Here is a 57,671-nt window from a genome sequence, read left to right as displayed (position 1 = left end):
GCGGGCGTCCTCGACGACGGCGTACTCGGCGACCTGGACCCCGACCGGCTCGCCGCCGTCTTCGCCCCCAAGGTCGGTGCCGTCGCCCTGCTCGACGAACTGACCCGCGAACGGCACCCGGACCTGGACGTGTTCGCCGTCTTCTCCTCCGCGGCGGGCACGTTCGGCGCGGCCGGACAGGCCAACTACGCGGCGGCCAACGCCTGCCTGGACGCGATGGCCGCCCGGCGCCGCGCCGACGGACTGGCCGGTCTGTCCCTCGCCTGGGGCCTGTGGCAGCAGCAGCACGGCATGACCGGCCACCTCACCGGCACCGACCGGGCCAGGCTGACCCGTGGCGGCATGGCCCCGCTCGGCACCGCGGAAGGCCTCGAACTGTTCGACGCGGCGCTGCGCGGCACCGAGGCGGTGGTCGTCCCCATCAAGCTCGACCCCGGCGCCGCACCCGCCGCCGACGGCGTCCCCGCGCTGCTGCGCCAACTGGTCAGGCCCGCCCGCCGACAGGCACAGGCGACCGCGGTCACCGACGCCGACCGCCGCGAGCTGTCCGCGCGACTGGCCGGCCTTTCCGAGGGCGACCGCGACGAGGTCCTGGTGACCCTGGTCCGCGAGCAGGCCGCCGCGCTGCTCGGACACGCCCCCGGCGTCCTCGTCGAGGCCGACCAGGGACTCTTCGAGATCGGCTTCGACTCGCTGACGGCGATCGAACTGCGCAACAGGCTGGGCCGGCTGGCCGGGCTGCGGCTCGCCTCCGGCATCATCTTCGACCACCCCACCCCCGCCCTCCTCGGCCGCTACCTCAGCCGGCGGATGACCGCCGCGTGAACCGGCCCGCCCCACGAAACCCCGACCCGCGAGAGAAGGCGATGCCTTGTTCGACGCCGCCACCTACCTCGACCGCATCGGCTGCGGCGACGCCCGCACGGTCAGCGTCGAGTCGCTGCGCCAGCTGCAGAAGAACCACCTGATGACCGTGCCCTACAACCGCAACGTGCCCCTGACAGGCACCCTCCCGGACGGCAGCACCGGCTTCGCGCTGGTCGATGTCGACCAGGACGCCCTCTTCGAGCTGAGCGTCCTGGAGGGCCGCGGCGGCATCTGCTTCCACCTCAACCGGCTCTTCTTCCGGCTGCTGACCGAACTGGGCTACGAGGCCGACCTGATCGGCGCGGGCACCGCCGAGGGACTGGTCTACTTCGGTTCCGACATCGACCACATGCTCATCCGGGTCACCCTCGGCGGCGAGCACTGGCTGGTCGACGTCGGCTACCCCGGGCCGTCGTACCTGGAGCCGCTGAGCCTGACCGAGGGCGTCCAGCGGCAGTACGGCAGCCAGTTCCGGCTGGCGGCCGAGGAAGGCCGACTGGTGCTCAGCCGCCGCGGCCGTGCCACCCGGTGGAGCGAGATCTACCGGGTCCGCGACCGGTCCCGCCGGCCGGAGGACTGGACCGGCCTGGAGACGCATCTGCGCCGCCAGGCCGAGGAGGCGACGCCGGAGGACGCCGACACCATCCTGTGCGGCCGCGCGTACGCCGACGGCCAGACCGTCCTGAAGGGACGCCGGCTGCTGACCGTGCGCGACGGCCGCGAACGGGTCCGCACCCTCGTCGACGACGACGAACTGCGGCGCGAGCTCGACGAGATCCTCACCCCCCGCACAACCCGTCAGACCGGCACGACCGACAAGGCCGGCACAACACAGAAGGCAGGTACGCGGTGAGCGAGCAAGACGTGGACGTCCTGGTGATCGGCGGCGGTCCGGCCGGTTCGATCAGTGCCCTGACACTGGCCCAACGCGGACACTCCGTGCTCCTGTTGGAGCGGGAGGAGTTCCCGCGCTTTCACATAGGCGAGTCGCTGCTGCCGTACCTGGCAGGGCTGCTCGAACAGCTGAACATCTACGACGTGGTCGCCGCGCAGGGATACGTCGAGAAATGGGGCGGCGAGTTCATCGACCCGACCGAGACCCGCTTCTTCGACGCCGTGTTCCGCGCCGACTTCTCCATCCAGGGCGACGGCCGTCACGACCACATCTTCCAGGTGGAGCGGGCCAAGTTCGACAAGATGCTGCTGGAGCAGGCGGAGGCGGCCGGTGCCACCGTGCTCCAGGGCGCCGAGGTCTTCGAACTGCTGATGGACGGCGACCGGATGTCCGGCGCGCGGTACCGCAGGGGCGGAGAGAAGCACGAGGTCCGCAGCCGCTACGTCGTCGACGCCAGCGGCCGGGCCGGCAAGATCGCCCACAAGTTCGGCCTCCGCAAGAAGATCGACCGGTTGCAGATGGTCGGCGTCTTCCGCCACTACACCGGCTACGACGAGCAGAACAACCTCGGCGCCGAAGGCGACATCCAGATCGGCGTGCACGACGACGGCTGGGTCTGGGCCATCCCGCTGGACTCGGACACCATCAGCGTCGGCACCGTCATGCCGCGCGAGGTGTTCCGGCGCTCCACTCCGGAGGCCGCCTTCGAGGAGCACCGGGCCCGGGTGCCACGGATCGTCAGCCGGCTCAAGGGCACGGTTCCGGCCACGAACATCAAGGTCGAGACCGACTACTGCTACAAGAGCGACACCGTGGCGGGCAACGGCTGGGTCATGGCCGGGGACGCCGGCTGCTTCGGCGACCCGATGTTCTCCGGCGGCGTGACGGTCGCCGCGGCCACCGGCTTCAAGGCCGGGCAGGCGGTCTCCGACGCGCTCCGCGAGCCGGAGCGGGCCGAGGAGCACATCCAGCACTACTCGAACTTCTACAAGACCGGCTACGACACCTACATCCGCCTGATCCAGGGCTTCTACCAGGGTGAGCTGCTCGCCGTCACGGCCGACGCGGCCCGCACCACCGACCGCGCGGTGCTGGAGAAGTACATGGTCCGGCTGATGGGCGGCGACTTCTGGAGCGAGCACAACCCGCTCTGCGAGGAGATGCGCGCCAGGTCCGAGTGGGACACCTTCGAGCCGTTCGAGCGGACGAAGGGCTGCCCGGCCTACCCGCAGTACGACGAGCTGGACCGCAAACATCTGGCCGAGGCCCGCGTGGAGTCGGCGCCGACGGCCGGCTGAGCGGAGAACGACCGTGGCCGGCACCCCGGGCGGGGTGCCGGCCACGAACGGTTCGGGGGAGGAGGGAAGGCGCGAGGAGAACCACTCAAGTACTCATGTGCCCGCCCGGACCGTCACGTCCCGTCTCGGACCGTCACGTCTCGTCCCGGACCGTCACGTCCCGTCCCGGACCGTGATCGCCCCGGACGGGCACACCCGCGCGGCGATCTCCGCCTCCTCACGCAGCGCGTCCGGCGGGTCGGCCAGCCGGACGATCACCAGACCGTCGTCGTCCTGGTCGAAGACCGCGTCGAGCCGGAAGACGCAACTGCCCGACCCGACGCACACGTCACGGTCGGCCTCTACGCGCACGGCTGCTCCTTCCCCCGCTCACCAGGTGACCAGAAGCTCGTCGACGCCGTAGACCAGCGACTGGTTCTTCATGACCAGTTTCTCGCGTGGCGTCACGATGCGCAGGTCCGGAAAGCGTGTCGCCAACTCGGACAGCGCGATGCTGAGTTCGAGCTTGGCCAGCGTCTGTCCCAGGCACTGCCGCGGCCCGAATCCGAACGCGAGATGCTGGTGCGCGCCGCGCTGCGGGCGGAACGCGCCGGGCTCGGCGAACGTGGCGCCGTCGCGGTTGGCCGCGCCGAGCAGCGCGATGACGCCCTCGCCCTCCCGGACCAGCTGACCGCCGATCTCGACGTCCGCGGTCGCCATGCGCAGCAGCCCGCTGCGGATGATGGTGAGGTAGCGCAGCAGCTCGTCCACCGTGTCGGAGACCCGGTCCGGCTGCTCGCGCAGGGCGGCGTACTCCTCGGGATGTTCGAGCAGCACCATCGTGCTCAGGGCGATCTGGTTGGCGGTGGTCTCGTGGCCGGCCAGCAACAGCAGCATCGCCGCGTTGCGCACGGCGGCGGTGGTCACCTCGCCGGGCTTCACCCACTGGTCGACCAGGCGGGTGAGCATGTCGTCGCCGCGTGCCTCGCCGGCCGCCTTCCGCTCGATCAGCTCGCCGAGATACAGGGCGATGTCGGTGATCGCGGCGTGCATCTCCATGATCGGCGTCTGCGGCATCAGCATGACCCGGCTGCGCGACTCGAAGAACTCGTGGTCCTCGTAGGGCACGCCCAACTGGTGGCAGATCACCTTGGACGGCACCGGCAGCGCGAACCGGGCCACGAGGTCCGCGGGCCGGCCCGCGGACCGTAGGTCGTCGAGGCTCTCCACGACCGTCCGGCGGATCAGCGGTTCCAGCGCTCGGACGTTCTTGACGAGGAACTCGGGGGTGAGCATGCGCCGGAACACGGTGTGCTGGTCCTCGTCCATCAGCATGAACGAGTCCACCCGGTCCTCGGCGGCGGGCTGCTCGGGCGCGCCCGGCAAGTCGACGCCCTCCGGGAGTTCCATGCCCTCCGGCAGTTCCATGCCCTCGGGTATCTCCATGGTCGCGAGCATGGGGAAGCCGGGACGGGTCAGATCACCGCTGACCGCGGGGTCGCGCAGCAGTCTGCGGACGTCCTCGTACTTGCTGAAGACCCATGCCGTCTGCCCGGTCGGCAGCTTGACCCGGCGTGCGGCGGCGTCCGGGTCGGGGCCGGCCGGCGGGGCGTACAGATCGTCGTCGGAGAATCTGGTGAAGGGGTACAGCGGCAGCGACGTTTCCGCGCTCTGAGTCATGCGGTGCGGTCCTCTCCGTCAGGACATGGGTGGCCACGCTAAGCGCGCGGCCACGGCGCGGACATCCCTCGACTTGATAGAGCACGAGCCCCCGACGGAAAGGCATCACCCACACCCGAAGGCGTCACAGGCCCCCGAGGGCGTCACAGGCCCCCGAGGGCGTCACAGGCCCCCGAGGGCGCCACAGGTCCCCGAGGGCCTCACATCCCCGGAGGTGGCAGCGCACCGTCCTTCTCCCCTCCCACCGGCGTCCGCGGCCGGTTCCGGGGCAGCAGCGCGACCGCCACGAGGGCCGCGACCGCCACGAAGCCGACCGCCCAGCGGAACGTGTCGCCGAAGGCCGCGGCCAGCAGTGGCCGCAGCGCCGCGAGCGCCTCGGGCGGTACGGAGCCCAGCGCGCCCAGGTCGCCGCCGTCCGGCTGCCCGCCCGCGGCGCCGTCGCCCAGCGCATCGGTCAGCGCGTTGCTGAGGAGCAGCGTCATCACCGCGGTGCCCACCGACGCGCCCACCTGCTGGGTGATGTTCAGCGTGGTGCTGGCGGTGGGGACCGACTCCGGCGGCATGGTCTGCATGGCGCCGGTGAACAGGGGCATCGTGGTCAGACCCATGCCGAGACCGGTGCAGAACAGCGCGATGCCCAGCTGCCAGAACGGTGTGTCCGCCGCGAGCGTGGTGGTCCACCCGAACGAGCCGGCCACCAGGACCAGGCCGACCGGTGCGATCCGTCCGACGCCCGTACGGTCCGCGAGCCGGCCCGAGACGATCATCGCGATCATCGCGCCGACGCCCTGCGGCGCCAGCAGCAGGCCGGCGTGGGTCGCGTCCTGACCGCGGGCCAGTTGCAGGTAGAGCGGCATCAGCAGCAGCCCCCCGAAGACCGCGCAGGTCATCAGCAGCATGGTGACCAGCGAGCCGCTGAAGACCTTGTTCCGGAAGACCCGCAGGTCGATCAGCGGCTGACGGGTGGTCAGCGCGTGGCCGACGAAGAGGACGAGCAGCAGCGCGCCGCCGAGGGCCGGCAGGTAGACCGCCGGCTCGCCGACGCCGCCCGAGCCGGAGCGGGCCAGACCGTAGACCAGCAGGGTCAGGCCGGGGGAGAGCAGCAGGACACCGCGCAGGTCGAGCCGCGACCGGGTGCCCGCCGGGTCACGCGGCAGCACCCGCGCGGCCAGCGCCAACGCGGCCAGCCCGATCGGCAGGTTGATGAAGAAGATCCAGCGCCAGGAGAAGCTGTCGACCAGCCAGCCGCCGAGGACGGGGCCGCCGATCGGGCCGAGCACCGTCGGGATGCCGATCACCGACATCGCCCGGCCGAGCCGGTCGGGACCGGCGGCCCGGGTCAGGATCATCATGCCGACCGGCATCAGCATGCCGCCGCCGAGCCCCTGCACCACCCGGAACGCGATGATCGACGTGGCGCTCCAGGCCAGCCCCGCGAGCAGCGAGCCGACCGTGAACATCACGAGCGACAGCAGGAAGAGCTTTCTGACGCCGAAGCGTTCCGAGCCCCACGCGGTCAGCGGGATGACCGCCGACAGTGCCAGCGTGTAGGCGCTGGAGACCCACTGGATGGTCGTCAGCGACGCGTCGAACTGCTGGGCCATCGCGTTGATCGAGACGTTCACGACGGTCACGTCCAGGACCGCCATGACGGCGCCGAGCGTCACGACGGCCGCGACCAGGAGCAGGGGCCGGTCGAGCGCGGACGGCGCGCCCGTTCGGGACCCTACGGTTTCTGTGGCGACCGGCCCGTCGTGCTCCTCGGGGCCGGTCGGGACGGGGTGCTTCGGATCGATCGGCATAGGGCCGCCTAGACCAGGCAGAAGGGACAAGGATGACGTGTTCCGGCCGTCGGTCTCCCGCCGCCGGGCGCCGCCGGAGACACGACCGGCACGGGGCGGCGGAAAGCCTGTGGTGACCGGCCCGGCTGACGGGGAGGGCGCGAGAGGCGGGCATCGCCGTGGCCGCGCGCGAGAGGCGTCATGGACCGGCCGCGGTGGGCCGCTCCGGGTTCTCCGGCCACTTCGGGACCGCCGGGTTCTCCGGCCACTTCGGGAACAATGGGTTCTGCGGCCACTTCGGGAACGCCGGGTTCTCCTCGCGGACCGCGGCGATCAGCCCGTTGAGTTGCAGGCGCACTCCACCGCGCAGATGCGCGGCCCGGGAGCCGTCCCCGTCGCCGGTGAGGAGCACGAACTGTTCGGTGTGCCGCAGCCGGGTCCCGCCGGGACCGGAGCTCAACTCCACCGTCACCAGCGACGCCGAACGCTCGGCGCCCACCGACACCGAACAGGCCAGCACGATGCGCCGGAGGGGCACGATGTCGAGGAACTCCGAGCGGTACTCGATCGTCTCCGGTACGCCCCGCTGTACGAGGGTGCCGCTCGCCGTCTCCCGGCCGCCGACCCTGAAGTCGAGCTCGTGCCGGGCCTGTCCGGGCGCGCCGGGGATGCGGAACCACCGGCGACGGAGTTCCGGTTCGGCATACGCGGCGAAGACCCGCTCCGGCGCGGCCGGCACCACCAGGGTGACCTCGAACGATCCGTGCACGCTGTCCGGGCGCTGCGGCGCCGCGCCGGACGGCTCGTCCGAAGGGAGATCGATGACCACGCTCAGTTCCGTTCCGCTGCCTGTCGTCCGTGGCACGACGCGGCTCTGCGTCGTGGTGGGTGCCCCCGTCGCCCAGGCGCGGGCACCCGGTCCGCTCGACCCCGTCCTCGCCGCCCTGGGCCGGGACGCGGTCCTCGTGCCCGTCCACGCCACCCCGCTCGGCAGGCCCGACGCCGATCCTCTGCCGTTCCCGGTGGCGGACCTGCCGCCCGGCCGTCCGGTCGCGGAGATCATCATGACGCCGCCCCGGACCGCGCTGCTCGCCGCGGCCGAGGCCGCCGGGCTCCCGACCCACGCCGGGATCCACATGCTCACCCATCAGATCGACTCCTACCGGGAGTTCTTCGACCTCGGCTGACGGAGTCCCTACCAGGATGGGGGTGTTCCGCCGCCGTCCGACCGGTCGATGCTGCTCGACACCACCCGTCAGGTCGCCCTGCTCGGACAGGGCCGGGCCGCGTTGGAGGTCACGTGAGAATCGCACGCCCGGTCCGGCTCACCCGGCTCGCTCCCCGCCTGTTCCGGATGCTGGCCTACTGCTCCGGTCCGCACGCGTTGGCGCTGGCCGCCGCGGAGCTGGCCCAGCGGGACGCACGCATCCGTGCGGACCGGCTGCACGCGGACTTCTGGGCCATCGTCGACCGGCTCTGAGAGCGGCGGCCGCCGGCCCTGTCAGTAGCCGACGAAGCGGTCCTTGCGGATCTGCTTCTTGCCGACGCCGAGCTGCGTGAGCTGCTCGACGGTGCCCTTGAGGAAGTCCGTCGCCCCGGAGACGAAGTAGACGGCACCGGGCTTCTCCGCGACCAGCTCCTTCACCGCGAGCGCGAAGTCGTCGCGCTGGGTGGGGTAGAGCGCGGTCGTCGCCAGGTCCTGCGTCTCGGCGCGGTAGGTGGGGGTCTGGGTGCCGCTGACGTGGACCAGGTGGGTGCGCTTGGCGACACCGGCGGCCGAGATGTGCCGCAGGATCGAGCGGAACGGGGTGATGCCGATGCCCTGGGCCAGGAACACCACGTCCTCGGGCGTGCCCTTGAGCGTGAAGTTGAACATCGGGCCCTGGAGCGTGACGGGGTCGTTCGGCCTGAGCGCGGCGAGTGCGTTCTTGTACGCGCTGCCGGACTGCAGCCGCGTCGCGATGACGACCTCGGGGTCCTCGGGCGCGGACGCGAGCGAGAAGGTCTTCTGACCGGCGCCCGGCACCTTCAGGACGCCGTGCTGGCCGGCCACGAAGGACAGGGGCTTGGTGGGGACGAAGGAGAAGGCGTGCACCCCGTCGTCCTCCTCGTGCACCTCCGCGAACGTCATCGGTGTCTTGGTGAAGATGCCCATGGATCTGCTCCTGCTGGTCGAGGCGGCGCAAGCGGGAATTCGTTGAAGATCTCAATCGTTGAGGTAAAAGTACCATTGAGGTTCTTCAGGCATCAAGGCGGGATGAGTCACGTGGGATATGCTCGAACGGTGAATCAGAAGGCCCGGGACGCAGCGCGGAAGCGGCCGTCGGCGCCCACCGAGGAGAATCCCGACACCTACCAGGGCACCCTCGGCATGCTGCTGCTGATCGCGAGCCGGCAGGTCGCCTCCTGCATCCGGCCGGCCTTCGAATCGGGTGGCCTCAAGCCCCGCCACGTCGAGCTGATGGCGGTCCTCGCGCGCCACGAGTCGACCAGTCAGCAGTACCTGGCCGAGGCCCTGCGGGTCGACCCGAGCATCGTCGTCGGACTCCTCAACGAACTGGAGAGGGACGGCATGGTCCGACGCGTGCGCGATCCGCGCGACCGCAGACGCCACCTCGTGGAGATCTCGGAGCAGGGCATCGCCGGTCTGCGGCACGGCATGGCCGACATCGAGGCCGCCGAGGCCGCCGCCTTCGCCGCGCTCGACGAGGACGAGAAGCGCACCCTGCGCCGCCTCCTGAGCGCCATCCAGGCCCACACCGCCGGCGAGGTCTGCTGAGCGCGGTGCCGCCCTGAGGTCCTACCAACTTTGGGAGTGTCGCTGGGGCGGTTCCCCTTCCTATCGTCGTGGGCACGCTGACGACGGGAGTGGAACATGACGGAGAAGAGTGTCGAGGCAGTACTTCTGGGCGGTCCCGACGGAATCCCCGCCGCGGAGCGCTCGCGCACCGTCCCCGACGGAGAGGTCAAGGTGAAGATTCCGTACCTGGGCGGCTACGAGCACTTCGAACGCCGCCCCGACTCCGAGTCGGAGGTCGTCGCCTTCCACTGGACGATGCGGACCCGCATCGCCGAGTGACACGGGCCGCTGCGGGCTCTTCCGGGTCTCCCCGGCCCGGTCTTCACCGTACGCGTCCAGGCGCCGCTCAGGCGCATCGCCAGGCGCGCGAGGAGGTCGGCGCAGTCGCGCAGCCACGTCTCGGCGGTCCGGCCGGCCGAGCCTCAGCCGTCGTCGGCGCACGGTCGCCGGGACCTCGGCTCGGCGGGCAGCAGGTCCACCTCCTCGGCGCTGAGTTCCCGGTCGCCGATGACGTCGCACAGATCGCGGTACCAGCGGCGGGGCGAGAGGTGGAGGGGGCCGCCCGTGCCGTCGGGGCCCTCGTAGAGCACGGTGCTGCCGTCCACGGAGGCGCCCCTGAAAGCGTGCTGCACATCGCTTGTTCCGTCGCTCGGGCGGACAAAGGAGTAGAACGTCTCGTAGCCGGGCTCGCCGATCCGGTAGATGCGAACGGCGTTGTTCGCGGCAACGAGGTAGCGGCCCTCGCCTTCCAGGAAACTCGCCACATACGGTGTGCCGTCCACCTCGGAGAGGCTGCGCAAGGGGCCGAGTTCCTTGCGGGGCGGGTCGCCGCGCCGCCACAGCTCGAAGATGGAGCCCCGGCGCAGGATGGCGAAGTACTTCCCGCTGGGATCGAACTGGGCGGCGAGGATGTCGTCGCCGGTTCTCACCGTCTCGACGGTCCGTCCGGTGGCGACGTCGACGATCTGAACGCCGGGCCGGTCCAGGACGATGACGCTGACCCGGTTCGCCGCCGGGTAGGAGCCGACCCGCAGTCGCGCGTCCTTGGCACCCCCCGCCCGGGAACGGACCGCCGTGGCGTCGAAGCGCGCGAGTCGCCTACCGGTGCGCGGGTCCCACTGCTCGACGACGGTTCCCGAAACGGTGACCAGTTTCCCGCCGCCATCGAAGAAGTAGCTGAAGTCGTAGTCCGGCCTTGCGGAGCCGCCCTCGCCGCCAGGCGACTGCGGGGGTTCGGCCGTGGTGATCGTGGCGGTGCGGCGCAGGGTCGTCGCGTCGCGGACGGTAACGATGTCGGCGCCCTCGCGGGCGGCCACGAGTCGCCCCGTGCGGTCGAGGGAGAGAGAGTCACCGATGTCGGGCACCCAGTAGGGCTTGCGGCGCGGCACGTCGGCGAGCACACGGGCGCTGAGCTTGCGCGCGTGGTGCACCTGCATACGGGAGCCGTCCGCCAGGACGGTGATCATGTATGTGCCGTCGCGAGTGAGGAGTTGCTGGCCGATCTCGATGAACCAGTTGCCGGGGCGCAGTTGGATGAACCCGATCTTCGACTCGTCGTGGCGGACGTGATAGAGCCTGCCGCCGGACTCCACGAGCCATGGGCGGCTCTCGCCCCACGCGTGGGACGAGGCGGGCAGGCCGTTGCGGGAGAGGACTTCGCCGTCCCGCACGTCCACGACGGTGAGGCCGGAGGAAGAGCGGAGAGCCACCCGGAGGCCGGAACCGTCGACGGACTCCACCCCGCAGGTCGGGGACGCGAAGTCGCTGTCCTTCTCCCGGTAGACGATGCCCTCACGAGCGCCGTCCGAAAGCCGGCGGACGCTGACCTCGGTGGTCCCGCCCCGCTCGTGACACACGACCACCCGCGTCCGGTCACCGGAGACGCGGATCTCGTCGGCACGTACCACGACCCGGCTCCTGCCGGTGTCAAGGTCGACCGCGAGCAGGCCGGCCTTCTCGTCGGTCCCCTTCGGGACAGAAATCAGCAACGTGCGATTGTCGGGGGCCGGCCACATGTCGAACCCGTCCTCCGGCGCTGGGAGGCTCCCTCCGAGGGTGCCGTGCGGACCACTGTTCAGGTTCCACCAGACGATGCGCTCGCTGACACGCGCGACGATCACCGAACCGTCGAGGGCCATCGCGGGAAAGTGGGTCGCCCTCCAGTCCATGCCCGAGCCAAGGGCGGCCCGCGGGAGCTGATGCAGCGGTCCGGCGGGCCGCTTCGCGTCCGGGCGCACCTCGAACCAGACTGCTTTGCCATCGTCCTGGACGTAGGCGGCCCGCTTTCCGTCGGCGGACACCACGACCCCGTTGACCTCCCCGGTGGACGGCAACCGCACCGTGCGTACCGGTCCGGTGAGGGCCCGCACGAACAGCGTCGCCCCTGAGCGCTTGGACGCGGCGAGTACCACGTCGCCGTCGCGGCTCATGTCGAAGAGCCTGTCTTTGAGGTTGCCCGAGAGCACCCGGTCGTAGAACGCGTACTGGAGGTACTGGCGCAGCAGTTCGTTCTCGGCCTCCTGCGTCGGAGAGGTGTCGTAGGCGGCGAGGGAGATGAGCGCGGCGCGGGCCGGGTCGGTGGCCGTGTACTCCTGTGCGGCCACCTGGGCGAGGGCGCGGGAGGCGCCGAGAGCGGCGCTTTCCTGGCTGCTGCGGCGTTCGACGACGTAGAGCATGCCGAGCACCAGGGCGAAGGCCAGGGCGGTGGCGAGTCCGCAGAGCAGGGCGCGGCGCCGGCGGGCGCGGGTGCGGCGGTGGGTCCGGCCGGTGGTCAGGTAGTCCCGCTCGGCCTGGCTGAGGGCCGCGTCGCGGTCGGGGAGCCACTGCTCGGCGCCCGCCAGCGTGGCGGTGGTCGGCAGGTGTGCGGAGGCGTGTTCCGCCTCCTGCCAGCGGTCCATCTCATGCCGTACGGTCTCCCGCCAGCCGAGGAAGGACCGGTCCTCGGCCACCCAGGTGGCGAGTTTCTCCCACTGGGTGATCAGCGCCTCGTGCGTGAGCTCGACGGTTTCGGTGCCCTCGGCGCCGCGGTCGGTGACGAGGAGCCGGGTGTGCGCGGCGAGCCGCTGGGCGATGCGCCACTGGTCCTCGCTGAGGTCGCCGCGCCGGGCGAGGCGCCGGGTCGCGACGGCGGCGCCGAGCGGCAGCCGGACGAGCTGGGTGAACAGCCGCCGCGCGGTGGCCTCGTCGTCCGGCGGCACGTGTTCGGCCCAGACCCGGTCGGCGTGGGTGCCGAGCGCGCCGGTCACGCGACCGAGTTCGTCGTACGCGCGGTGGGTGAGGACGCCGTTCTCCTGCCGCTGCCACAGCAGGTCGAGGGTGAGGGCGAGGAGCGGCAGGGCGCCGGGTTCGGTGCCGGTGTCGGCGAGGATGCGGTCGGCGAGACGGGGCTCGTAGGAGACACCGGGGAGGGTGTCGACGGGGGTGGTGACGATCTCGCGCAGTCCGTCGGCGCCGAGCGGGCCGAGGGCGTGCAGGTGCCGGCTCGTGACCGGGCCGAGGTGGGGGTGATCGAGGACGGGTTCGAGGAAGTCGGCGCGCAGGGTGGCGAGTACGCGGACGGCCGGTGGCAGGGCGTCGGCCGCGAACAGTACGTCGGCCAGTTCGCGCACGGTGTCCGCGGGCTGCTGGAGGAGTTCCTCCAACTGGTCGACGACAAGGAGGAGTTGATTACCGCCCTGGCGTGTGAGCAGGCGGTTCGTCGTCTCGGACAGGCCGTGGTGGCGCAGTTCGTCGGACAGCTCGGGGATGCGGGCCAGCCGGCGGGTCTCGGCCAGGTCGGGTTCCAGGAGCGGCAGCAGCGCGGAGGCGAGGGCCGCGAGGGGACTGCTCCCGGACGCGGGCCGCATGACGACGACGCGGGCTCCGCGCGCCCGCAGCCGTGGCGCCACACCGGCCAGCGCCAGCGACGACTTGCCGGAGCCTGAGGGGCCCACGACGGTGACCCACTGCCGTTGTTCGAGCGCCCGGGCGACCTTGTCGCTCTCGTTCCGTCTGCCGTGGAAGACCGCCGCGTCGGCCTCCTCGAAAGCCTGGAGTCCGCGGAACGGCGAGGGCGGCAGCACGAGGGGGCCCAGTCCGGGCCAGGCAGCCGCCAGGCCGCCCGTGGGGATCAGGTAACTGACGGGCGGCTGCCCGGACTCGGCCACCGTGACCATGCCGGCCACGCCCGACAGCCGGTCGTCCCACACCGGCCCGCCGCTGAACCCACGCGACACCGGGTAGCCGCCGCCCACGAGATCGGCCTGCACCCAGCCGTCGGCCTGACGCCCCCGCAGCACACCCGCATGCCACACGCCACCGGGACGCCCCGCGGGCAGGCCGAACGCCCGCACCCGATGACTCCACAGCCCGTCCGCCGACTCGTCGGTGTCGACCAACCGCACCGGCCCCGCCCCCGGCAGCGGAGCCTCGAACCGCAGCACCGCCACATCCGCGGCACCGGAGGGCTCATCACCCGGCTCTCGAGGCGGCAGCCACAGCTCGACGACGGCGTCCGCCTGCGGCCCTCCGGCCACGAGAGGCAGGTCGACCGGGACACGCGCACCGGGCTCCGGTGGAGTGCCGGCCGGCGTGCCGAGAGCGGCCGAAACCACGTGCGCACAGGTCAGAGCTACCGTGTCGGACACCAGGAAGCCCAGGCCGACAGGGTCACCCCGGCCGTCGCGGATCCGCAGCAGCGCCCGCTCCAAGGCCTTGGGCCCGATGCCCGCCGACCGCCGCTCCGACGCCGACCCCTGCCCCGGTTCCCGCTCCTGATGCGACGTCATCTCGCCGTCCGGTCCGACGGCCGCCGCCAGGTCAGGGGCGCCGTGAAGTTCGCCGCGCGCGCCGCGACCCGCCCCGGCCGGACGACCTCGACCAGCCCGTCGGTCACCTCCTCGATCCGCACCTGGACCGTGTCCGACATGCCCGCGGACACGGGTGGTTCGATCGGATACGCCATGCGTCCCCCTTCGCTCGGGCCCTCGTCGTCAACGCTCGCCGGAAGCACCCGGCCCCCGGTGCTACGGGCACAGCCGCCGTGTCCTCGCCTCGGCCGGCAGGTCGTCGCGTTCGTCGGCCGTGAACGCGCGGTGGCCGATGATGCGGCACAGCTCCCGTCTCCACAGGTCCGGGTCGAGGGCCAGGGCACTGCCCGGCTCCCCGAACGTCCAGTGGACCACGGTGCCCCCGTCGCCGGACACGTCCAGGAACGAGTACTCCTGCGACACACCGCCCGATTCGCCGAGCACGTAAGCGTCTTCGTAGCCCCGCTCGCCGAGCCGGTAGGTGTGTACCGCGTTGTCGGCGGCGACCAGGTAGCGGCCGTCGTCGAGGAAGACGGCGCGGTACCGGGTGACGGCTCCTGCCTCGCCCATGGTGCTCAGCGGGCCGATCACCCTGCGGGGGAGGTCTCCGCGCCGCCACACCTCGAGTCCCGTGTCGCGGCGCAGGACCGCGAGGTATCGGCCGTCGGAGGAGAATTGCGCGGAAAGGACATCGCCCTCGGTGCGCACACGGTCCGTGACCTTTCCGTCCGTGATGTCGACGACGCGGATGCCTGGTCGCCCCGGCACGAGCACGGACACCTTGTTCCGGCCCGGGTACGGGGTGATCGTCATGATCGCGTCCGGCTCGTCGTCGGGGCGCAGTGCGCCGGCGTCGAAGCGAGCGGTCTGCCGGCCCGTGCGCGGGTCCCACTGCTGGACGACGGTGCCGGAGACGGTCAGCAGGTGGCCGGTGTGGTCGAAGAAGTAGCGGAACTCGTAGTCCTGGTGGTAGTTGCTGAGCACCCCGCTCATGTCCAGATCCCGCACCTCTCGGGTGTCGGGGCGGGTCTCCGGGGGCCGGACGGCGGTCACGGTGGTCACCTTCCGCAGCGTCGACGCGTCGCGGACGACCACGACGTTCCGCGCCTCACGGTCGGCGACGAGCGCACCGGCGCCGTCGAAGACGGGCAGGTCGGTCGCCTCGGGCACCCAGTACGGCTTCGCGCGCGCGGCCTGCGCGAGAACCTGCCCGCTCCGTTCGGGGTCGGCCGGGTGCAGTTCGGTCCGGGAGCCGTCCTCATGGACGATGACCGACCGCTTCCCGTCGGGAGTGAGCCGGTGCTGGCCGGCTTTCAGCAGCCGTCTGCCCGGGGTCATGTCCACGAAAGCGATCAGCGAGTCGTTCCGACCCATGTAGTAGAGCTTGCCGTGCGACTCGGAGAGGCGACCGATGGAATGGAATTGCGTGGAGTCACGCCCGAGCAAGGGTGCTCTGGAGATCACCTCCCCCCTGTCCAGGTCCAGGACGCGCAGTTCGTCACCCCATCTGAGCGCGACGCGCCGCCCCGTCTCGTCGACGGCGTCCAGCGGGCACATGTCCGTGACGTACGCCTCGTCCCGCTCGCGATAGGAGCGGCCGGTCTCGGCGCCGTCGGAGATCCGGTGGCGGCTGATGACGGACTGCCCGTTCTCCTCGCGGCACACGACGGCGGTGCGGCGGTCGCCGGACAGGTGAATGTCCTGCACCCCGGACAGGAGTCGCGTGGCATGGCCGGTGCTCATGTCGACGGACGTCAGGGCCGAAGTACCCGACGCTGTGTAGACCAGCGTCAGCAGCGTCCGTCCGTCCGGGCCGAACGCGAACGCGTTCGTCATGTCCTGGGGCGCGGGCGCGTCACCGGCGAGCGTGCCGCTGTCCAGGTTCCACCACACCAGACGGTTCCGGACGAGCGAGGCGAGGCTGCGACCGTCCGCCGACATCGCGGGAACCACGTCAGGATCCAGACCCACGCCGGGCGCTTCGCGCAGTCGGCGCATCGGCCCGAGCAGACCCGCGGCATCGGTGTCCACGTCGAACCACACCGCCTTGCCGTCCACCTGGACATAGGCGACGCGCTTGCCGTCCGCGGCCACCACGCCGTGCATGACCTGCCCGGTCGAGGGCACCTGGGCGCTGCGCACCCGCCCGGATGCGACGCCGACATACAGGATGGCCCGGCCGAGCTGCGAGACGGCGAGTACGACGTCGCCGTCCGCACTGGCCCTGAACTCCCTGACGGTGCCCAGCACGCCGGACAGCACCCGGTCGTAGCCCTGGTAGCGCAGGTACTGCCTGAGGAGTTCGCTGCGCGCTTCCTGGGTCGGAGCGGTCCGGTAGGCGGCCAGCGCCTTCATCACGCCGAGGGCCGGTTCGGTGCGCGTGTCGTCCGCCGCGGCCACCGCGAGCGCGCGGGACGCGGCCTCCGCCGCACGTTCCCGGCTCTCCTCCCGCGTGGCATGGAACGACGACAGGGCCACCAGGACCAGCAGCACGACGAGACTGATCGCCGAGAGCAGTGCTCGTCGCCCGCGGACCCTCGCTCGGCGGTGGGTGCGGGCGGCGTCCAGGTAGTGCCGTTCGGCGTCGGTGAGTTCGTCACCGCGTTCGTTCAGCCACTGTTCGGACCGGGCGAGTTGCAGGGGCGTCGGCAGCAACTGCGGGGCGCGTTCGGCCTGCTCCCAGCGGTCCATGTCCTGTTGCAGTTCGGCGCGCCACTCCAGGAAGGCGCGGTCGCTGGTGGTCCAGTCGGACAGCTTCTCCCACTCGGCGATCAGGGCCTCGTGGGCGAGTTCCACGGTCTCGGTGCCCTCGGCGTTCCGGCCGGTCACCAACAGCCGTGTTCCCGCGAGCCGTTGTGCGACGCGCCACTCCTCGGCGCCCAGTTCGGTGCGCGGCAACGTCCGGCGGGTGGGCGCGGACCGACCTGCCGGGACTCGGACGAGCCGGGTCAACAGCCGCCTGGCCGTCTCCTCGTCCTCCGGCGGTACGCACACGTCCCATACCCTGTCGGCGTGCTCGCCCAGGGCGCCGCTGACACCGCCGAGTTCCTCGTACGCGCGGTGGGTCAGCAGGCCGCCCTCCTGCCGCTGCCACAGCAGGTCGAGGGTGAGGCCCAGGGGCGGCAGCCCGCCCGGCCCCGGGCCGGTGTCGGCGATGATGCGCTCGGCGAGATGCGGCTCGTAGGACACCCCGGGTACGGCGTCGACGGGGGCGGTCACGATCTCACGCAGGCGCCCGGAATCCAGCGGGGCGAGCGCGTGCAGGTGTCCGCCGATCTCCGGGCCCAGCCGAGGGTGGGCCAGCACCGGCTCCAGGAAGTCGGCGCGCAGCGTGATCAGTACGCGGACGGTGTCGGGCAGCGTGTCGCCCGTGAGGAGGTCGGCGAACTCGTCCACGGCGGCCGGGTCGAGGCCGAGGATCTCCTCGAACTGGTCGACCACGACGAGCAGTCGGCTGCCGCGCCGCAGGTGGAGCAGCCGGGCCACCATGTCCGCCGGGCCGTGGCGGCGCAGCACATCGGCGAGTTCCGCGATCCGGTCGGGCCGATCGGCCTCGGCCAGGTCGGGTTCCAGCAGCGGCAGCAGTGCCGCCGCGAAGACAGTGAGCGGGGCGCTGTGGGGCGTCGGCCGCAGAACCACCACCTGGGCACCCTGCGTGCGCAGCCGGGGCGCCACTCCGGCCAGAGCCAGCGACGACTTGCCGGATCCCGACGGCCCCACGACGGTGACACGGCGCTCGGCGGCCAGCGCCCGCGCCACCTCGTCGCTCTCCGCCTGCCGACCGTGGAAGAGCGCCGCGTCGGTCTCCTCGAACGCCGAGAGGCCCCGGAACGGCGACGGAGGCAGCGCGACCGCACGCAATGCGGGACAGGCTGCCAGCAGACCGCTCGTGGGGATCAGGTAACTGACGGGCGGCTGCCCGGACTCGGCCACCGTCACCATGCCGACCACGCCCGACAGCCGGTCGTCCCACACCGGGCCGCCACTGAAGCCCCACGACACGGGATAGCCGTCACCGGCGAGATCGGCCTGCACCCAGCCGTCCGCCTGACGCCCCCGCAGCACACCCGCGTGCCAGACCCCACCGGGACGACCGGCGGGCAGCCCGAACGCCCGCACCGGGTGCCCCCACACCTCGTCGGCCTCCACCAACCGCACCGGTCCCGCTCCCGGAAGGGGCGCCTCCAGCCGAAGCACGGCGACATCGGCCGGCTCGACGACACCGTCGCGCCTGGAGGAGGACTCGGCGCGCGCGGAGGGCACCGAGGACCTCCCGTCGGGCGCCCGCGGCGGCACCCAGTGCTCGACACCGGCCGTCGTCACCAGCGCGCCGCCGTCGCGCCGCGGGGCGGGCACGAGGGGAAGGTCGACCTGGATCCGGGCGGAAGCGGGAGGCGCTGCGTCCCCCGTCGTGCCCAGGGCCGCATGGACCACGTGCGCGCAGGTCAGGGCGAGCGTGTCAGAGACCAGGAAGGCGACACCGACAGGCTGCCCGCGGCCGTCGCGGACACGGAGGACGGCCGCGTCCAGGGACTGCAGGCCCGGGTTCACCACGCGCTCGGGCGGTAACCCGGGCACCGTCATCCCGCCGCGTCCGCCGCCGGTTCGCCGGACGACGGATTGCGCCAGGTCAGGGTGACCTTGAAGTTGGCCTGACCGGTCGTACGGGAGATCACCACGTCCGCCTCAGCCGACAGGGACAGGCCGAACTCGACGCCGATCTCGTCGGGTTGCCGTGCCATGTCACGGAATCCATCCACGAAGTTCTCCGCGACCGGCCGAATCCCGGCGATCATGTCGTTCAGCGACCGGGTCGCCCGCGCCACGACCTGCCCGGGACGCGCGACCCGCACCAGCCCGTCCACGGTCTCGTCGATCTGGACCTTGACGATGCCGGTCGCGTCCGACGGACCGTTTCCGGCCCCCTCACCAGCCGTTCCGATACCGCCGGCCCCGGACACGGGCAACTCGACCAGGTATGCCATGCTCCCCCCTTTGCAACACCTGCCACGCCGACCCCGTACCCTACCGATTTCAACGGCATGTGGGGGCCGAACCGTCTCGAACCGCCGCCGTAACGTCCCGATCTGGCAGTACGTCGACGAAGGCATCGCGGCCCTGGCCCCGCTCGCGCCCGCCTTGAGGGAAGTCACCGGATGACGTCGGGCGGAGCGGCCTACCGGCAGGTCGAACCTGCGCGGGCATCGCCGTCCCCCGGTCAGGGCAGGGCCTGAATGCTGTAGAGCGCGCCGATTCCGGCGGCGACGGCGCCCAGGAGGAGCCGGAGGGCTTTCTCGGGGAGGCGGGGCTGGAGGTGGGCTCCGAGGTACCCGCCGGCCAGGCCGCCCAGGCCGCAGGTGAGGCCGAGCAGCCAGTGAGGGGCGATGTCGCCGGTGGCCGTCAAGGAGAGCGAGGCGTAGGTGGCCGCGCCCACCACGGAGGTCACGAAGGTGGAGGCCAGGGCGGCGGGCGCCACCGTGGCGACCGGCATGCCGCGCCCGACGAGGATCGGCCCGAGCAGGGAGCCGCCCCCGATCCCGTAGATCCCCCCGACGACGCCGACGACCAGGGCGAGTGCGGTCGTGGTGCGGTGGGAGGGCTGCCCGGCACGGTGCCTGTGGGGTGGGCGCAGGGTGCGCAGCCACAACCACAGCCCGAGCGGCAGCAGGAGGGCCGCGATGAAGAGCCGGAAGACCCGGGGACCCGGGACGGCGAACACGCGGATCACCGCCCCGATGACCACTCCGGGCACGGTGCCCGCGACGAGCAGACGGGTCAACGGTCCCCCCAGGCGTCCTGCCTTGCGGTAGCGCAGCAGCGGACCAGGGCCGGCCACGACGTTGAACAGCAGGTTCGTCGGTGTCACCGCCGGGCTCGGCACCCCCAGGACACTGAGCTGCACCGGCAGCAGGAACATCGCCCCGGAGACGCCGACCGGAGCTGTCGCGACCGATATCAGCAGCCCGGCGGTGAATCCGAGCAGCCCCGTCGACCATGTCACCGCAAGGCCCCCTCCGAAAGATCGTCGCCCAGCCATCAGAGCTGGCGGCGGCTTCCGAATCAAGTGCCTTCCGTTCGCGTGAGCACTGGCCCCCGCTCTGTCCAGCCGCTGCTTGACGCGAGCGCGGAATGAGGCTGCTTACGGCCGAGGCAGTGGTGTGGAGCGCACGATGCGGAATCCCACGTCGTCGATCCGGAAGGTCGGGTGGCTGCGCCGCCGCACCGACGCCCGGCAGCTCCAGTGCTCGTCGGCCCATCCACCACCACGGAGCACCCGGTAGGCCCCGTACACCTCGGCGTCGTAGACGTCCCAGCACCAGTCCCACACGTTGCCCAGCATGTCGTACAGGCCCCATGCGTTGGGCTGCTTGCCGCCGACAGAGTGGATCCGCCCATCGGAATTCGCCTGGTACCAGGCGACCTCGTCGAGCCGGCCGTACCGCGGGCCAGTAGTGCCCGCACGGCAGGCGTGCTCCCATTCGGCCTCGGTCGGCAACCGGTACCCGTCTGCGAAGGTGTCCCATTCTGCCGTCTCGGCGTCGACGCACAGGTGATACGCCGGTGTCAGCCCCTCGCGTCGGGACAGGGCGTTGCAGAACTGGACCGCGTCCCACCACGAAACACCCTCGACCGGCAGCCGCTCGCCTGGGGCGCTACTCGGCCGTCGGCCTGTGACTCGCGCGTACCAGGACTGCGTGACCGGGAACGCCGACATCTGGAACGGCGCGACCTCGACCGGCCAACTGCTCCGCGTCCGCCGGTCCGACAGTGTCACCTGCCCCGGCGGGACCGCAACCATCTCGTTTTCTGCCCCCGCGTCCACAACAGGCCACCCTACCGGCGTCACCGGTCACGGTCAGGGCACCGTCAGCACCTGCTGGTGCCACTTCCAGTGCGTAGGCTGAGCGGCCTCCCTCGAGCAGCTACGAATCGACCGGCAGCTGGAAGAAGCACTCGCGGGCGGCGGTGATCCCCGTCGCCTCGCGTCGATCTCCGGACTGTCGGAACTCACCGCCAACCGCTACACGGAAGCCGCTCGAGCCCTCGTGGCTGGACGCCTGCAAGAGGCCCCCTCAACGCGCAACGGCGTACAACTGCCGAGGACCGGATGAAGCCCCAGCAGGCAGGGGTTTTGCCTGAGTTCGTGCCGGGCGGGTCAGCCGATGACGACGCTACCGGCGGGGGCTATGGTGATTGTTCCGTTACCGCCGCCGACGCTGGAGACGGTGTCGCCCTTGCCGTCGGCTTCGGAATAGACGGCAAGGGGGGCGTGTATGTCGTAGGTGATTTCGGCCTGGCCGCCGTCGATGTTGTAGCAGCCGTTGGGGTTGGTGTGGGTCTGACCGTTGATGGTCACGGTGCCGCTCGCCATGCTCTGCTCCTCGCACGCGAAGTTGTGTGGGGGTGGTGGTGAGGCGGACAGCCACGAGGGTGCCCGCCGGAACTCAGGCGGTGGTCTGGCGTCGTCCGTTGCGGTCGAGGCGGACCAGGCCCAGGCGGGTGCCGTACTCGGTGTGAAGCCAGATGCGGCCCTTTTCGCCGGTGCCCTGCAGACGGGGGGCGCCGAAGTGGTGGGTCCGGCCGTCGGAGGTCTTGATGTGCACTTCGGCCTTGTCCACGCACCAGTAGGAGACGGAGCCGGAGGTGTCCATCCGGATGTAGGCGGGGTAGAGGTCGAGGTCCTCGTCCAGCAGCTGCGGCTTGCGCGGGTCGTTGTACTCGGGCTTCTGAACAGCGGCGACCCTGATGTCAGCGTCCTCCGTGTTCTCCTCCCCCATGACGAAACACGTCTTCGCACCCTTCTCGAAGTCGCCGTTGTCCCCGGTCGTGAGCGCGAACTCCCGGCCCGCGATGCCGAGGTAGACCCAGCTGTAGGTCTCGGAGCCGCCCTCGCTGGACGTATGCACCGTGGCCCTGATCTGCTTGATGTCTGCCATGGAACTGCTTCCTTTCCTCAGCGGCTCTTCGACCGCCGTGTGTTCGATGTCACCGGTGCCTTCGCGCCTGTCGGCCCACCGGCCGATACGGAAGGAGCGTCTGTCGCATCGATTGACGACCTACTCCGGATGCGTCGGCGTCGTGCGGAACGCGCTCCGATTCGGGAGTGCGGAGCGACGCGGACGGGGTGGGCGAGGAGTGCCGGTGAACCTGCCGAGCACCCTACCCGTTACTCAGAGCGGCGCCACATTGCCGAGAGTAATCGAGTTGCGGCTGTCTCATCTGCGTGCGAAGGGGTACGGGGTGGACCGCGGAGGGCCGACCGGACAGCAGGCGGCCCGCCGGCTCGATGGGGAGCCGTTCGGCTGCTACGTCCTTGTCGGCCTTCTGCCGGTTGGGGCGCGGGGTTACGGCGATCGGGTGGTGGTCGACGTCGAGGTTGTCGGCGCCGCGCGCCGGTGCGCAACCGCAACCGCAGCAGCAGTCGCAACCGCAGTGGCAGTCGCCCCCGGCGAGACCGAACACCCCGGGGACCGGCACGGCCCGCTCCGACCGGAATGGCCGGGGCGGCCACAACGGGGAGCAGCGGGCTGCCGGAAGCCGGCGACGCCGTCAGACCTTCCCCCCGGAACATCTGGCCGGACAGCGCCACGCTCGGCATGTGCGGTTTCCTGCGCGCCTACGATCCCGTTCGCCGCCGAGCCGGAGGCGGCCCGGCCGAGCACTGACGCGCGGGCCGGACGGAAAGGACGACAGGAAGCGACACCTTGTTCTCCCCGCGAGCCCTCAGGCAGGCCTCCTGGGCTGAAGGACTTCCCCCACCGCATCCTCACGCCACCGCTTCAGGTGCGCGTGGAAGGCGAACGCGCCGTGCGGGTACGCGTTCGCTCCGTTGGGCCGGCCGCGTCCTTCGGCGTTGTAGTAGCCGGGAGTGCACTCGGCGTGGAACCACTCGTGGTCGGGAGCGTCCTGGGCGAGGGTGGCGAGCCAGGCGTCCTCGGCCTCGCGGGACGGTTCGATCAGAGCGCCCTTGGCCTCGGCGGCGGCGACGAGGGCGGCGGCGTGGACGGCCTGCTCGTCCAGGACGTGGGTGAAGTTGACGCTGCTGGCGTTCTGCAGGGAGCCCATGTGGATCAAATTGGGGAATCCGTTGCTGGTGAAACCGTGCAGGGTGCGCGGGCCCTGCCGCCGCCAGGCATCCAGCAGTCCGGCGCCGCCCCGGCCCTGGACGGGCAGCTTGCCGGAGTGGACGCCGGAGGCACCGACGGAGAAGCCCGTGGCGAAGATCAGGCAGTCGAGCTCGTACTCGGTGTCGCCGACGACCACGCCGCGGGCGGTGACGCGCTCGATGCCGTGGGTGTCCGCGGTGTCGACGAGGGTGACGTTGTCGCGGTTGAACGTCTGGTAGTAGAGGTCGGAGAAGGTGGGCCGCTTGCAGGCGTAGCGGTACCAGGGCTTGAGCCGTTCGGCGGTCTCCGGGTCGATGACCGTCTGCTCGACACGGGCGCGCAGCTCGTTCATCTTGACCGCGTCGGCGGCCTCGTACGCGCTCTCGAAGGCTGCGCGGTCGCTCTGGCGGTCAAAGCTGATCAGGAGCTTCTCCAGCAGACCCGCGGAGGAGGTCCAGCGGTCCGCCACGAGGTCTTCCTCGGCCGTCCCGCCCGAGACGATGCGCAGGAAGTTGTCACGGCGCTCACGGGCCCAGCCGGGACGGTCCGCGCCGACGTCCTGCGCCGACATCCGGCGGTTGGCCCGCACGTCCACACTGGACGGGGTGCGCTGGAAGACGTAGACGCGTGCGGCGTCCCGCGCCAGCATCGGGATGACCTGGACGCCGGTCGCGCCGGTGCCCACGATGCCCACACGTTTGTCCGTGAGGCCGGTCAGGCCACCCTCCGGGGTGCCGCCGGTGTAGCCGTAGTCCCACCGCGAGGTGTGGAAGGTGTGGCCCTGGAAATCCTCGATGCCGGGGATCCCGGGAAGTTTCGGCTCGGAGAGGGTGCCCGTGGCCGTCACGACGTACGTCGCCCGGAACTCATCGCCCCGATCCGTCGTCACCAGCCAGGTCTCGGACGCCTCGTCCCAGGTCAACGACGTGACCGCGGTGGAGAACAGGGCGTCCGTGTACAGGCCGAACCTCTCCGCGACGCGCACCGCGTGGCGGCGGATCTCCTCGCCGGGCGCGTACTTCCAATCCGGCACGTACCCGGTCTCGTCGAGCATCGGCAGGTACACGTGCGATTCGATGTCGCAGTGGATGCCCGGGTAGCGGTTCCAGTACCAGGTGCCCCCGAAATCGCCGCCCTTCTCCACGACGCGGACGCGCTCCACCCCCCGCTGCCGCATCCGCGCCCCGGCGAGGATGCCGCCGAACCCGCCGCCGACGACGGCGACGTCGACCGTGTCGCGCAGCGGCTCGCGTTCGGCCGTCTCCCCGGCGTACGGATCGGCGGCGTAGTAACCGAACTCCGCCTCGGTCGCCCGGTACTGGCCGGCGCCGTCGGGCCGTACCCGTCGCTCGCGCTCTTGGCGGTAGCGCTCCTTCAGTACCGCGAGTTCGTGGGGGGACGGCACGTGAGCAGTGGTCATGTGGGGGACCTCGATCCGATCGATGTGTCACCGTGCGGCCCCCCGCGACCACGGGCGGCCGGTCACTACCCTAACAAGAACCGGACACGGCTGTCCGGTTAGGCTGGAGGTGCGGGACCGTCTCTCGCTCCCGCACGACGGCACCCCCACAGACGACGGGAAGAGCCCCCATGCGACGACTTCCACTCCACTCCTGCGCCGTTCTCACCATGGTCGGCATGCTGACCCTGACCGCTTGCGGCACGCAGACCGGCGAAGACAAGGGCGCGGCAGCCGCCGGGGCCACGGTCGCGGCGGCCGCCGGGGCCACGGGCCGGACCGTCCACGCGCAGCAGCTCATGCGGCTGACGACGCCGCATGAGGAGAGCGGAAGCACGCTGCTGGAGGGACCGGTCCTCGACGACGAGGGTCGTCTGACCGTCGTCGACGTCACCGCCCCCGCGGGCGCACCGAAGGTGATACGCGTCGATCTCGACAAGAAGAAGACGCGGACCCTGCACACCGACGACCGGGGTGCGTACACGTCGGCGCAGTTCAGTCCGTACGACGGACGCCTCTACCTGACCGACTACGCCCACGGCGAGATCGTCAGTCTGGCTCCGGACGGCGGCGACCGGCGGGTCTTCTTCTCCGGGAACGTCGACGGGGCGCCGATGAACCCCGACGACCTCGCCTTCGACGAGGACGGCGATCTGTACGTCAGCGACTCACGCGGCCTGTCGGAGGGGCAGGCACACGGCCGCGTGGTGCGGATCGACCACGACGGCGAGGAGGCGACCGTCCTGGCCGACGGTCTGGCCGCGACCAACGGCATCGCCTTCGACACCGGCTTCCAGGGCCTGTGGTTCAGTGAACTCACCGAGAACCGGATCTCTTACCTGCCCCTCCAGGGCCAGGGCGGAATCACCGTCCGGCACACCGCCGTCCGCGTCGACGGGGGCCTCGCACAGACCGACTCGATCGCCGTCGACTCGGACGGCAACCTCTACCAGGCGCTGCACGGCCGCCCCGCGATGGTCGTGTACAGCAAGTACGGTGAGCGCCTGGCGACCGTCGAGGTACCGGCCCGTGACGCCGAGGGCCTGGAGTCCGCGACCAACGTGGCGATCACACCCGGCGGGACCAAGGCGTACATGACCGTCAGCGGCCCCGCCGGCGGCTACCTGTACACCTTCGACGCGCTCGCGGAAGGCATCCGGCAGTCCAACGGCGGCTGACGCCGTTTCGGCTCAGTCGTCGAACGGCCGTACCGGGCCCACCTCGACGGTGAGCAGACGCCAGGCCGCCAGCACCCGGCGTTCCCGCTCCTCACGGGTCGGGCCGACGGCGACGCCGGAGACCATGCCGACAGCGAGCATCAGATGGTTCGCCTCGGCAAGCCGATGACCGTCCGGCATGCGGGTGCGCAGCGCGCGTTCGACCCGATGGGACAGATCATGGGCGTACGCACGGGTGCCGGGGCGGTCGTCCGCCTCGTCGGCGGCGCGCAGGAGACTGATGAAAGCCGCGGACTCGGTCAGGTGCCAGGACAGGACACCGAGCACCGCGGCGAAGGAGGTGCCCTCGTCCGCGGCCGCCTGCTCGACCTGCCGCACGTTCTCCTCCAGGACCGCGGCCGCGACAGCGGCCCGGTCGGGGAAATGCCGGTACAGAACACCTTGCCCGACCCCGGCCCGGCGCGCGATCGCGGACAGGGGAGCGTCGATGCCTCGTTCGGCGAACACCTCCCGCGCGGCGACGATCAGAGCCGCCTGGTTGCGGGCGGCGGCTTTCGGTCCCGCGTTGGGGGGCCGCCGTTCACCGGAGCCGAGGTGCTGCATCACCACGACAGAATACCGGCCACCTGTCCTGATTCCCCCGCCGTCGCGTGATCGATGGCCCGCGGGACCCCGGGGCCCCGATCTTCGGCCTGGTCCACTACGGCGTCGTCGGCGTTCATGGACGGCGGGGGAGGCCCACGGTCCGGCGGTCGTCGGCGGGCTCGTCGACGCCGACATCGGACGGATCGGCTCGGCCGACGAGCAGGCCGACGCGATTTCTCTGCCTGGCTTCCGACGCGGCCTCGTTCGTCGACGGCGTGGTACTGCCGGTGGACGACGCGTGGGCCGAGGTCGGAATGGCAGCACCTGCCTGCGGGAGTGCAGATGGAGAGCGGCACCTACGTCAACCGGATCGGGCTTCGCCCACCGGGCCGGTCGAGCCGGGCGTGGGCCGGACCATAAGCTCGTCGTGCCGAGTCGTCCTCCGAGGAAGCGCGGTCGGGCAGGACGTGTGCATGTGGTGGCCGCCGACGGCGTCTCGGCCTGGCTGATGGAGACGAACACCTTATGACCGACCACCAGACGCTCTCGCTGATCCTGGGCCTGATCAGGAGCGGAGCGGCCGTCACCCGGCCCGACCTCAGCCGGCGCACCGGGCTGGGCCGCACCATCGTCACCCAACGCGTGGATCACGCGATCAGGACGGGTCTCGTGGCCGAGGGCGAGCCGGCGCCCTCCACCGGGGGCCGGCCGTCCCGCATCCTGGAGATCGCCTCGGGGCGCGGTGTCGTCCTGGGCGTGCTGTTCGGCGCCAGCCGGCTGCACGCGGCCGTGACCGACCTCGACGGAACGGTCCTGGCCGACCACCGCACGGTCTGGGACATCGAAGCGGGACCCGAGGCCTCCCTGGACACCTTGCACCAGATCTCGGCGCACCTGCTGACGCCTGAACTCCGGAGCCGACTGTGGAGCGTGTGCGTCGGCGTCCCCGGGCCGGTCGACTTCGCCCGCGGCACCGCCGTACGGCCGCCGATCATGGCCGGCTGGCACGCCTTTCCGCTCCGGGACCGGCTGCAGGCCCACTACGACGTGCCCGCGTGGGTCGACAACGACGCCAACCTCATGGCCCTGGGCGCCTGGAGCAGGACGCGGGAGGTCGCCGGCGACGACGTCCTGCTCGTCAAGGCGAGCACCGGAATCGGCCTGGGCCTGATCTCCGGGGGGCGCCTGCACCGGGGAGCGCGAGGCTCCGCGGGGGACCTCGGGCACACGATCATCGCGGACGAGTCCCGCCTCCGGTGCCGGTGCGGCAAGTTCGGCTGCCTCGAGGCCTTCGCGGGCGGGTGGGCCATCGTTCGGGACGCGCGCGCCGCCGCCCTGAGCGGGCGCAGCCCGTTCCTGGCCGAACGGCTGGAGCGCACCGACGGCCCCCTGGCCGTCGGCGACGTACTGGACGGGTGCCGGTCCGGGGACCCGGTGAGCGTCGAGCTGGTCACCCGAGCGGGTGAGCTGGTCGGCGCGCAACTGGCCACGCTGGTCAGTGTCTTCAACCCGTCGACGGTCTACCTCACCGGTCTGCTCGCTCGGGCGGGGGAGGCCTTCCGGGCCCCTGTCGCCGACGCGGTGACCAGGCGCTCACTGCCGCTGGCCACCGACGAACTGGTCATCGCCGAGGTCGGCCTCGACGGACGCGAGGGTGTGGTCGGGGCGGCCACCCTGGCGATCGACGAGCTGCTGCGACCGGGGATGCTGGAACAGTGGCTCGCACAGGGCGACCCGCGCGGGGGCCGGGCCCTCGTCCACGAGGCGACCGGGCCCTTCCTCCCGCCGCTCCCGCCGCCCGCCTGACGCGTGACGCGCACCCGTCGGCCTGCTCGGTGGCAGGCCTTGAAGCGTCACGCGGCTTGCGTCGCCGCGGTGACGTCGACCCAGCCGCCGCCGCGCGCCGAATCGACGACGGCCTGGGTGATCGTCGCCGCGCGCAGCCCGTCGGCGAAGGTCGGCAGGCCCGGCACCCGCTCTCCCCTGACCGCCGCATGGGCATCGGCGACGAAGTCGGCGAAGCACTCGTAGTACCCCTGGGGGTGCCCGGCGGGCAGGACGGCCGACCGGCCGACGGGAGCGCCGGACCGGCCGGGGTCGCGCGGCAGGACCTCGTTGCCGTCCCGGCCGCCGATCCACAGCGACTCCGGGGTCTCCTGACGGAACGCGTAACTGGCGTCCGGCCCGTCGAAGGAGAACGACAGCGCGTTCTTGTAACCCGCGGAGGCCTGGCTCACCACCACCGAGCCGACGGCACCCGTGTCCGTCTCCAGCAGCACCACGGCCCCGTCCTCGGTCGCGACGGGACGCGGCGCGCCGCCGTCCGCCGGCCGGGAGGGGAACGCGCGCGCGAAGGACGCGCTCACCCGGGTGATGCGCTGGCCGGTGACGAACTCGGCGAGATCGCACCAGTGGACCCCGATGTCCCCGAAGGCGCGGGTGGCGCCGCCGTCCACCGGGTCCACCCGCCAGTTGGTCGCCGCCCCGTCGGCCAGCCAGTCCTGGAGGTAGCTGCCGTGGATCAGCCACGGCGGCCGGTGCTCCGGCCGCGCCAGCCGGGCACGCGCCTCCCGCACGGACGCGTAGTACCGGTACACGAACGGCACGGCGGTGGCCACCCCCCGCTCCGCCGCCAGCTCGGTCAGTCCGCGGGCGGTCGCGATGTCGGTCGCCAGCGGCTTCTCGCACACGACCGCGACGCCCGCGTCGAGTGCGGCACGGGCGAACCGGGCGTGCGTAGCGTTGGGGGTGCACACGTGCACCACGTCCACACCGTGCCGCAGGACCTCCTCGACCGAATCGAAGCCGCGGCCGGCACCGAGGGACTCGGCGGCGGCGCGCCCCTTCGCGGGGGTCGAACCGACGATGCCGACGACGTCCGCACCCGCCGTGACGGCACTGCGGGTGTGGACCGCTCCCATGAAGCCGGTCCCTACGACGGCGACGCGGAGCTGGCTCATGACGCACCTCATCCTCTGCCCCTGCCAGGGCTAACGATTGAAACAGGCGAAAGAAGGCCCATGGTTGGTTGATAAACGGCCGACTTTTGCTCAGACTAAGCGAAAGTGAGCATCAGCACCAAGGAGGTACGGGCGTGAACCAGAGCCCGCAAGCCGCACGCCGGCCGATCACCCTGTTCACCGGCCAGTGGGCCGACCTGCCCTTCGAAGAGGTCGCCCGACTGGCGAGCACGTGGGGCTACGACGGCCTGGAGATCGCCGCCTCCGGCGACCACCTCGACCTCGCCCGCGCCGAGGAGGACCCCGCGTACCTCCCGGCCAAGCTGGAACTGCTGAAGCGGTACGGACTGAAGGTCTGGGCGATCTCCCACCACCTCGGCGGCCAGGCGGTCTGCGACGACCCGATCGACTTCCGCCACCGGGCGATCCTGCGCCCGTCCGTCTGGGGCGACGGCGACGAGGAGGGCGTCCGCCGGCGTGCCGCCGAGGACATGAAGCGCGCCGCCCGGGTCGCCCGCCGCCTGGGCGCGGACACCGTCGTCGGCTTCACCGGATCGAAGATCTGGAAGTACGTGGCGATGTTCCCGCCCGTGCCCCAGTCGGTGATCGACGACGGCTACGAGGACTTCGCCCGGCGCTGGAACCCGATCCTCGACGTGTTCGACGCCGAGGGTGTGCGCTTCGCGCACGAGGTGCACCCGTCGGAGATCGCCTACGACTACTGGACCAGCGTGCGCACCCTGGAGGCGATCGGCCGCCGCCCCGCGTTCGGCTTCAACTGGGACCCGTCCCACATGATGTGGCAGAACATCGACCCCGTCGGCTTCATCACCGACTTCGCCGACCGCATCTACCACGTGGACTGCAAGGACACCCGCCTGCGGCAGCCCAACGGGCGCGCCGGCGTCCTCGGCTCCCACCTCGCCTGGGGAGATCCCCGGCGAGGCTGGGACTTCGTCTCCACCGGGCACGGGGACGTCCCTTGGGAGGACGCGTTCCGCGCGCTGGCCGCCATCGGCTACGACGGCCCCATCTCCGTGGAGTGGGAGGACGCCGGGATGGACCGGCTGCACGGCGCCGCCGAGGCCGTACGCACCATCCGCTCGGCGCTGTGGCCGCTTCCGCAGGCGGCCTTCGACTCCGCCTTCAGCAATCAGTGACCGCGGCGGGCGCGGGGCGCCCGCTGTACCGCGCACCTGGCGCACCCGGCGCACCTGGCGCACCCGGCACCCGGCGCACCCGCGCACCCGGCTCGGACGGCGTCGTATGGTCATGCGGTGAAGCACAGCGACGACGGCAGCGCGGCGACCTCCCCCCGGACCCCCCGGTCCCCTGCGGGGGGACGCCAGGGCAACGTGCGCCGCGTGCTGGAGGCACTCCGCCTGAACGGCCCCTCCTCGCAGGCCGCGCTGGCCCGGCGCACCCAGTTGTCCCGGGCGACGGTGAACAGCATCGTCAAGACCCTGAGAGAAGAGGGTGTCGCCGAGACCCGCCCCGTCAACGGCCGCGAGTTCCTGGTCGCCCTCGTCTCCCGCCGGGGCGCCGTCGTAGCGGTCCAGGTCAACGTCACGTCGCTGCGCGCGGCCCTCTTCGACTTCGGCGCGCGCGCACGCTACGACGCCTCGGTCGCCTTCGAGGAGGGCACGGCCGAGGAAGGCGGCGAGCCGGGGCTCGTCGTCGACATGGTGCGCTCCCTGGTCTCCCGGGCCGGTCTGCTGTCCACGGACCTGGCCGGCGTCGCGGTGGGCATGCAGGCCCCGCTCGCCCGCGCCACCGGAGCCGTCACGTCCTGGGCACGCCTGCAACTGCCCGCGTGGCGGGACGTCGTGGTGGCCGAGAGCCTCCAGGCGGAGCTGGGCGTGCCGGTGTGGGCCGAGAACGACGCCAACCTGGCCGCTCTGGCCGAGTGGACCTGGGGCTCGGGACAGGGAGCGGCGGACTTCCTGTACGCCATGTGCTCCGCCGGGGTGGGCGGCGGACTCGTCATCGACGGACGGATCTACCGGGGCGGCGACGGCCTCGCGGGAGAGATCGGCCACATGGTGCTGGAACCCGACGGCCCCGTCTGCTTCTGCGGCAGCCGCGGCTGCCTGACCACCTTCGTGTCCGAACGTTCGATCCTGCTCGCCCTCGAATCCTCCGGCAGCAGCCACACCACCCTGCACGGGGTCATCGACAGCGCACGGCGCGGAGACCCCGCCTGCCGACGGGTGCTGTACGAGGCGGGCCGCCACCTGGGACGCGCCTTCGCCAACACCGCGAAGCTCATGGCGCCCAGCGTCGTGGCCGTCGGAGGGACACTCAGCAAAGCCGGACCGCTGCTCTTCGACAGCCTCGTGTCCTCGGCCGAAGTCCAGAGCCTCAGGGCCGCCTCGCCGGACATCCGCTTCGTACCGGCCACCCTCGGCGACGACGCGACGCTGCTGGGTGGCGTCGCCATGGTGCTCACCGAGACGGGAACAGGCGCCAGCACCCTGCCCCCATGGGCTCTCCACCGACAGACCGTTCAGAAACCGAACGATCGCTCACGAAATCGTTGACAATTTCGGCCAGCAGGCCTGACGATGACCGAGCCTGATCGGTGAACGGAACGTTTCCTGAACATTCCGCCACCTTTGCACCCGACGTCATCTGTGACGCGCGAGCCACCGAGAACAGATCATCGACCAAGCCGAGATTTTCCCGATGACCCTGCACACCGGATGGTGGCCGCGCCTGGCCTGGGACTTCTTGACCTGCCCGGGCGAGACAACACCTCTAGAGCGCTGACCGTTCGACCGCCACCCGCCGCCCGGTTCGGACCGAGATCCGGGCGGGTGCAAGAACGTTCAGAAAGCGAACGGTTTAAGGATCTCAATGATGAGAAGTCAACCGCCGAACGTGGCTCCCTCGGAGCCGGCCGCCACGTCCGCCGACGCCGAGGGTCCCGGCGGGGCCGCAACGGTCCAGTCGGAAAGCGGCAATACGAAACTCCTCGTCCAGCTCACCGCCATGATGCTGCTCGAGTTCGCCGTCTTCGGCTCGTGGTTCGCGACCGTCGGCCTGGTCCTCGCGACGAACGGGCTGCCCACGGTCATCGGCACCGCCTTCACCCTGGCCGCCGTGGCCGCGATCGTCTCGCCGATGCTCCTGGGCGCCCTGGGCGACCGCTTCCTGCCCTCCCAGAAGGCCCTCGGTCTCGCCCATCTGCTCGGCGGCGTCGTCATGCTGTTCCTGCCGGCCGCCGTCCGGGCCGGCGGCGGAGGACTCGTCCTCGCCCTGACCTTCGTCTACATGCTGTTCTTCCAGCCCACCCTGGGCCTGACCAACGCCATCGCCTTCCGGCACCTGGGGGCGAACCAGCGGCAGTTCCCCTACATCCGGGTGTTCGGCACGGTCGGCTGGGTCGTCGCCGGTGCCGTCGTCGGCTGGCTCGGCCTGTCCTCGTCGCCCGACCTGTTCTACGCCACCGCCGTCACCAGCTTCGCCCTGGGCGTCTACGCGTTCACCCTGCCGAACACACCGCCGCCCGCCAAGGGCGTCCGCTTCTCCGTCGGCGACCTCGTCGGAGCCAAGGCGTTCCGGCTCCTGCGGCACCGCAACTTCACCGTGCTGATGGTGTGCGCCCTGTTCACCTCGGCCTCCCTGGGCGTGTACAACACCTACGCCTCCGCGTACGTCGGGGCCCTGGGCTTCTCCAACGTCGCCGGGACCCTCGCCCTGGGCCAGGCGTCCGAGGTCGCCTTCATCGTCACCATCCCCTTCGTCCTCAAGCGCGTCGGCATGAAATGGGCCCTGTTCGCCGGCATGTGCATGTGGGCCGTGCGCTTCGCCCTCTTCATCCAGGCCGCGGACGGCTCCCACGGGATCGCCATCACCGCCATCGTGCTCCAGGGCATCTGCAACGACTTCTTCCTGGTCCTGGCCGCCATGTACATCGACCAGGTGGCACCCGTCGAGCTGGCGGCCCAGGCCCAGAGCATGCTCATCCTCGTCGTGTCCGGCTTCGGCCAGTGCATCGGCTCCCTCGCCTCCGGCTGGATCTACGACGCGACCGTGGGCAGCCAGGCGCACAGCGTGCCCGCCGACTGGAACGCGGTCTGGTCGCTGCCCATCGCCTCGGCGTTCGTCGCCGCACTGGTGTGGGCCCTGTTCTTCCGCCACCCCCGCACCCGAGGGCCGGCGGTCCTGGAGGCCTGAGCGCCGGCCGCGCACCGGCCCCGACACAAGCCGCACTCACACCATCGAGGAGGTGGAGCACATGACACACCCATCGCGCAGGAGCACCTGCGGCACGCACTCGGCTCCGCCGTTCCTCGACGGCTCGCACGCACCCCTCGGACTGTTCTGCGGCGCCTGGGCCCGCAGCCGGCGCCTCGGCCTGCGCGAGGTCCGCGGCCCGACCGGCGACCGGTGACCGCCGGCGAGGCAGAGACCTCGCCGGCGCCCGCCCCGGTCCCGCCGCAGCGGCCGGCCGGGACATCGCAGCAGCGCCCGCCCCGGTCCCGCCGCAGCAGCCGGCCAGGACATCGCAGCACCGTAACGAGCCCGAAGGATTGTGAAGCACATGCGCGACACCTACGACGTGGTGATCGTCGGCAGCGGCCCCGCAGGAGCGGCCTACGCCCGGACCGTCAAGGAGGCGCGGCCCACCGCGCGCGTCCTGATGGTCGAGGCCGGGCCGGTCGTGTCGGACCCGCCGGGACGCCACGTACGCACCATCACCGACCCCCGCGAACGCGTCGCCGCCCAGTTCGCCTCCCAGGGCCCGCAGGCCCGCCCCGACGACTACGAGGAGCAGGTCGCCCGCGCGCTGTCCCCGTCCCGCGGCCGGTCCGCCGGGCTGGCGGCGCGTCCCGGGACCTGGCTGCTCGACACCTCGGCCCCCGCCGAGGGCGAGACCGGCTTCCCGGCCGCCGCGCTGTCCAGCAACGTCGGAGGCATGGGCGCCCACTGGTCCGGCGCCTCCCCGTGGCCCGACGCGGCGGAACTGTCCAAGGACCTCGACCCCGACCGGTTCGACGCCGCGCTGAGCAGCGCGCGCCGCCTGCTCCAGGTCACCCAGCGCGCCTTCGAGCAGGCCCCGCTCGGCGCGGACGTGCGCCGCCTGCTCGGCGCCCACTACAACCCGGGGCGCGGCGCGGACCGCGTGGTCCAGCCCATGCCGCTGGCCATGGAGGTGCGGCCCGACGGCCAGCGCTACTGGACCGGCCCCGGCGTCATGCTCGGCGACCTGCTCACCCGTGGCGGGGACGGCTTCGAACTCCGCGCCGAGACCGTCGCCAAGCGTGTCCTGACCACCGCCGGCCGGGCGGACGGAGTGCTGCTGCACGACCGCCGCGAGGACCGTGAGTACGAGGTGGGGGCCCGGTTCGTGGTCGTGGCGGCCGACGCGCTGCGCTCTCCGCAGCTGCTGAGCGCCTCCGGCATCCGCCCCGCCGCGCTCGGGCACTACCTCAACGAGCACACGATGACCACGAACACCATCCAGCTCGACGACTCGCTGCGCACCGCGGCCCAGGGGCTGCGCAAGACCAGCGAAGGCGCCGTCGACCTGCTCGCCGGGGTCAGCTGGGTCCCCTTCCACGACCCGTCCTTCCCGTTCCACGGCCAGGTCACCCAGTGGGACGCCTCTCCCATCCCGGTCGACGACACCTTCGAGGCATGGCCGGGATCGGTCGTGGAGTGCTCGGTCTTCATGGGCAAGGCGGAGGTCCGTCACGAGGACCACCTGGAGTTCGACGACACCCGCCCCGACCACTTCGGCATGCCGTCCATCAAGGTGCACTACACCTTCACCGACGCCGACCGGCAGCGGCTCGACGCCGCCGTCGCCGAGGCCAAGCGCATGGGCTCCCTGCTCGGCGAACCCATCAACGGACTGGAGCCCGCCGTGATGCCGCACGGCGCCTCCCTCCACTACCAGGGCACCACACGCCTCGGCGGCGACGACACCACCAGCGTCGCCGACACCTCGCTGCGCGTCTGGGGCAACGACACGGTCTACGTCGGAGGCAACGGCACCATCCCCACCCCCGCCGCCTGCAACCCCACCCTCACCACCGTCGCCCTGTGCGTCCTGGGCGCCCGCGACCTGGCCGGCCGGCTCTGACCACCTCACGATCACTGGATACACGTACATGTTCGAAAACTTCCTGATCCGCCCGGACAGCCTGCGCAACGAGCGGCGCGACGGGCAGACCGTCGGCTTCACCCTGGCCGTCCGCCACGCCAACTACCGCGGCGTCTACCTCTCCCTCCACAACGGCTACTACCTGGAGGTCGACGGAACCGAATACCCCACCTCCGTCCAGACCTTCGAGATCAACGGCACGGCACCCCGGACCTTCGACGAGATCCGCACCGCCGTGCACGAGCACTGGGACTACGACGACGAGGGCATCCTGCACATCGCGGCCCCCGGCGGACTCGCCCCCGGCCGCCACACCATCCGCTTCCAGCAGTCCGTCCTCGCCGCCTACGGCTACCTGCCCACCGACGAGGAATGGGTGAAGAACCCGCCCCGGCCCGGCTCCGGCGCCGGATCGGACAAGACCCCCGAGATCGTCACCTACACCCTCGACCTCACCGAAGACCTGACCGGATCGGAGGCCGCCCGATGACCACCATCCGGCGAGGCGTATCCCTCTACAGCTACCAGCAGTCCCAGTTCTTCAAGGAGCTGAACCTCGAGGACCAGATCCGCGAGGTCGGCCGGAACCTCGGCGGCGCCGACGGCATCGAGCTGATCGACGAGATGTCCCTGCGCTACCCGGAACCGGGCGACGACTTCCGCCGCCAGTGGTTCACCTGGATGGACACCTACGGCACCAGGCCCGTCGCCATGGACGTCGGCATGGACGTCCTGCAGTTCCGCGACCACGTGATGACGTACGAGGAGTGCGCCGACCGGCTGCGCCACGACATCCGCCTGGCGAAGTCCCTCGGCTTCGGCAACGTGCGCGTCCTGTCGGTCGTCCCCGTCGAGATCCTGGTCTCCGCCCTGCCCCTGGCCGAGTCCCTCGACATCCGGCTCGGCAAAGAGATCCACCAGCCCATGAACCTCGAAGGCCGCGAAGTCGGTGACATCCTCGACGTCGTGGAACGCACCGGCACCCAGCACCTCGGCATCGTCCCCGACCTGGGCATCTTCCAGTTCCGGCCCTCCGAGGTCATGCTCGCCTGGCTGGAACGGCGCGGAGCGCAGCCGGCAGCCTCCGCGGCCTCCGTGGACCTCGCCCTGCTCATCCGCCGCGGCGAAGCCCCCTTCGACCTCACCGCGCTCGCCCGGCACACCGCCGGCAACCTGCGCTCCGACTTCAACCGCTTCCTGTCCACCGGGCAGTGCGAGCCGGACTTCGCCGACGTCTTCACCGCCGTCAAGAAGTACGCCGACGACCGGGTCGAGGACGCCCAGCACATCGACTACCGCACCGTCGCCGAGGCGCTGATGCTCTCCCGCACCTCCGCCGACACCCTCCGCGAGATCGCGCCGCACGTCATCCACGTCCACGGCAAGTTCAACAACATGTCCCCGATGCCCGACGCGCCCGACCGGTACCAGGAGATCTCCATCGACTACGACGCGGCCATCGGCGCGCTCAAGGCCGGCGGCTTCGACGGATACATCAACTCCGAGTACGAGGGCCAGCGCTACTTCCAGGACCGCGGCCGGGAAGACCTGATGGACGAGGTGGACCAGGTCCGCCGCCACCAGGAGATGCTGAGGAGGCTGATCGCCTCGTGAACGCCCCGCACACCCCGCCCGCCGGCCGCCTCGTCGCCTTCGTCGGCACCTACGGCAGCCCCACCGACCCCACGGCGGGCGGCATCACCACCCTCGAAGCCGCCTGGAACGGCCGCGAACTGGCACCCGTCCACCACATCGCCGAACCCAGGGAAGCCGGATACCTGGTGTACGCGCCGGCCACCGGGACCCTGTACGCGGTGGACGAACGCAAGACCGACGGCCGCGGACCCGTCGAGCCGCCCGCCGCCGTCCACGCCCTGTCGGTGTCCCGGCGCGACGGCAGCCTCACCCCGCTCAACTCACTGCCCGCCCCCGGACCCCGGCCCACCTACCTGGCGCTGGACGAGCGGCAGGGCGTGCTCGTCACCGCCAACCACGGCGACTTCGACCACGTCGAGCACGTGGTCCGAGCGGAGGACGGGACCTGGCACACCGAGTACCTCTACGACGACTCGACCGTCCTCCTGTACGACCTGGCGAGCGACGGACACCTCGCCGTGCTGCGCGATGTGCGGGTCATGGAAGGCCATGGCAAGGACCCGAACTTCTCCGCACAGGCCGGCGGCCACGGCCAGGCCGGCGCGCACGCGCACTGCGCCGTCATCGACCCCTCCGGCCGCCATGTCCTCGTCGCCGACAAGGGCACCGACCGCATCCTGGTGTACACCCTGGGCACGACACTGGAACTCACCCACACCTACCAGCTGCCACCGGAGACCGGCCCCCGGCACATCGCCTTCGGGCCGGACGGCACACGGGCCTACGTCACGTACGAGTTCGCGTCCGAGATCGCCTCGTACGCCTTCGACCCCTCGTCGGGAGAGCTGACGGCGCTGTCCAGGACGTCGACCCTGCCGCCCGGCTACACCGGTCCCAACGAGCCCGCCGAGGTCCGGGTCCACCCGGGTGGCGGCTTCGTGTACGTGAACAACCGCGGGGAGGACACCCTGGTCTGGTTCCGCGCGGATGCGGACGGCGGCCTCACCCGGGCCGGACACGTGCCGCTCGCGCCCTCGGTCCACCCCGGACTGGCGGCCCGCAGCTTCGCCTTCGACCCGTCCGGCACGTTCCTCCTCGTCGCCGACCGGCCGGCGGACCTGGTGCGTTCGTACGCGGTCGACGCCGACGAGGGCACGCTGTGCCCGTTGACGGAAGTCCGCGTCGGCCAGCCCGCCTTCGTCGAGTTCGGCGTCCTGCCGGACTGACCCGCTCACGAGGACGCCCCGCTCCCTGGTGGTGCCGCGACGGCCGCGGCCGTCCCCGCACCACCAGGGCCGTGACTTTCGTGCACCCCCACACAGCGGGTATCCGTCGTGGTTCCCGCCCGCTCTCCTTCAGCGACTCAGGTCCTCCAGCCGCGAGCAGATCGCGGCCACGGCGAGCTCGGCCGCGCCGGCGGCGTAACGCGATGCCATCGCCTCGTAGGTGATTCTCCGGTAACTGCGGGTGTCCGGAGCGTACTTGGCCGCCCCGTTCACCATGGTCGTCACCTGGGTGTGGGCGAAGAGGGAACGTCGCTTCGGCGCCAGCCCGGTACAGGCGCAGAGCTCGGCCTGTACGGCCGCCGGTGCGATGTCCTTCCCGATCTATCTGCACGACCCGGCAGGGGAGTTCGACTGTCCGGCCTCGCCGATGTCGTCCCGGCCCGTGTCTCGACGAAGTGGTCGCGCAGGAGTTGGGTGGCGAAGCGGTACAGGATGCGCTCGTCGGCGCACGTGAAGCCGGGGTCGTCGGCGTCGGTCAGCCGTCGCAGTGCGTCGCCGGCCAGACCCGCGGCGACGGCCTTGTCTGGCGTGGACATGTCGGGCGCGCCGGGACAGGAAGACCGGATCTGCGAGGAAGCCCTGGCGAGCCTCGGTTATGAGACGGATTTCCCCAGCACCCTTTGACGACCCGCGGCCCAGCGGTGTTCTCCGACGCCCCGCCCCGGGCGTCGAAGAAGATGCGTACGGCGCGGGAACGAGTGGAGACGTGCAGGGGCCGGCACCCGGAACTGCCCCTCCACGCATGGTCAGCCGGCCACGGGCCGCCACCGTTTCTCCTCCGCCGGACCGATACTGCTGAGCCACACCAGCGTCCCACCGATCAGGCCAGGCCTGTCCCTCCCGGCCAGGGCCGGGGCTTCGAGCATGTCGGCAGTCTCTTCCAGATAGGTGACCAGCGTGTCGAGCACTTCGCCGGGGGCTTCGTCGTAGCGGGACCAGCGGCCCAGGTAGCCGGTCGTCGCGTCCAGGTACAGACCCGTCGTGCTGTCGGTCGGCCCCGCGGCGACCACCGGAATCCGGGTCGCCTTCCAGACAGCCTGGGCCTCCGCCATCAGCCGGTAGCGGGCGGCCACGGCGTCCGGCGTCATCAAAGCCATGTTGCCCGGAAGACATCCCCGGCCATCGGCCCCGTCGTCACCCGCGGACAGCATCCACAAGGTGCACAGCTCGACGGGTATCGCAACGCCGAGATCCTCCTCCAGGGCGGCGACGGCGGCGGGGCGGGCACCGGCACGGAGCGCGGCATGGGAATCCGGGGCGTCGCGCTGCAGCCAGCGTGTGATGCGATGCCACGCATCGGCGACCTGCCGTACGACGATCGCCTCGCCGGCAGGATCGGCAGCCTGCACCTGCTCCCGCTCCTCCCGCGGGGTGTCCGCGGCGGGCTCGGCAGAGCGGGCCAGGCTCACGTACCGGATCTGGATCCGGTCAGGCTCACGGATGTAGCCGACGTTCAGGGCCGGGCAGTCCTCGAACAGATCGCCGTCGACCTCCACGGTGAGGATGCCGTGCAGATCAGAGGGAACGCCCATGTCCGGGTCATCGGCCAGTTGCCGGGCCACAACCTTCAGGGCGTAGGGGACACCGGCCCCCAACTGGGCGGCGGTGTCACGGATGAGCGGGTCGATGTCGACGTTCACGGCCTGGTACTCCTCATGAGTCGTCTCAAGGGCGATGCCCCATGACAGCTTGTCGGTGTCCCCCGGGCTGAACCGTTCTCGGAGGCACGCTTCGGGCTTTTCAGGATGATGGGCGGGGCTCATCATGGCGGCATGGCTGTCAGCGAAGATCCGCTCTGGGACGCGGCGGACAAGAGTACGCAGATGGTTCCGCGGCCATGGCGCATGGCGGTGACGCCCGGCTGTCTCGGCTTCTTCGGCTTATTGCTGTTGCCGGACTCCGCCTCCGGCACGCCGGCGGACGGATCACCGAACACGACCCCCACCAGGGAGCCCGGGTCCTTGTCATCCACGACAACGTCCGCGATCTGGCGAGACTTCGTCTGAGCGTGCGGAGGAAGCGGCTCTTCTTCGGGCGACCGGGGCGCCCCCCGGTCCTCACGGCATGGCGGCAGACGTGCCCGAGAGCGGTGGTCAGCGACAGGAGAGCCCAGGGGGGATGCCGGGGATCCCTGACTAGCGAAGCCCCCTGCGTCCGACGGCGAGGACCCGGTTGGCGTCCCTCTGGCCGGGCGGCGGACATCCGGATCAGGCGGCCTCTGTCATCGGTGCGGGCGAAGAAGTGCAGGCCGTGCCGTGCCTGCGTGTCTGCCGGGGTGGTTCCGCGTTCCCGGCAGCACTGAGTGCTACCAGGTTCGACCTCTGGATCCTGGTACCTGCGCGCTTGCCGGTTTCGGCCACTTCGGATCTGGTTCGCGCCGGTTATGGGCGAATCAGGGTTCTTGGGTGGTCCGGTGGACAACGGTGTTGGACGACGGGGACTGTGCCCGTGGGGGGCGAGCGCCCGCACAGCAGAAACAGGGGGTTCCAACGGTGGCTTCTCTTGTTTACGACATCCTCAGCGACCCGGCTCCGCTCCAGGTGCCGGAAGCGGGTGAGGAGTCCCGGGGCGCGGTCTACATCGTCGTCTCCAATCCGAACAACGCCGAGGTGATCTGGTACTCCATCGAGGTGCGAGTGCCCTTCGGGGCCAAGGACGGTGATCTGACGCTCGATCCGGGGGCGATCGACGCACGGGTCGAGCGGAACAACGCGACGGAGGCGGGGAAGGAGCCGATAGCCGACTGGGACAGCAAGACAGGTGTCTTCACCGTGTCCGCCCTGGGGGGCACGCTGTTCAAGGAGGCCGGTTCCCTGGTCCTGGTGCTGGACGGCTTCCCGGTCTCCCACAAGCCGGGGCTGGTCCTGCTGCAGGTCACGGAAAGGGCGGCGAACGGTGCCGTGGTGCAGAAGAACCCCGTGGCTCTGAGCCTGCTGAAGCAGGCCCCCAAGGTGCCGCGCAACTTCCGCCCGAAACAGTCCCTGGTGGCCACGGGCCAGGACGTCGTCCTGCAGTGGGACGGACCCGACACCCTCACGTACCGGATCCAGGGTCCGGACGGCGCCCCGGAGACCGTCCCGCCCAGGCAGGGGCCCGGCGGCTGGCAGTGGTCGCCGACGGCGGGCAAGGAGCCGAAGCGGGACGCCACCTACACCCTCATGGCCACATCGCAGACCGGGCAGCAGCCGGGGTACTTCCTCACCACCACCGTCCACCTGCGCCACCCCGAGTTCGAGAGCGTGACCGCCACCACCGGAGTACACACCCCGTGGGTCCAGGGCACGACGGACAAGGGGCGGATCACCTTCACCCCACGCGGCGCGCGAATCCGCGACGACTCCGACGCGCCCGGCACCGTCACGGCTGACAAGGTCAGCGCGAACGCCGTGGACACCAAGTGGGTGGGGGACCGCGACGCCGGCAAGGGATGGATCGAGTTCCCGCAGTCCGGGGTGAACGTACGAAAGGACGGACAGCAGGAGTGGGGAACCGTCGCCGCTGACAAGGCGGACCTGAACGGCATCAACACCAAGTGGGTGCAGGGCCGCGACAGCAGCGCCGGCTGGATCGAGTTCCCGCCCGCCGGGCTGAACGTGTTCCAAGGCGCGGGAAGCCGGCAGTGGGGAGCCGTCGCCGCCGACAAGGCGGACCTCAACGACCTGGTCACCCACCGGGCCCAGGTCAAGGAACGCCTCACGCTCCAGGGCGGGCTGACCGTCACCGACGTGCTGGAAACGCAGGACGGCCCGGCCCGGCTGGTCGTCCACGGCCGGCTCGACGCCGAGGGCGAGGTGAACGCCAACGGGAAGGTCGTTGTCGGCGGCGACCTCTCCGCCGACGGCGACCTCGTCGTCCACGGCGATGTCCGGCCCCTGCGGAACCTGGAGGTCGGAGGGCTGGTGACCGCGAACGACTTGACGGTCAGGGACAAGCTGACGACCGACCACGAGCGGTTCAAGCTGGTCGTCCACGGGGAGTCGCTGTTCCTGGGGAAGGTGAACGCCAACCGGCTCCTGTCGGTCCGTACCGAGAACGCGTGGATCATGCACGTCAACGACGACCTGGTGGCGATCCAGGGCAACCTGCGAGTCCATGGGGCGTTCCGCTCGGACAGCTGACCGCCCGGTGCGACGGCCGCCCGGTCGAGGGGCACGTGTCCGGCAGGGCGGCCGTCACTCGGCTCTACGCGCGCGTCGGCGACTTCCTCGGCGGCGGTCACGTCGACGGGAGGGAGGCGCCGAGGCGATGCGCCGGCTGCTGGACGGCTGCCCCGCTCTGGACGCCGTGATCGTCGCCTCGGACCTCATGGCGGCCGGAGCGCTGCGCGTCCTGCGGGAACGGCGTGAACGGCGGGAACGACGGACCGGCCGCCGGCGACGACCCGGCCTCCCCGGTGGTCAGGCCGACCCGCCTCGTGGTGCGCGGCTCGGCCTGACCCGGATCCCGGTCAGTCGCGGGCGGCAGGCGCGAGGCGCCCCAGCGGGGCGAGCGCGTCGAGTTCGGCCCTGATCTCCTCCGGCAGGTCCAGGGCGATCCCGTCCAGCGCCTCGTCCAGCTGGGCCACGCTGCTCACGCCCAGCACCGGCATGACCGGCACCGGGCCGCCCGTCATCCACGCCAGCGCCAGCTGGTTCGCGGTGACCCCCAGCCGGGCGGCCAGCTCCCGCAGCAGCACCACCCGCCGCTCGTTCTCCGGGGACCGGTACTCGGGGCTCAGCTCCCGGTCGGCGCGGGTCAACGCGCCCTGGAGCAGCGGTGAGTAGCCCTGGAGCACGGCGCCGTGCTCTGCGGTGTACCCGGCCAGGGCGTGGTCCAGCGGCAGCTGCGGGCGGATGTCGTGCCCCGGGTCCGGCCACAGGTAGGAGTGCCGCACCTGAACGACGCGGGGCAGCGCGGTCGCGTCGTCCGAGGACGCCAGGCGGGCCGCCTCCCGCAGCCGGGCCGCGTCCGGGTTGCTCGCGCCGACGACGGCGACGCGCTGGGAGGCGACCAGTTCGGAGAGGGCCCCCAGGGTGTCGGCGAGCGGCGTCGCCGGGTCGTCGGCGTGGGTGAGGTACAGATCGACCGAGGGGCAGCCCAGCCGCTCCGAGCTGCGCTCGAACTGCTTGAGCACGACCTCCGGGCGTAACCCCTCCGCGGACTCCGGGAAGGGGCCGTCCAGCGGATCGGGCAGACAGCCCACCTTGGTGGCGATCAGCGTCTCGTCGCGGGCACCGGTGGCGGCCAGCCAGCCCCCGATGACCCGCTCCGACTCCTCGCCGGTGCCGTCGGGGGCCCAGAAGGCGTAGCAGTTGGCGGTGTCCAGCAGCCGGCCGCCACGCTCGACGAAGCGGTCCATGAGAGCCCAGGAGGTCGGCTCGTCGACGGTGGTGCCGAAGTACATGGTGCCCAGGGCGACTTCGGTGGTACGGAGCCGGGCCATGACCGATTCTCCGTATGCCGTCGTCAGCATGTGCGGGTCCTTTCGTGCGGAGGGAACGGGGCGAACGAGGTGTCGGGTGTGGGGTGTCGGGTGTCCTTCCTGTCTGGGTGACAGGGGTTCAGGTCGATGGGATATCAGGTGGGACGGGTGCGGCGGAAGCGTGCGCCGTGACCCGGCCCTCGGCCGTGTCCGTGACCTCGGCCGTGTCCGTGACCTGGGCTGTGTCCGTGACCTCGGCCGTGTCCGCGACCTCGGCCGGTGGGCCGGCCCGGCGCGCCGCCAGGCTGCCGTACCCGAAGGCGAGCACGTCCGCCGCGGCCCGGGGCAGCCCCCAGGCCCGGGCCCCCCCGCGCCCCGCCGCCCGCCCCCCCCGGCCGGCCCCCCCCTGCCGCCCCCCCGCCCCGCGGGGCCGGGCCCGGGCCGGGGGCGCCCCCCCGCGACGGCCGCCTCGGCCGGGGGAAGCACCGAGGCCAGGGACACCGCGAGCAGCGCCTCGCGCACCCCCAGTCCGTCCGGGACGAGCACGACCAGGCTGCTCAGCGAGGTGGCCACCGCGAATCCGCAGACGCAGGGCAGCAGCGAGCCGAGCGGATCGGCGCCCAGTGCCACGGCGAACAGCCACAGATGGCCGCCGGTCACCGCCCAGGACAGGGCGCAGAGCCACACCGAGCGCCGCAGCACTCCGGACGGGACCGGCGCGAGCCTGCGGTCCAGCGCCTTGACCGTCCTGAGCAGCCGCACCGCCGCGACCAGCAGCCGGGGCAGCACGACCAGCACCACCGGGACCAGCGCCGCCGCCACCACCGCGGCTGCGGCGCCGTGGGCGTACCCGGCGAGGGCGGGCAGTCCGAGCGCGGCGCCGGTGCCCAGGGACACGGCGGCGTAGAGGCCGAACGCGGCGGTGAACTGGAACACCGTGATCCCGGAGCCCGCGGCGAGACGGGTCTGGAGCACGATCGACCACATCACTCCGGGGACGTACTTGCCCAGCGCGCCGGCGGCGAAGAGCCGTACCGCGAACGTGCCGCGCATCGGGACCGACAGGGCCTGGAGCGGTTCGCGCCAGGACAGCGCGGTCAGCCACAGTCCGGCCACCGCCAGGAGCAGGGACAGCGGGAACAGCGGCCCCAGTTGCCCCAGTGCCTCGCCGGTGGCCGCCCGGTCCCGGGCGAGCGACCGCAGCAGGAAACCGGCGCACAGCGACAGCACCGTCACGGTGAGCGCGCCCCGTACCCAGGGGCGCCGGGCGAAGGACCGCAGTCCGGCCCAGCGCCGCGGGGCGCCCGGCCGGCCGGGCGCCCGGCCGGCCGGGGCCCGCTGTGTGCCGCCCCCGGCGGGCGGGGGGTCGCCCCGCCGGGCCGGGGGAGGAGTGTCCGGAGTCCTAGTCATGCCCGGTGGCTCCCGCCGCGCCGCCGGTGCCGGACGCCCCGGCGACGGCCGGCGCACCGCCGTAGCGGCGCCGGAAGGACGCCGAGCCCACCCAGCGGACGGCTCCGACCGCCGCGGCGAGGCCGGTGGTGGCCGTCATCAGCAGGTGCAGTCCCGCCATCATCGGCAGTGCGCGCGTGCCCGCCGTGGAGCGCAGGAACCGCAGCAGCCCGCGTTCCTCCGCGGCGAAGGCGCCCAGGCCGGCGACGGCCGCCGCGGTGCCGGCCACCGGCCACAGCGGGGCGGCGGCCAGCCCGGCCAGTACCAGGGACACACCGGCCACGGCCGTCGGCCGGTAGGCGGTGTCCGACAGCTGCGGACGGCCCCGGCCCCGGCTGCGGTCGGCGAAGAGCGACACCAGGGGCACCGAGCGCCGGTACTGCTTGCTCAGCAGCACCCGGAGGCGGTCGTCGTCGTCATGGCGCCCGACGATCCGCGGGTCGAGCAGCACCGACGACACGGCCGCGAGCCGGGCGCCGTACTCCACGTCCTCGGTGTCCCGCAGGGACTCGTCCAGCGGTCCCACCCGTTCGTAGGCGGTGCGGGGCATCGCGCCCAGCGAGAAGTACGCGGCCTTGATGGGCCCGGCGGTGCGCCGGCGCCAGTAGTGCCCGTGCAGCACCTTGTAGCGCTCGACGGCACCGTCGTCGATGAGCGGCACGGAGTCGTAGATGCCGCAGACGAATCCGACCCCGGGATCGGACCGCAGGACGTCCACCGCGATGCGGACGGCGTCGGGGCGCAGCGCGATGTCGGAGTCGAGGAAGAACAGGATCTCACCGGTGCTGTTGCGGACCCCGGTGTTGCGGGCGGCGGACACCCCGCCGTTCGCGGTGCGCAGCAGCCGGACCGGGTACTCCTCGGCGATGCGCGGGGATTCGTCGGTGCTGCCGTCGTCGACGACGACGATCTCGACGTGCGGATACGTCTGGGCCACCACGGACTCCAGGCACTGGCGCAGCGTCCGCGCGTAGTTGTAGTTGGGGATGATGACGGAGACGGTGGGCGGTCGCATCGGTGCACCTCACAGAAGACGGCCGACGGCCAGAGAGGCCAGCCACAGAACGGCGTTGATCACGAGGGGGGTGTCCGTGAGCACGTCTCGGCCCGGTTCCCCGCCGCTGCGCCGCATCGCCACCAGCTGCACGTAGCGGCACGAGGCGAAGACGGCGAAGGGCGTGGTGACGACGGCCAGCGCGGCGGCGTGCGGATGGGGTGCGGAGAGGGTGAACAGCACGTAGCTGATCAGCGTGGCGGCCAGCAGCACGGCCATGAGCTGGTCGAGCAGCGCCACCGAGTACCCGGCGAGGGCGGGCCGTTGTTCGGCCGCGTCCCCGCGCAGGCTCGCGGTCTCCAGCTCGTGCCGCCGCTTGCCGAGCGACAGCAGCAGGCACGTGCAGTACACGCAGATGATCAAGGCGGGGTTGAGGGGCGCCGCCACCGCCGCGCATCCGGCGACCGCCCTGAGGACGAAGCCGACCGCCACCAGGCTGACGTCGACCAGTGAGTAGTGTTTCAGCGCCAGGCAGTACGCCAGGTTCAGCACCAGGTATCCGGCGACCGCGGCCGTCACCTCGGGGGGCAGCAGTGCCGCCCCGGCCGCCGGTACGGCCAGACAGCCCGCGCCCAGCAGCAGGGCGCCGAGCGGACCGACCCGGCCGCTGGCCAGCGGCCGGTGCCGTTTGACCGGGTGCAGCCGGTCCCGGTCCCGGTCCAGCCAGTCGTTGAGGACGTAGACCGCCCCGGAGGCCGCCGTGAAGGCGGCCACGGTGAGCAGGGCCCGTCCCGTGTGGTGCAGCAGGGCCGCCGGGTCCACGGCCAGGGGGACGAGCAGGACAAAGACGTTCTTCACCCACTGGCGGGGGCGCAGCAGCACCAGCCAGGCCGGCAGCCGCGAACGCCGCGGGACGCGACGGGGGGCCGGACCCTGCCGGAGCGGGCCGTGCGTGTCGCCGGCGGTGCGGGACTGTTCGCGCGGGGCCGGCACGGTTTTCGCAGTGGGCGTGGCGCCCTGGGGGCCGGACAGCGTGGTCGCGGCCGGGACGTCCCTGTCGTCCAGGATCTCTTCTCCGCCCAGCGGTTTCACGGCCGGGCACCCGTCAGGACCCGCCGGAACGCCTCTTCGTGGGCGTCGAGGAAGGCCTCACCGCCGAAGAGCTTCGTCGCCGTCTCCTTGCCGGCCTGCCGGTCCTCCTCGGGCAGCGCGGCCAGGTCCAGCAGCGCCTCGCGCAGCGCGGCCGGGTCCCGGGGCGGGACCAGCCGCCCGAAGCCGGTGGCCTCCACGGGGAACCGGGAGCCGGACAGGTTCGTGGACACCGGCGGGATGCCCGCCATCATGGCCTCGACCTGGACGATGCCGAAGGACTCCGAGATCGAGGGCAGCGCGAAGACGTCGATGGAGGCGTAGAAGTCCCGTACGGCGTCACCGCGCAGCAGGCCCGTGAACCGGATCCGCGGATCACCGGCGGCCTCCCGGCGCAGCTCGTCGATGTTGCTGCCGCCGGCCACGGTCGTGTAGTCCCCCGCGATCAGCAGACGGGCCCGGGGGTCGTCGAGGGACCTGAAGGCCCGTATGAGGTATTCGATGCCCTTGTCCACGGTGATCCGGCCCATGAAGCCGATGTGCAGTCCGTCCCCGTCGCGCAGCCGGGGCGCGCCTCCGTTGCGGTCGACGCACGGGGAGGGGATGGGCGCCAGCCGGCGGCGCCGGATCGTGGGCCAGATGCGGGAGCCGCGCGCCTGGTCCTCGCTGTTGGTGATGACGAGGTCCGCCCGGCGTACGGCCGCCTTGCACACCTCGTCGACGGCCCGCATCCCGAAGCGGTTGACCGGGCTGTCGGGCAGGAACACGTCGATGTGGTACGTCACCACCAGCCGGGCGTGTCCCTTGAGGGCGGCGATCAGCGCGGCCTCGGGGTTGGGCAGATGCATGTGGACGATGTCCGAGCGCGCCGCCAGGCGCCGCGCCAGCAGGGGCAGGGCCGGGGAGATGAAGCCCCGGCTGATCCGGGCGAGCACGGGTGCCCTGAAGACATGGACACCGTTGACGACCTCGTGGCGGGGCAGTGCGGGGTCGTGCTGGGCGCAGACCACCGCGATGCGCCAGCCGCGGGCGGCGAGTCCCTCGGCGGTCAGTCGCGCGGCCTCGGTGAGGCCGCTGACGTACGGGGCGTAGTAGTCGAGCATCACCGTCACGTCGAACCTGTCGGGTTGCAGCACGTTGCGTCCCTTCTCACGTCTCTTCGGGGGTGTGCTTCGTCTCTCCACGGGGGTGACGCGGGCGTTCCGGGTGTTCCGGGTGTTCCGACGCCGTCCTCGGCGTCCCGGGGTGTGCTCCGGGCCGGGCCGGGTCAGTCCGTGGCGTCCGGGACCACGACGCGGATCTCCTGCGCCGCGTGGTCGGAGAAGTCCTCTCCTCCGCCGAACCGGTAGCCGGGCACGGCCAGGCCGCCGTCGGTGAACAGCCAGTCCAGCCGCCACAGCCGGGGCAGCGGGTAGTCGGAGACCGGCCAGGAGCGGGCGGGCAGCAGGGAGGCGGCGGGGCTGTGCAGTCGGGTGCCGGCTCCGAGCGGGGTCAGTTTCATCCAGGGCGAGTTGAAGTCGCCGGCCACCACGGCCGGACGGGGGTTGTCCGTCAGGTCGGCGCGCAGCTTGCGCAGTTCGCGGTTCCGCCAGTCGGACTGGTCCTTCGTGAAGTCCCGGAAACGACTGCTCAGCGGGTTGTCGCCGACCCGGAAGGGCACCGCGAGGTGCACGTTGTAGAAGGAGACGACGCTCCCGCCGACCCGGATGTCCGTGCGCTGGGCCTTGGTTCCCTTCCAGTACCAGTCCGTACCGGTGGCGGCCACGCGGTCGTGGTGCTCCGCGACGACCGGCAGCCGGGACAGGGTGAGCAGTTCGCCCTCGACGGCGATCCGGTAGCCGGGGAACTCGGCGCGCAGCCGCGCCGAGTCGTCGATGCGGACCGGCTGGTCCCCCTCCCAGTACAGGTACTCCTGGAGGAGGTACACGTCGGCGTCCTGCCGGCGCAGGAACGCGTAGAAGGCGTCCTTGTCGTCCGTCATCTGCCAGTAGTCCGTGGACCAGGCGAAGACCTTGACCTCCGTCCCCCGGGCGGTTTCGGCGGGGCCGCCCCATCCGGGTCCGTAGCCGGCCAGATGCGCCCCGGCCAGCAGCAGGACGACCAGGACCACGGACAGCCGGCGCCGCACCGGCCGGGCCAGGGGGACCAGGGCGAGGAGGAGCAGCGGCACCGCCACCAGGGTCAGCGGCGGGGTGGCCTCGACGACCACCCACGGCCACCAGCGGCCGACGAGCAGCAGGTGCAGGGCGAGGAGCAGCGCCCACACCGCCGTGGCCGCCACCAGCAGCCGGGTGCCCAGGCACCAGCGCCGGGCGGCCGGTGCGTCCGGCCCGTCCGGCGTGCCGTGCCGGGGTGTCTCGTCGGCGGCCGGCGGCCGTGACGGCCCGCCACCCGCGGGCGCGTCCGCCGGCGGGCCGCCGTCCACCGTCTCTTTTGTTGAGGGCATGTCAGCAGGCATCAGAAGAAGACCTTCGCGAGACCCAGCACTCCCTGCCGCCAGGGGTCCCGGCTGGTCTGGCCGCCGCCCTTGCCGGCCGCGACGGGGGCCGCCGTCGCACGCTGCGCGCGCCACCACTCGTACGTCCCGAGGATGGCCTGCTGGTTGGACAGCCGAGGGCGGAAGCCCAGCCGTTCCCGCGCCTTGTCGACACTGACGTAGGAGTCGGCGAGCAGCTTGGACAGCAGCCTGCCGTACACCGGGGACAGCCTGGTCCGCTCCAGCGCGCGCAGCACCGCCACCGCGGGCCGGCCCGGCACCGAGACCACGCGCCGGCCGTGCCCGGCCGCGTCCAGCACCGCCTGGAAGTCCTGCCGCAGGGTGCCGAACTCGGCGGCGCCGATGTTGTACGTGTCGCAGGCCACCTCGTCCGGGGCGCGCAGCACGGTCGCCACGGCCTCCACGAGGTCCTCCAGCGCCAGCATCTGGATGCGGACGTCGCCGCGGCCGAGCACGGGGAAGTTGCGGCCCTCCTCGGCCCACTGGAAGAGCATGTCGAACAGCCCCATCCGGCGCGGCCCGAGGAACGTCTTGGGCCGCAGCACCGGCAGACACATCCCCGCCGCCCGGAACCGCTCGGCGACCTTCTCCGCCTCCGCCTTCGCCGAGCTGTACGGATCCACCGGCACATGCGGGTAGTCCTCGGGCGTCGGCACCAGCGGGGGCAGCCCGTAGACGGCGGTGGAGGAGATGTGCACCACCCGGGGCACGGCGGCGGCACGCGCCGCCTCCAGCACGGTCGTCGTGCCCTCGACGACGATGGACCGGATGTCGGCCACGGGGTAGCTGGGCAGCGCGGACGCGCAGTGCACCACGGCGTCGGCTCCCCCGAGCGCCTCGGTGACGGCTCGCGGGTCCCGTATGTCCCCGGTGAACGACGTCAGCCCGGGGGCCGCGGGCACCGGTCGCAGATCGAACGCGCTGACCCGGCTGCCCGACCGCAGCAGATGGTCCACCAGGTGCGAGCCGAGCACCCCGGCGGCACCGGTCACGGCGACACGGGCGGGCAGCCGCGGCCGGTCCTCCCGCCGCGTGAGCCGCTCGGTCCCGTGCGCGCTGTCGTCGCGCGGCGTGTGCGAGGCGTCGGTCACCACAGCGAGCTCACCCGCTCCCGCACGAACCGGCCGAGCAGGCGCTTCATGCCCTCGGCGAGCGTGGCGTCCAGGGCGGTGAGGAACCGCTCGACCTCCTCCGGCCCCGCCACCAGCGGTGGACTCACCACCAGCGGACTGCGGCCGTTGAGCGTGTTGTACGTGTAGACATCGTGCTTGCGGTACAGCGTGTCGATGACCGCGGCGGTGACGATCTTCGTGCGGATCAGCGGGTCCTTGGCCGGACCGGTCGCCGGCAGCTTGCCGATGAGGTCGAGGATCTTCGGTCCGCCGGAGAGGAAGATCCCGAAGAGGGCGCCGGAGCCGCGCACGTCGTCGATCACGTCCGGATAGGTCTTGCGGATGCGCTCCAGCCCCGGCCCGAGCACCGCCTCGATGGCCCGCGCCCGCGCCGGATAGTCGTCCTCGACCGCGACGGAGATCGCCTCGATGGCCGTCGCGGTCTCCTCGCCGAAGCCGTAGTACGTCGTACTCGTGCTCTGCATCATCGCGTCCGTCATGTTGTCGTACGCCTTGCGGAAGACCGGTTCGCGCGCCACGTACGCGGAGACGGACGACTTGCCGCCGCCGAAGGACTTCGAGGTCGTCACCACGTCCGGCACGAGCCCCTCGTACCGGGTGAAGTGGAACATGCTGCCGGTCTTGCCCCATCCGGTGTAGATCTCGTCGAAGATCAGCACGATGTCCTCGGCGGTGCACAGCTCGCGCAGGCCGCGCAGGAACTCCTCGGAGCACCAGCGCATCGTGGACGCGCTGAACGGTTCGATGAGCAGCGCGTACACGTCGCTGCGCCCCCGCGCGTCCCGGGCCTCGGCGAGGACCCGGCGGACGGAGTCGAGGTCGTCGTAGGCGAAGGTGCGGATCCCGGGGATCGTCGGGAACTCGAAGTGGTTCTGCGCGCCGCCGGTGAGTCCGCCGGAGCCGAGCAGTTTGCCGTGGAAGCTGATGTCCGCCCGCAGGATCTGCCGCCGCCGGCCGCCGTGGTACTTGTAGGCCAGCTTGACCGCGCCCTCGACCGCCTCGGCCCCGGAGTTGGGAAGGAACGAGCGGTTCAGGTCGCCGGGCAGCACCGCCGCCAGGTTGTGGCCCAGGGCGGCGAGATAGGGCGAGAAGTAGGTCTTGTGCACCTCCATCCGGCGTTGCTCCTGGAAGCGCCGGCGGGCCGCGACGATACGCGGATGGTTGTGCCCGTGGTTGAGCACGCCGATCCCGCCGGTGAAGTCCAGGATCCTGCGGCCGTCCCGCGTGTGGACGTAGGCGCCCTCGGCGTGGTCGACGAGCTCCTGGCCGAAGCCGAAGGAGGTCATCAACCGGACCTGGCTCTTGTTGATGTACGTGCGGTACAGCTCGTGTACTTCGTCGACATCCAGCTTCTCGGCCTCTTCGAGGCTGATGAGATGTGCCATTGCTCTCTCCCATGCGACATCGATGTCGGTCAGCCGTCCGCCAAGGTCGCACGGGAGAGAGGGCGGGCACGAGGCATGCCCGGTGGCAGGTGCTGGCACGGCTACTTCTGGACAGCGCTTCCCGGGGCCGCCTCCGCGGTGCCCGTCCCGGCCGCTGGGCCGGTACCGCGCCGGGCTTCCGGCGCGGCCTGCCGGCGGCCGATGATCACTCCGGCCTGGAAGCGGCTCATGGCGCCGAGTTCGTCCATGAGCGCCGAGATGTGCCGGCGGCAGGTCCGGGTCGCCATGCCCAGGCGGCGCGCGATCACCTCGTCCTTCAGCCCCAGGGACATCAGCCGCAGGATGGAGGCCCGCAGGTCCGCGCTCACCTGCTGGTCGTCGGTCGGCTCCGTGCCGCTGCCGAACGGACTGCCGGTCTGCCAGGCCGCCTCGAAGGAGCGGCACAGGTAGGCCACCAGGGTCGGGTCGGTGACCACGGCCGCGCCGGGCGGTTCGTCGCCCCTCCGTTCCGTGGGCACAAAGGCAATTGTCCGGTCATAAATGATGAGACGCTCGGAGAGTTCCTCCGCGGTACGGACTTCCGCACCTTCTTCGGAGATATGTCCGACATAGGTCCGGGTGGTGAGGCTCGACCGGGCCGTGTGCTGATAGAGAGTGCGGATCCGGACACCGCGCCTCAACAATTCCGTCGTCTGGACCAGATCTTGCTGGAGAAGATCCGCCGAGCGGCCGCCCCCCGGCTGGAGACTCATCCGTTCCGTGGTGCATCGGCGTCTCGCCAGATCAATCTCCCGGCGCACGTCGTCGGCGTTGTCAAGAAGGCGGATCGGGACATCCGCCGAGCGTGATCTTTCAGCGGTCCGATAAGGCCCGACGAGCGAGTGGAGTTGCCGGTGTATTCCCGCTATCCGCCGCCGCTGGCTGGCGATCACCGTCTCCAGGGGTGTCACCAGCTCGGCCTCCACGACCGCCGGGTCGAGGGGCACGACGGGGCTGTCGTGATCGTCCGGGCTGAGCAGGCGCAGTTCCTGCAAGGTCTTGCGGGCCTCCACGACCCGCGCGGGAGACATCCCGAGTTCGGCGGCGATCTCCGCGTCATCGAACACACCGATGCGCAGCGCGGCCCGGTACGCGTCGACGGCCAGCTCGCTCAACAGAGGTCGGGTCAGCTCGTCTGACAAGGGTTGGTTCTCCACGGAACACCTTCCGGTCGACGTCCGCCGCTATCCACTTGTGGCCAAGCCATCATAGGACAGTGATCGAGTCTCGACCTGAGCCCAATTGGCGACCAGGCTTCGATGAGCCCGGAAACGGGCACGGCAATGAGTCGAATGCAGAGTCGAATACAGAATCGACGGGGTCATGATGGCGAAAAATCGGCGGGTCCCGGCTCGCCTTTCCGTTGCTCTCCTCCGCTCCGCCGGAATTACCGGTTCCACGGACTCGGTGGTCTCTGACGCCCTGTTCGGCGAGGGGCGGGCCGACTTCGCGGTCGCCGACGACAAATGGGATCTGATGGGGGAGTGTCTTTCGCGCGGCCGGGTTCTGTGACCACGGTGACCACGGTCCGGGAAAGCGACCGGCGGCGCCCGCCCACCGGGCCCGCCTGCTCACTGGCTCCCCGCCCCGCGTTCCCGTGACCGGCGCGGGGTGCCGCGCCACGCACCTGCCGGGCGCACCTGGCCGCCTCGGAAGCGGCACCCCCGCGGACCGGGGCGGGAGCCCGCCTCAGCGCGGACGGGAGCCCGCCCCCGACCGCCGCAGCGCCGACGCCGCCTCCGCGATCTGCAGAAGATTCAGCGCGGCGCCGGCGCGCAGGTTGTCCACGATCAGCCACAGCCAGAAGGCCCGCGGGTTGTGCGGGACCACCCTGATCCGCCCGACGTGGACACGGTCCGGGTCGCCTGCCGTCAACGGCGTGGGGAAGGCACCCGGCCGGTCCTCGTGGACCACCACCCGGGGCAGGCCGGCCAGCAGGCCGGCCAGCTCCGCGCGCTCCACGGGGTGCGCCGCCTCCACGAACACCGCGGCGGCGTGACCGTTCACCACGGGCACCTGGACGCAGTTCGTGGTGATGTCCAGATGCGGCAGGCACAGGATCCGGCGCGTCTCCTGCTCGATCCTGTGCTCCTCGGTGCTGGAACCGCTCTCCAGCATCCGCCCGGCGACCGGCACCACGTTGAAGGCCAGCGCGGGACGGAACAGGTCCGCGGGCAGCTCGGCGTCGGGGTCCCGGAGCGCGAGTTCGCTGCCCTCGAGCAGTTCCTCGATGCCCTGCCGGCCCCGCGCCGAGGCCGCCTGATAGCTGCTCACCACCACTTGGCGCACGCCCCGGTACTGCTCGACGCAGTGCAGCAGCCGCACCAGCGGCACTGTCAGGGCGCTCGGGCCGGCGAGGACGCCGAACGGGGGGCGGGCGAGCAGGTGGCCGTTGACCGGCGGGACGAGCAGCAGGGTGTCGGGGTCCGCGAGGTAGGCGCCGGAGCTGTCGACGACCACAGCGCCCTGGGCCCTGGCGGCCGGCACATAGCGGCGGCTGACCGCCTCCGCGGTGCAGAACAGGACGAGATCGGCGCCCGCGAAGTCGAAGCCGGCGAGGCTGTGGACCGTCTCCAGCCGGCCGCCGACCGGCATCTCGCGACCGGCCGAGCGGTCGGAGGCCACGAGCCGGATCTCCCGGTGGCGTATCCCGAGTTCCTCGATCAGCTCGATGATGGCGGTCCCGAGGACGCCTGTCGCACCGACCAGGACGATGCGCGGAGCTGCGGAATCCATGACGTGCACCATCGGTTCTCCGATCTGGTCGGACCGGCCGCTCTGCCGGGCCCCGAACGGGCCTCGTCCGCCGGGACCGCCCGAGGCGTCACACAGCGGGTCCACCGGCCGGATGGACCGGTCCGAGGCTGGAGTTTTCATCCAAACCCCTTGCGCGGGCCGCTGACAGCCCTCCGTGATGTCCGCAAGCGGACAGGCGACAGGCGGACACCGGAGCCGACCCCTGCACACCTGAGCGCCCCGCACCCCCCGGATGGCGCGCCGGAGGGGTGGACCTCTTGCGATTCCCGAGTCCGGGATGGCTGTGACGGCCGGCAGCGGCGGCGCGCCCGCCACTTCGGCGGCTCGGTCGTCACCTCGGGGGCCCGGCCGCCACATCGGCAGCGCGACCCGCCACATCGGCGGCCGGGCCGCCACTTCGGCAGCTCGGTTCGCCGCTTCGGCAGCGCGCCTGCCACATGGGCGGCCGGGCCGCCGCTTCGGCAGTGCGGCCCGCCACATCGGCGGCCGGGCAGCCACTTCGGCAGCTCGGTTCGCCGCTTCGGCAGCGCGCCTGCCACATGGGCGGCCGGGCCTCCACATCGGCAGCGCGGCCCGCCACTTCGGCAGCGCGGCCCGCCACTTCGGCAGCCCGGCCCGCCACTTCGGCAGCGCGCCCGTCACATCGGCGGCCCGCCCGCCACTTCGGCAGCGCGGCCCACCATGTCTGCGCGACCGGCGAGTCGGTTGCCGTCGGCCGGGTGAGGGGCGCGGTCCGGAGGGTCCGCGACCTGATCAGCCGGTCTCGGCGGCGAAGGGGCCGCCCTCGCCGAAGGCGAGCCGCGCGAAGTTCTCGCCGATGCGGCGGTGTCCCGCGGGATCGGGGTGGACCTCGTCGGGCAGTGGCAGTTCGGCGTAGTCCCTCTCGCCGTACAGGTCGCGGCCGTCGAGGAGATACAGGTTCGGGTCGTCGGCCGCCCGCTGTCCGACGATTCGGGCGAGTTCGTCGCGGATGACGGTGAGCGTCAGGCGTCCGGCGGCGCGGTCGGCGGGATCGCCCGTGGCCCTGAAGCGCAGGGTCCCGCCGTCGAAGTCGGGTGCGAGGGGGCCGGGGGTGTCCTCCTGGACCGGGCACAGGATCGGGGACACCACCAGCAGCGGGGCGGTCGGATGCCCCTCGCGGACGGTGTCGAGGAAGCCGTGCACCGCGGGGGTGAAGGCGCGTAGGCGCATCACGTCGGAGTTGACGACGTTGATGCCGATCTTGATGCTGATCAGGTCCGCGGGGGCGTCCCGCATCGCACGGGCGGTGAACGGGTCGAGCAGCGCGCTGCCGCCGAACCCCAGGTTGACCAGTTCCACCCCGCCCTGGGCCGCGGCCAGGGCCGGCCAGATGGCGGTCGGGTGGGTGGCGTTCGAGCCGTGGCTGATCGAACTGCCGTGGTGCAGCCAGACCCTGCGTCCGCTGTCCGGAGCGGGCTCGACCGGGGCGTCGGTGCGCAGGGCGATCAGCTCGGTGATCTCCGTGTGCGGAAGCCAGATCTCGACGTCCTTGTCACGCGCCGGCAGATCGGTGAACCGGGCGGTGCCCACCGGCCCCTCGCGCAGGTCGGCGGACTGGGTGACCATGTCGGTGATCGTATGGACGTTACCGCCGGCCACCGTGGCCTGGGCGGCGAGACGGCCGTCGACCAGCAGGTCGTACACGCCGTCGGGCGGGGCGGGGAAACCTGCGTAGACCCGCTTGGTGGGCAGTGTGTCCAGTTCGACGGTCGAGGCCCGGGTGCGGAAGGCCAGCCGCACGCCGGAGGGCTGGGCCTCGGCCACGGCCAGTTGGTTGTCGGGGATCTGCCGGCGGGCCCGAGCGGGCAGGCGATGCGGCAGCAGGCCGTGCGCGGTCGGTTCCACGTCGAGGAAGCCGCGCAGCATGTCCGTGGTGACAGGTGTGGTGATCCAGTCGCGTTCGGTGTTCATCGTTCCCAGCCCGTCGTTCGTCGGAAGGTCGGATCGGAGATCGTCCGATGACCGCAACCTAATCTTCCTCGTATCAAGCGACACCTACTAGGTATTTGCCTAATAGCTTTAGGCAAACCAGAGGCGTCGAAGCTCTCCGCGACACCGGCATCCGTGGTGCGCGCGCCTCCATGGGCCCGCGCTCCGGTGACCGGGACCAGCGGTGGCCCGGCGGCCTGACCCGTATCAAGGACCGTCGCTTCAGCAGCGACGACCCACTGCTGACGCTGCGCCTGGCGGCCCCGGCCACCGACGAGAGTCCAGGCCACCGGGCTCAACTCGACGGCGTGGAAGGCGATGAGCTGCGGGGAGCGGCTCTCCCCGTTTGCCGCGGACGTCCATCGGACGCATCGTGGAAAGAGGGAAGGGTCCGCCGCGCGGCCCCTTGTCCACCCGGCGCTCGCCTCCCCGCTCTCGGTTCCCGCGGCACCCCACGGTCATGTGCGGTGCGAGGAGGGAGGATCCCACCATGCCCGATCCATGGATGCCCCAAGCCCTCAAGGCGGACATCGGGGACCACGCACCATGTGATCCCAGGTTCCCCGCACGGGCGATCGCGCACATCACGGCGGACAGGACGGCCACC

At 71.6% G+C, this 57,671-nt stretch carries 48 protein-coding genes and 1 pseudogene (2 of these 49 only partly in view); 20 read left to right on the top strand and 29 right to left on the bottom strand.

What is annotated here, in order from left to right:
- The 3 genes from ACFV9M_RS26140 to ACFV9M_RS26130 all read left to right on the top strand — a co-directional run.
- On the top strand, positions 1-825 hold part of the coding region annotated (locus ACFV9M_RS26140) for a type I polyketide synthase (protein WP_385102543.1) (this coding region is incomplete at its 5' end). The annotated region extends 2,162 nt beyond the left edge of the window; 825 of 2,987 annotated nt are visible.
- A 46-nt stretch (positions 826-871) separates the two neighbouring features.
- Complete coding sequence (locus ACFV9M_RS26135; protein ID WP_385073720.1) at positions 872-1,720, top strand: arylamine N-acetyltransferase; 849 nt, start codon at positions 872-874, stop codon at positions 1,718-1,720.
- Positions 1,717-3,060, top strand: a complete 1,344-nt coding sequence (locus tag ACFV9M_RS26130) for an NAD(P)/FAD-dependent oxidoreductase (protein WP_385073717.1) — start codon at positions 1,717-1,719, stop codon at positions 3,058-3,060. The genes ACFV9M_RS26135 and ACFV9M_RS26130 overlap by 4 nt, the downstream gene beginning before the upstream one ends.
- Positions 3,061-3,213: 153 nt before the next feature.
- Here ACFV9M_RS26130 and ACFV9M_RS26125 read toward each other — a convergent pair whose 3' ends face one another.
- The 4 genes from ACFV9M_RS26125 to ACFV9M_RS26110 all read right to left on the bottom strand — a co-directional run bounded on the left by ACFV9M_RS26125 (position 3,214) and on the right by ACFV9M_RS26110 (position 7,329).
- Positions 3,214-3,411: a ferredoxin gene (locus ACFV9M_RS26125; RefSeq protein WP_385073715.1), complete on the bottom strand. Its 198-nt coding sequence runs from the start codon at positions 3,409-3,411 to the stop codon at positions 3,214-3,216.
- 18 nt (positions 3,412-3,429) lie between these two features.
- Positions 3,430-4,719: a cytochrome P450 gene (locus tag ACFV9M_RS26120; RefSeq protein ID WP_385073712.1), complete on the bottom strand. Its 1,290-nt coding sequence runs from the start codon at positions 4,717-4,719 to the stop codon at positions 3,430-3,432.
- A 200-nt stretch (positions 4,720-4,919) separates the two neighbouring features.
- Positions 4,920-6,521 carry a DHA2 family efflux MFS transporter permease subunit gene (locus ACFV9M_RS26115; protein WP_385073709.1) on the bottom strand — a complete coding sequence of 534 codons (1,602 nt, stop codon included), beginning with the start codon at positions 6,519-6,521 and terminating at the stop codon, positions 4,920-4,922.
- A 178-nt stretch (positions 6,522-6,699) separates the two neighbouring features.
- On the bottom strand, positions 6,700-7,329 hold the full coding sequence (locus ACFV9M_RS26110; protein WP_385073706.1) for an SRPBCC domain-containing protein: 630 nt from the start codon (positions 7,327-7,329) through the stop codon (positions 6,700-6,702).
- Here ACFV9M_RS26110 and ACFV9M_RS26105 point away from each other — a divergent pair.
- Entirely contained in the window at positions 7,322-7,687 is a 366-nt protein-coding gene (locus ACFV9M_RS26105; protein WP_385073704.1) for a hypothetical protein, read from the top strand. The genes ACFV9M_RS26110 and ACFV9M_RS26105 overlap by 8 nt on opposite strands.
- 113 nt (positions 7,688-7,800) lie before the next feature.
- Positions 7,801-7,980 (top strand): hypothetical protein, encoded by a 180-nt coding sequence (locus tag ACFV9M_RS26100; protein WP_385073701.1) that lies wholly within the window; start codon positions 7,801-7,803, stop codon positions 7,978-7,980.
- 21 nt (positions 7,981-8,001) lie between these two features.
- Here the strand turns inward: ACFV9M_RS26100 and ACFV9M_RS26095 are convergent, their stop codons facing one another.
- A complete protein-coding gene (locus ACFV9M_RS26095) occupies positions 8,002-8,655 on the bottom strand; it encodes a ferredoxin--NADP reductase (RefSeq protein WP_385073699.1) in 654 nt (217 codons plus the stop codon).
- A gap of 129 nt (positions 8,656-8,784) precedes the next feature.
- On the opposite strand from ACFV9M_RS26095, the gene ACFV9M_RS26090 reads away from it, so the two are divergent.
- Complete coding sequence (locus ACFV9M_RS26090) at positions 8,785-9,279, top strand: MarR family winged helix-turn-helix transcriptional regulator (RefSeq protein WP_385073696.1); 495 nt, start codon at positions 8,785-8,787, stop codon at positions 9,277-9,279.
- Positions 9,280-9,375: 96 nt separating this feature from the next.
- Complete coding sequence (locus tag ACFV9M_RS26085; protein ID WP_385073694.1) at positions 9,376-9,579, top strand: DUF5988 family protein; 204 nt, start codon at positions 9,376-9,378, stop codon at positions 9,577-9,579.
- 143 nt (positions 9,580-9,722) lie between these two features.
- Here ACFV9M_RS26085 and ACFV9M_RS26080 read toward each other — a convergent pair whose 3' ends face one another.
- From ACFV9M_RS26080 to ACFV9M_RS26040, 9 genes are all read right to left on the bottom strand, one after another.
- On the bottom strand, positions 9,723-14,066 hold the full coding sequence (locus ACFV9M_RS26080; RefSeq protein ID WP_385073692.1) for a trypsin-like peptidase domain-containing protein: 4,344 nt from the start codon (positions 14,064-14,066) through the stop codon (positions 9,723-9,725).
- Positions 14,063-14,242, bottom strand: a complete 180-nt coding sequence (locus tag ACFV9M_RS26075; RefSeq protein WP_385073689.1) for a hypothetical protein — start codon at positions 14,240-14,242, stop codon at positions 14,063-14,065. Before ACFV9M_RS26075 ends, ACFV9M_RS26080 begins: the two co-directional genes overlap by 4 nt.
- A gap of 61 nt (positions 14,243-14,303) precedes the next feature.
- The gene (locus ACFV9M_RS26070) at positions 14,304-18,641 is read right to left on the bottom strand and encodes a trypsin-like peptidase domain-containing protein (RefSeq protein WP_385073687.1); all 4,338 of its coding nucleotides are present in this window, start codon (positions 18,639-18,641) and stop codon (positions 14,304-14,306) included.
- 26 nt (positions 18,642-18,667) lie between these two features.
- Positions 18,668-19,072 (bottom strand): CU044_2847 family protein, encoded by a 405-nt coding sequence (locus tag ACFV9M_RS26065; protein WP_385073685.1) that lies wholly within the window; start codon positions 19,070-19,072, stop codon positions 18,668-18,670.
- A gap of 233 nt (positions 19,073-19,305) precedes the next feature.
- Positions 19,306-20,088, bottom strand: a complete 783-nt coding sequence (locus tag ACFV9M_RS26060) for a TSUP family transporter (protein WP_385073682.1) — start codon at positions 20,086-20,088, stop codon at positions 19,306-19,308.
- A gap of 138 nt (positions 20,089-20,226) precedes the next feature.
- The gene (locus ACFV9M_RS26055) at positions 20,227-20,886 is read right to left on the bottom strand and encodes a formylglycine-generating enzyme family protein (RefSeq protein WP_385073680.1); all 660 of its coding nucleotides are present in this window, start codon (positions 20,884-20,886) and stop codon (positions 20,227-20,229) included.
- 357 nt (positions 20,887-21,243) lie between these two features.
- Positions 21,244-21,459 carry a hypothetical protein gene (locus tag ACFV9M_RS26050; RefSeq protein WP_385073679.1) on the bottom strand — a complete coding sequence of 72 codons (216 nt, stop codon included), beginning with the start codon at positions 21,457-21,459 and terminating at the stop codon, positions 21,244-21,246.
- Between the two features lie 73 nt (positions 21,460-21,532).
- Positions 21,533-22,024: a hypothetical protein gene (locus ACFV9M_RS26045; RefSeq protein WP_385073677.1), complete on the bottom strand. Its 492-nt coding sequence runs from the start codon at positions 22,022-22,024 to the stop codon at positions 21,533-21,535.
- A 787-nt stretch (positions 22,025-22,811) separates the two neighbouring features.
- Positions 22,812-24,614 carry a flavin-containing monooxygenase gene (locus tag ACFV9M_RS26040; protein ID WP_385073675.1) on the bottom strand — a complete coding sequence of 601 codons (1,803 nt, stop codon included), beginning with the start codon at positions 24,612-24,614 and terminating at the stop codon, positions 22,812-22,814.
- A gap of 170 nt (positions 24,615-24,784) precedes the next feature.
- On the opposite strand from ACFV9M_RS26040, the gene ACFV9M_RS26035 reads away from it, so the two are divergent.
- On the top strand, positions 24,785-25,831 hold the full coding sequence (locus ACFV9M_RS26035; RefSeq protein ID WP_385073673.1) for an SMP-30/gluconolactonase/LRE family protein: 1,047 nt from the start codon (positions 24,785-24,787) through the stop codon (positions 25,829-25,831).
- Positions 25,832-25,843: 12 nt separating this feature from the next.
- Here ACFV9M_RS26035 and ACFV9M_RS26030 read toward each other — a convergent pair whose 3' ends face one another.
- A complete protein-coding gene (locus tag ACFV9M_RS26030) occupies positions 25,844-26,434 on the bottom strand; it encodes a helix-turn-helix domain-containing protein (RefSeq protein WP_385073725.1) in 591 nt (196 codons plus the stop codon).
- 507 nt (positions 26,435-26,941) lie between these two features.
- Here ACFV9M_RS26030 and ACFV9M_RS26025 point away from each other — a divergent pair.
- Positions 26,942-28,222, top strand: a complete 1,281-nt coding sequence (locus ACFV9M_RS26025; protein WP_385073671.1) for an ROK family protein — start codon at positions 26,942-26,944, stop codon at positions 28,220-28,222.
- A 47-nt stretch (positions 28,223-28,269) separates the two neighbouring features.
- Here the strand turns inward: ACFV9M_RS26025 and ACFV9M_RS26020 are convergent, their stop codons facing one another.
- Positions 28,270-29,376, bottom strand: a complete 1,107-nt coding sequence (locus ACFV9M_RS26020; protein ID WP_385073669.1) for a Gfo/Idh/MocA family protein — start codon at positions 29,374-29,376, stop codon at positions 28,270-28,272.
- Between the two features lie 134 nt (positions 29,377-29,510).
- Between ACFV9M_RS26020 and ACFV9M_RS26015 the strand changes: the two genes are divergently transcribed.
- The 8 genes from ACFV9M_RS26015 to ACFV9M_RS25980 all read left to right on the top strand — a co-directional run bounded on the left by ACFV9M_RS26015 (position 29,511) and on the right by ACFV9M_RS25980 (position 38,310).
- A complete protein-coding gene (locus ACFV9M_RS26015; protein WP_385073666.1) occupies positions 29,511-30,536 on the top strand; it encodes a sugar phosphate isomerase/epimerase family protein in 1,026 nt (341 codons plus the stop codon).
- A gap of 117 nt (positions 30,537-30,653) precedes the next feature.
- Complete coding sequence (locus ACFV9M_RS26010; protein WP_385073664.1) at positions 30,654-31,916, top strand: ROK family transcriptional regulator; 1,263 nt, start codon at positions 30,654-30,656, stop codon at positions 31,914-31,916.
- Positions 31,917-32,235: 319 nt separating this feature from the next.
- A complete protein-coding gene (locus ACFV9M_RS26005; protein ID WP_385102540.1) occupies positions 32,236-33,555 on the top strand; it encodes an MFS transporter in 1,320 nt (439 codons plus the stop codon).
- Between the two features lie 61 nt (positions 33,556-33,616).
- Entirely contained in the window at positions 33,617-33,772 is a 156-nt protein-coding gene (locus tag ACFV9M_RS26000; RefSeq protein ID WP_385073659.1) for a hypothetical protein, read from the top strand.
- 150 nt (positions 33,773-33,922) lie between these two features.
- Positions 33,923-35,467: a GMC oxidoreductase gene (locus tag ACFV9M_RS25995; protein WP_385073657.1), complete on the top strand. Its 1,545-nt coding sequence runs from the start codon at positions 33,923-33,925 to the stop codon at positions 35,465-35,467.
- A gap of 28 nt (positions 35,468-35,495) precedes the next feature.
- Positions 35,496-35,978, top strand: coding sequence for a DUF6379 domain-containing protein (locus tag ACFV9M_RS25990; RefSeq protein WP_385073655.1), 483 nt, complete (start codon positions 35,496-35,498; stop codon positions 35,976-35,978).
- Positions 35,975-37,102, top strand: coding sequence for a hypothetical protein (locus ACFV9M_RS25985; RefSeq protein WP_385073653.1), 1,128 nt, complete (start codon positions 35,975-35,977; stop codon positions 37,100-37,102). Before ACFV9M_RS25990 ends, ACFV9M_RS25985 begins: the two co-directional genes overlap by 4 nt.
- Positions 37,099-38,310 (top strand): lactonase family protein, encoded by a 1,212-nt coding sequence (locus tag ACFV9M_RS25980; RefSeq protein ID WP_385073650.1) that lies wholly within the window; start codon positions 37,099-37,101, stop codon positions 38,308-38,310. Before ACFV9M_RS25985 ends, ACFV9M_RS25980 begins: the two co-directional genes overlap by 4 nt.
- A gap of 129 nt (positions 38,311-38,439) precedes the next feature.
- Here the strand turns inward: ACFV9M_RS25980 and ACFV9M_RS25975 are convergent, their stop codons facing one another.
- The 3 genes from ACFV9M_RS25975 to ACFV9M_RS25965 form a co-directional block, all read right to left on the bottom strand.
- Positions 38,440-38,586: a hypothetical protein gene (locus ACFV9M_RS25975; protein WP_385073647.1), complete on the bottom strand. Its 147-nt coding sequence runs from the start codon at positions 38,584-38,586 to the stop codon at positions 38,440-38,442.
- A 530-nt stretch (positions 38,587-39,116) separates the two neighbouring features.
- The gene (locus ACFV9M_RS25970) at positions 39,117-40,010 is read right to left on the bottom strand and encodes a hypothetical protein (protein WP_385073645.1); all 894 of its coding nucleotides are present in this window, start codon (positions 40,008-40,010) and stop codon (positions 39,117-39,119) included.
- A gap of 122 nt (positions 40,011-40,132) precedes the next feature.
- Positions 40,133-40,342: a hypothetical protein gene (locus ACFV9M_RS25965; RefSeq protein WP_385073642.1), complete on the bottom strand. Its 210-nt coding sequence runs from the start codon at positions 40,340-40,342 to the stop codon at positions 40,133-40,135.
- A 520-nt stretch (positions 40,343-40,862) separates the two neighbouring features.
- On the opposite strand from ACFV9M_RS25965, the gene ACFV9M_RS25960 reads away from it, so the two are divergent.
- Complete coding sequence (locus ACFV9M_RS25960; protein ID WP_385073640.1) at positions 40,863-42,488, top strand: hypothetical protein; 1,626 nt, start codon at positions 40,863-40,865, stop codon at positions 42,486-42,488.
- A gap of 109 nt (positions 42,489-42,597) precedes the next feature.
- A pseudogene (locus ACFV9M_RS25955) lies at positions 42,598-42,720 on the top strand (LacI family transcriptional regulator); the annotation flags it as partial.
- Between the two features lie 97 nt (positions 42,721-42,817).
- On the opposite strand, the gene ACFV9M_RS25950 reads toward ACFV9M_RS25955, so the two are convergent.
- The 10 genes from ACFV9M_RS25950 to ACFV9M_RS25905 all read right to left on the bottom strand — a co-directional run bounded on the left by ACFV9M_RS25950 (position 42,818) and on the right by ACFV9M_RS25905 (position 57,046).
- A complete protein-coding gene (locus ACFV9M_RS25950) occupies positions 42,818-45,181 on the bottom strand; it encodes an aldo/keto reductase (protein WP_385102537.1) in 2,364 nt (787 codons plus the stop codon).
- The gene (locus ACFV9M_RS25945) at positions 45,174-46,235 is read right to left on the bottom strand and encodes a glycosyltransferase family 2 protein (RefSeq protein WP_385079223.1); all 1,062 of its coding nucleotides are present in this window, start codon (positions 46,233-46,235) and stop codon (positions 45,174-45,176) included. The genes ACFV9M_RS25950 and ACFV9M_RS25945 overlap by 8 nt, the downstream gene beginning before the upstream one ends.
- Before the next feature lie 9 nt (positions 46,236-46,244).
- Positions 46,245-47,306 carry a UbiA prenyltransferase family protein gene (locus ACFV9M_RS25940; protein ID WP_385079226.1) on the bottom strand — a complete coding sequence of 354 codons (1,062 nt, stop codon included), beginning with the start codon at positions 47,304-47,306 and terminating at the stop codon, positions 46,245-46,247.
- Complete coding sequence (locus tag ACFV9M_RS25935; protein ID WP_385079229.1) at positions 47,303-48,439, bottom strand: glycosyltransferase family 4 protein; 1,137 nt, start codon at positions 48,437-48,439, stop codon at positions 47,303-47,305. The genes ACFV9M_RS25940 and ACFV9M_RS25935 overlap by 4 nt, the downstream gene beginning before the upstream one ends.
- 131 nt (positions 48,440-48,570) lie before the next feature.
- On the bottom strand, positions 48,571-49,749 hold the full coding sequence (locus tag ACFV9M_RS25930; RefSeq protein ID WP_385079231.1) for an endonuclease/exonuclease/phosphatase family protein: 1,179 nt from the start codon (positions 49,747-49,749) through the stop codon (positions 48,571-48,573).
- Between the two features lie 11 nt (positions 49,750-49,760).
- Positions 49,761-50,810 (bottom strand): NAD-dependent epimerase/dehydratase family protein, encoded by a 1,050-nt coding sequence (locus ACFV9M_RS25925; protein ID WP_385079241.1) that lies wholly within the window; start codon positions 50,808-50,810, stop codon positions 49,761-49,763.
- A 77-nt stretch (positions 50,811-50,887) separates the two neighbouring features.
- Positions 50,888-52,318, bottom strand: coding sequence for an aspartate aminotransferase family protein (locus ACFV9M_RS25920; RefSeq protein WP_385079233.1), 1,431 nt, complete (start codon positions 52,316-52,318; stop codon positions 50,888-50,890).
- A gap of 101 nt (positions 52,319-52,419) precedes the next feature.
- Complete coding sequence (locus ACFV9M_RS25915) at positions 52,420-53,514, bottom strand: LuxR C-terminal-related transcriptional regulator (protein WP_385079235.1); 1,095 nt, start codon at positions 53,512-53,514, stop codon at positions 52,420-52,422.
- Positions 53,515-54,046: 532 nt separating this feature from the next.
- Positions 54,047-55,093 carry an aspartate-semialdehyde dehydrogenase gene (locus ACFV9M_RS25910; RefSeq protein ID WP_385079238.1) on the bottom strand — a complete coding sequence of 349 codons (1,047 nt, stop codon included), beginning with the start codon at positions 55,091-55,093 and terminating at the stop codon, positions 54,047-54,049.
- Positions 55,094-55,867: 774 nt separating this feature from the next.
- Entirely contained in the window at positions 55,868-57,046 is a 1,179-nt protein-coding gene (locus ACFV9M_RS25905) for a GDSL-type esterase/lipase family protein (RefSeq protein ID WP_385072690.1), read from the bottom strand.
- 508 nt (positions 57,047-57,554) lie between these two features.
- Here ACFV9M_RS25905 and ACFV9M_RS25900 point away from each other — a divergent pair.
- Positions 57,555-57,671 carry the 5' portion of a peptidoglycan-binding protein gene (locus ACFV9M_RS25900; protein ID WP_385072688.1) on the top strand. The gene runs 753 nt beyond the window's last position, so 117 of the gene's 870 nt are visible here — the first part of the coding sequence; it begins with the start codon at positions 57,555-57,557; the stop codon falls past the right edge of the window.

The organism is Streptomyces sp. NPDC059895, assembly GCF_042731035.1.
In the GTDB taxonomy this organism is placed as follows: Bacteria; Actinomycetota; Actinomycetes; order Streptomycetales; family Streptomycetaceae; genus Streptomyces.
This window is presented reverse-complemented; position numbering and strand designations above follow the sequence as displayed.

What these genes read in the sequence shown, in the direction of transcription:
- ACFV9M_RS25950 (WP_385102537.1), bottom strand. Translation starts at nt 45,181, where the DNA reads ATGACTAGGACTCCGGACACTCCTCCCCCGGCCCGGCGGGGCGACCCC.
- ACFV9M_RS26080 (WP_385073692.1), bottom strand. Translation starts at nt 14,066, where the DNA reads ATGACGTCGCATCAGGAGCGGGAACCGGGGCAGGGGTCGGCGTCGGAG.
- ACFV9M_RS26055 (WP_385073680.1), bottom strand. Translation starts at nt 20,886, where the DNA reads ATGGTTGCGGTCCCGCCGGGGCAGGTGACACTGTCGGACCGGCGGACG.
- ACFV9M_RS25975 (WP_385073647.1), bottom strand. Translation starts at nt 38,586, where the DNA reads ATGGTGAACGGGGCGGCCAAGTACGCTCCGGACACCCGCAGTTACCGG.
- ACFV9M_RS25930 (WP_385079231.1), bottom strand. Translation starts at nt 49,749, where the DNA reads ATGCCCTCAACAAAAGAGACGGTGGACGGCGGCCCGCCGGCGGACGCG.
- ACFV9M_RS26030 (WP_385073725.1), bottom strand. Translation starts at nt 26,434, where the DNA reads ATGCAGCACCTCGGCTCCGGTGAACGGCGGCCCCCCAACGCGGGACCG.
- ACFV9M_RS26120 (WP_385073712.1), bottom strand. Translation starts at nt 4,719, where the DNA reads ATGACTCAGAGCGCGGAAACGTCGCTGCCGCTGTACCCCTTCACCAGA.
- ACFV9M_RS26020 (WP_385073669.1), bottom strand. Translation starts at nt 29,376, where the DNA reads ATGAGCCAGCTCCGCGTCGCCGTCGTAGGGACCGGCTTCATGGGAGCG.
- ACFV9M_RS26075 (WP_385073689.1), bottom strand. Translation starts at nt 14,242, where the DNA reads ATGGCGTATCCGATCGAACCACCCGTGTCCGCGGGCATGTCGGACACG.
- ACFV9M_RS26025 (WP_385073671.1), top strand. Translation starts at nt 26,942, where the DNA reads ATGACCGACCACCAGACGCTCTCGCTGATCCTGGGCCTGATCAGGAGC.
- ACFV9M_RS25995 (WP_385073657.1), top strand. Translation starts at nt 33,923, where the DNA reads ATGCGCGACACCTACGACGTGGTGATCGTCGGCAGCGGCCCCGCAGGA.
- ACFV9M_RS25990 (WP_385073655.1), top strand. Translation starts at nt 35,496, where the DNA reads ATGTTCGAAAACTTCCTGATCCGCCCGGACAGCCTGCGCAACGAGCGG.
- ACFV9M_RS25945 (WP_385079223.1), bottom strand. Translation starts at nt 46,235, where the DNA reads ATGCGACCGCCCACCGTCTCCGTCATCATCCCCAACTACAACTACGCG.
- ACFV9M_RS26085 (WP_385073694.1), top strand. Translation starts at nt 9,376, where the DNA reads ATGACGGAGAAGAGTGTCGAGGCAGTACTTCTGGGCGGTCCCGACGGA.
- ACFV9M_RS26040 (WP_385073675.1), bottom strand. Translation starts at nt 24,614, where the DNA reads ATGACCACTGCTCACGTGCCGTCCCCCCACGAACTCGCGGTACTGAAG.
- ACFV9M_RS26045 (WP_385073677.1), bottom strand. Translation starts at nt 22,024, where the DNA reads ATGGCAGACATCAAGCAGATCAGGGCCACGGTGCATACGTCCAGCGAG.
- ACFV9M_RS26115 (WP_385073709.1), bottom strand. Translation starts at nt 6,521, where the DNA reads ATGCCGATCGATCCGAAGCACCCCGTCCCGACCGGCCCCGAGGAGCAC.
- ACFV9M_RS25910 (WP_385079238.1), bottom strand. Translation starts at nt 55,093, where the DNA reads ATGGATTCCGCAGCTCCGCGCATCGTCCTGGTCGGTGCGACAGGCGTC.
- ACFV9M_RS25905 (WP_385072690.1), bottom strand. Translation starts at nt 57,046, where the DNA reads ATGAACACCGAACGCGACTGGATCACCACACCTGTCACCACGGACATG.
- ACFV9M_RS26005 (WP_385102540.1), top strand. Translation starts at nt 32,236, where the DNA reads ATGAGAAGTCAACCGCCGAACGTGGCTCCCTCGGAGCCGGCCGCCACG.
- ACFV9M_RS26065 (WP_385073685.1), bottom strand. Translation starts at nt 19,072, where the DNA reads ATGGCATACCTGGTCGAGTTGCCCGTGTCCGGGGCCGGCGGTATCGGA.
- ACFV9M_RS25985 (WP_385073653.1), top strand. Translation starts at nt 35,975, where the DNA reads ATGACCACCATCCGGCGAGGCGTATCCCTCTACAGCTACCAGCAGTCC.
- ACFV9M_RS26105 (WP_385073704.1), top strand. Translation starts at nt 7,322, where the DNA reads ATGACCACGCTCAGTTCCGTTCCGCTGCCTGTCGTCCGTGGCACGACG.
- ACFV9M_RS26095 (WP_385073699.1), bottom strand. Translation starts at nt 8,655, where the DNA reads ATGGGCATCTTCACCAAGACACCGATGACGTTCGCGGAGGTGCACGAG.
- ACFV9M_RS26035 (WP_385073673.1), top strand. Translation starts at nt 24,785, where the DNA reads ATGCGACGACTTCCACTCCACTCCTGCGCCGTTCTCACCATGGTCGGC.
- ACFV9M_RS26000 (WP_385073659.1), top strand. Translation starts at nt 33,617, where the DNA reads ATGACACACCCATCGCGCAGGAGCACCTGCGGCACGCACTCGGCTCCG.
- ACFV9M_RS25920 (WP_385079233.1), bottom strand. Translation starts at nt 52,318, where the DNA reads ATGGCACATCTCATCAGCCTCGAAGAGGCCGAGAAGCTGGATGTCGAC.
- ACFV9M_RS26050 (WP_385073679.1), bottom strand. Translation starts at nt 21,459, where the DNA reads ATGGCGAGCGGCACCGTGACCATCAACGGTCAGACCCACACCAACCCC.